The organism is Azospirillum ramasamyi, from assembly GCF_003233655.1.
GTDB classification, from domain to species: domain Bacteria; phylum Pseudomonadota; class Alphaproteobacteria; order Azospirillales; family Azospirillaceae; genus Azospirillum; species Azospirillum ramasamyi.
The window spans coordinates 535970-592768 of the sequence record NZ_CP029830.1 but is presented as its reverse complement, the minus strand read 5'-3'; the positions used below and the strand labels follow the sequence as shown (position 1 = coordinate 592768).

General features: G+C 67.7%; 52 protein-coding genes (2 of these 52 only partly in view). 24 read left to right on the top strand and 28 right to left on the bottom strand.

Features of this window, described 5'->3' with window-relative positions; genetic code table 11:
• Together DM194_RS15195 and DM194_RS15190 are read right to left on the bottom strand one after the other, a co-directional pair.
• Positions 1 to 930 carry the beginning of an AAA domain-containing protein gene (locus DM194_RS15195; RefSeq protein WP_162630079.1) on the bottom strand. The gene continues 3144 nt to the left of window position 1, outside the view, so the window shows 930 of its 4074 coding nt (coding positions 1-930); the start codon lies at positions 928 to 930; its stop codon lies beyond the left edge, outside the window.
• 157 nt (positions 931 to 1087) lie between these two features.
• Positions 1088 to 1363, bottom strand: a complete 276-nt coding sequence (locus DM194_RS15190) for a hypothetical protein (protein ID WP_111068400.1) — start codon at positions 1361 to 1363, stop codon at positions 1088 to 1090.
• 554 nt (positions 1364 to 1917) lie between these two features.
• Here DM194_RS15190 and DM194_RS15185 point away from each other — a divergent pair.
• From DM194_RS15185 to DM194_RS15175, 3 genes are all read left to right on the top strand, one after another.
• Positions 1918 to 3207 (top strand): RNA-guided endonuclease InsQ/TnpB family protein, encoded by a 1290-nt coding sequence (locus DM194_RS15185; RefSeq protein WP_111068399.1) that lies wholly within the window; start codon positions 1918 to 1920, stop codon positions 3205 to 3207.
• 159 nt (positions 3208 to 3366) lie between these two features.
• Entirely contained in the window at positions 3367 to 3642 is a 276-nt protein-coding gene (locus DM194_RS15180; protein ID WP_246024339.1) for a hypothetical protein, read from the top strand.
• A gap of 110 nt (positions 3643 to 3752) precedes the next feature.
• The gene (locus DM194_RS15175) at positions 3753 to 4256 is read left to right on the top strand and encodes a hypothetical protein (RefSeq protein ID WP_111068397.1); all 504 of its coding nucleotides are present in this window, start codon (positions 3753 to 3755) and stop codon (positions 4254 to 4256) included.
• Here the strand turns inward: DM194_RS15175 and DM194_RS28180 are convergent.
• The 6 genes from DM194_RS28180 to DM194_RS15145 all read right to left on the bottom strand — a co-directional run bounded on the left by DM194_RS28180 (position 4234) and on the right by DM194_RS15145 (position 8501).
• The gene (locus DM194_RS28180; RefSeq protein ID WP_162630078.1) at positions 4234 to 4596 is read right to left on the bottom strand and encodes a hypothetical protein; all 363 of its coding nucleotides are present in this window, start codon (positions 4594 to 4596) and stop codon (positions 4234 to 4236) included. The two genes, DM194_RS15175 and DM194_RS28180, sit on opposite strands and share 23 nt — an antisense overlap.
• 340 nt (positions 4597 to 4936) lie before the next feature.
• Positions 4937 to 5392, bottom strand: a complete 456-nt coding sequence (locus DM194_RS15165; protein WP_111068395.1) for a hypothetical protein — start codon at positions 5390 to 5392, stop codon at positions 4937 to 4939.
• A gap of 68 nt (positions 5393 to 5460) precedes the next feature.
• Entirely contained in the window at positions 5461 to 5961 is a 501-nt protein-coding gene (locus DM194_RS15160; protein WP_162630077.1) for a hypothetical protein, read from the bottom strand.
• 252 nt (positions 5962 to 6213) lie between these two features.
• Entirely contained in the window at positions 6214 to 6522 is a 309-nt protein-coding gene (locus DM194_RS15155; RefSeq protein WP_111068393.1) for a helix-turn-helix domain-containing protein, read from the bottom strand.
• Between the two features lie 200 nt (positions 6523 to 6722).
• The gene (locus DM194_RS15150) at positions 6723 to 7043 is read right to left on the bottom strand and encodes a helix-turn-helix domain-containing protein (protein WP_246024338.1); all 321 of its coding nucleotides are present in this window, start codon (positions 7041 to 7043) and stop codon (positions 6723 to 6725) included.
• A gap of 147 nt (positions 7044 to 7190) precedes the next feature.
• Positions 7191 to 8501, bottom strand: a complete 1311-nt coding sequence (locus DM194_RS15145) for a tetratricopeptide repeat protein (RefSeq protein ID WP_111068392.1) — start codon at positions 8499 to 8501, stop codon at positions 7191 to 7193.
• A 435-nt stretch (positions 8502 to 8936) separates the two neighbouring features.
• On the opposite strand from DM194_RS15145, the gene DM194_RS15140 reads away from it, so the two are divergent.
• From DM194_RS15140 to DM194_RS15130, 3 genes are read left to right on the top strand one after another with little or no spacing between them, the layout of a single operon-like run.
• Complete coding sequence (locus tag DM194_RS15140; protein WP_111068391.1) at positions 8937 to 9500, top strand: helix-turn-helix domain-containing protein; 564 nt, start codon at positions 8937 to 8939, stop codon at positions 9498 to 9500.
• On the top strand, positions 9497 to 9847 hold the full coding sequence (locus DM194_RS15135) for a VOC family protein (protein WP_111068390.1): 351 nt from the start codon (positions 9497 to 9499) through the stop codon (positions 9845 to 9847). Before DM194_RS15140 ends, DM194_RS15135 begins: the two co-directional genes overlap by 4 nt.
• An 11-nt stretch (positions 9848 to 9858) precedes the next feature.
• On the top strand, positions 9859 to 10080 hold the full coding sequence (locus DM194_RS15130) for a hypothetical protein (protein ID WP_176581431.1): 222 nt from the start codon (positions 9859 to 9861) through the stop codon (positions 10078 to 10080).
• Here DM194_RS15130 and DM194_RS15125 read toward each other — a convergent pair.
• Positions 10050 to 10748 (bottom strand): RNA-guided endonuclease InsQ/TnpB family protein, encoded by a 699-nt coding sequence (locus DM194_RS15125; RefSeq protein ID WP_111068389.1) that lies wholly within the window; start codon positions 10746 to 10748, stop codon positions 10050 to 10052. The genes DM194_RS15130 and DM194_RS15125 overlap by 31 nt on opposite strands.
• A 131-nt stretch (positions 10749 to 10879) precedes the next feature.
• Between DM194_RS15125 and DM194_RS28175 the strand changes: the two genes are divergently transcribed.
• From DM194_RS28175 to DM194_RS28165, 3 genes are all read left to right on the top strand, one after another.
• On the top strand, positions 10880 to 12376 hold the full coding sequence (locus tag DM194_RS28175) for a hypothetical protein (protein ID WP_162630076.1): 1497 nt from the start codon (positions 10880 to 10882) through the stop codon (positions 12374 to 12376).
• A gap of 5 nt (positions 12377 to 12381) precedes the next feature.
• Positions 12382 to 13068 (top strand): DCL family protein, encoded by a 687-nt coding sequence (locus DM194_RS28170; protein WP_162630075.1) that lies wholly within the window; start codon positions 12382 to 12384, stop codon positions 13066 to 13068.
• A 678-nt stretch (positions 13069 to 13746) separates the two neighbouring features.
• Positions 13747 to 14073 (top strand): hypothetical protein, encoded by a 327-nt coding sequence (locus DM194_RS28165; protein ID WP_162630074.1) that lies wholly within the window; start codon positions 13747 to 13749, stop codon positions 14071 to 14073.
• Between the two features lie 172 nt (positions 14074 to 14245).
• Here the strand turns inward: DM194_RS28165 and DM194_RS15115 are convergent, their stop codons facing one another.
• Positions 14246 to 15637 carry an ImmA/IrrE family metallo-endopeptidase gene (locus DM194_RS15115; RefSeq protein ID WP_111068388.1) on the bottom strand — a complete coding sequence of 464 codons (1392 nt, stop codon included), beginning with the start codon at positions 15635 to 15637 and terminating at the stop codon, positions 14246 to 14248.
• 12 nt (positions 15638 to 15649) lie between these two features.
• Positions 15650 to 16438: a hypothetical protein gene (locus DM194_RS28160; protein WP_162630073.1), complete on the bottom strand. Its 789-nt coding sequence runs from the start codon at positions 16436 to 16438 to the stop codon at positions 15650 to 15652.
• 461 nt (positions 16439 to 16899) lie between these two features.
• Between DM194_RS28160 and DM194_RS15105 the strand changes: the two genes are divergently transcribed.
• The 11 genes from DM194_RS15105 (at position 16900) to DM194_RS15060 (ending at position 24406) form a co-directional block, all read left to right on the top strand.
• Positions 16900 to 17562 (top strand): hypothetical protein, encoded by a 663-nt coding sequence (locus tag DM194_RS15105; RefSeq protein WP_111068386.1) that lies wholly within the window; start codon positions 16900 to 16902, stop codon positions 17560 to 17562.
• Between the two features lie 58 nt (positions 17563 to 17620).
• The gene (locus DM194_RS15100) at positions 17621 to 18445 is read left to right on the top strand and encodes a PDDEXK family nuclease (protein ID WP_111068385.1); all 825 of its coding nucleotides are present in this window, start codon (positions 17621 to 17623) and stop codon (positions 18443 to 18445) included.
• Positions 18446 to 18487: 42 nt separating this feature from the next.
• Complete coding sequence (locus DM194_RS15095) at positions 18488 to 18985, top strand: hypothetical protein (RefSeq protein WP_162630072.1); 498 nt, start codon at positions 18488 to 18490, stop codon at positions 18983 to 18985.
• Between the two features lie 118 nt (positions 18986 to 19103).
• Entirely contained in the window at positions 19104 to 19361 is a 258-nt protein-coding gene (locus DM194_RS29145) for an antitoxin VbhA family protein (protein WP_111068383.1), read from the top strand.
• 190 nt (positions 19362 to 19551) lie between these two features.
• The gene (locus tag DM194_RS15085; RefSeq protein ID WP_111068382.1) at positions 19552 to 20145 is read left to right on the top strand and encodes a hypothetical protein; all 594 of its coding nucleotides are present in this window, start codon (positions 19552 to 19554) and stop codon (positions 20143 to 20145) included.
• A gap of 3 nt (positions 20146 to 20148) precedes the next feature.
• Positions 20149 to 20964 (top strand): hypothetical protein, encoded by an 816-nt coding sequence (locus DM194_RS15080; protein ID WP_111068381.1) that lies wholly within the window; start codon positions 20149 to 20151, stop codon positions 20962 to 20964.
• 181 nt (positions 20965 to 21145) lie between these two features.
• Entirely contained in the window at positions 21146 to 21529 is a 384-nt protein-coding gene (locus DM194_RS28155) for a hypothetical protein (protein WP_162630070.1), read from the top strand.
• Entirely contained in the window at positions 21526 to 21753 is a 228-nt protein-coding gene (locus tag DM194_RS15075) for a hypothetical protein (protein ID WP_162630069.1), read from the top strand. The genes DM194_RS28155 and DM194_RS15075 overlap by 4 nt, the downstream gene beginning before the upstream one ends.
• A gap of 134 nt (positions 21754 to 21887) precedes the next feature.
• Positions 21888 to 22736, top strand: coding sequence for a hypothetical protein (locus tag DM194_RS15070; protein WP_111068379.1), 849 nt, complete (start codon positions 21888 to 21890; stop codon positions 22734 to 22736).
• 500 nt (positions 22737 to 23236) lie between these two features.
• Positions 23237 to 24016, top strand: a complete 780-nt coding sequence (locus DM194_RS15065; RefSeq protein ID WP_162630068.1) for a DUF3775 domain-containing protein — start codon at positions 23237 to 23239, stop codon at positions 24014 to 24016.
• A 78-nt stretch (positions 24017 to 24094) separates the two neighbouring features.
• Entirely contained in the window at positions 24095 to 24406 is a 312-nt protein-coding gene (locus DM194_RS15060) for a hypothetical protein (protein ID WP_162630067.1), read from the top strand.
• 25 nt (positions 24407 to 24431) lie between these two features.
• Here DM194_RS15060 and DM194_RS15055 read toward each other — a convergent pair whose 3' ends face one another.
• The 9 genes from DM194_RS15055 to DM194_RS15015 all read right to left on the bottom strand — a co-directional run bounded on the left by DM194_RS15055 (position 24432) and on the right by DM194_RS15015 (position 43174).
• Entirely contained in the window at positions 24432 to 24674 is a 243-nt protein-coding gene (locus DM194_RS15055; protein WP_111068376.1) for a hypothetical protein, read from the bottom strand.
• Positions 24675 to 24752: 78 nt separating this feature from the next.
• Positions 24753 to 24959 carry a hypothetical protein gene (locus DM194_RS15050; RefSeq protein ID WP_111068375.1) on the bottom strand — a complete coding sequence of 69 codons (207 nt, stop codon included), beginning with the start codon at positions 24957 to 24959 and terminating at the stop codon, positions 24753 to 24755.
• Positions 24960 to 25103: 144 nt separating this feature from the next.
• Positions 25104 to 26600: a DUF6035 family protein gene (locus DM194_RS15045; RefSeq protein WP_111068374.1), complete on the bottom strand. Its 1497-nt coding sequence runs from the start codon at positions 26598 to 26600 to the stop codon at positions 25104 to 25106.
• Between the two features lie 38 nt (positions 26601 to 26638).
• On the bottom strand, positions 26639 to 27169 hold the full coding sequence (locus DM194_RS15040; protein WP_111068373.1) for a hypothetical protein: 531 nt from the start codon (positions 27167 to 27169) through the stop codon (positions 26639 to 26641).
• 55 nt (positions 27170 to 27224) lie between these two features.
• Positions 27225 to 28898, bottom strand: coding sequence for an AAA family ATPase (locus DM194_RS15035; protein ID WP_111068372.1), 1674 nt, complete (start codon positions 28896 to 28898; stop codon positions 27225 to 27227).
• Positions 28895 to 36106 carry an RNaseH domain-containing protein gene (locus DM194_RS15030; protein ID WP_111068371.1) on the bottom strand — a complete coding sequence of 2404 codons (7212 nt, stop codon included), beginning with the start codon at positions 36104 to 36106 and terminating at the stop codon, positions 28895 to 28897. The genes DM194_RS15035 and DM194_RS15030 overlap by 4 nt, the downstream gene beginning before the upstream one ends.
• A gap of 24 nt (positions 36107 to 36130) precedes the next feature.
• Positions 36131 to 38671 carry an RNaseH domain-containing protein gene (locus DM194_RS15025; protein ID WP_111068370.1) on the bottom strand — a complete coding sequence of 847 codons (2541 nt, stop codon included), beginning with the start codon at positions 38669 to 38671 and terminating at the stop codon, positions 36131 to 36133.
• Positions 38658 to 42074 (bottom strand): hypothetical protein, encoded by a 3417-nt coding sequence (locus DM194_RS15020; RefSeq protein ID WP_111068369.1) that lies wholly within the window; start codon positions 42072 to 42074, stop codon positions 38658 to 38660. Before DM194_RS15020 ends, DM194_RS15025 begins: the two co-directional genes overlap by 14 nt.
• Positions 42071 to 43174 carry a restriction endonuclease-related protein gene (locus tag DM194_RS15015; protein ID WP_111068368.1) on the bottom strand — a complete coding sequence of 368 codons (1104 nt, stop codon included), beginning with the start codon at positions 43172 to 43174 and terminating at the stop codon, positions 42071 to 42073. Before DM194_RS15015 ends, DM194_RS15020 begins: the two co-directional genes overlap by 4 nt.
• Positions 43175 to 43339: 165 nt before the next feature.
• Here DM194_RS15015 and DM194_RS15010 point away from each other — a divergent pair, with 165 nt between their 5' ends.
• Positions 43340 to 44119, top strand: coding sequence for a WYL domain-containing protein (locus DM194_RS15010; protein WP_162630066.1), 780 nt, complete (start codon positions 43340 to 43342; stop codon positions 44117 to 44119).
• A gap of 76 nt (positions 44120 to 44195) precedes the next feature.
• Here the strand turns inward: DM194_RS15010 and DM194_RS28150 are convergent, their stop codons facing one another.
• Both DM194_RS28150 and DM194_RS15000 read right to left on the bottom strand, forming a co-directional pair.
• Positions 44196 to 46778, bottom strand: a complete 2583-nt coding sequence (locus DM194_RS28150) for a DEAD/DEAH box helicase (protein WP_162630065.1) — start codon at positions 46776 to 46778, stop codon at positions 44196 to 44198.
• Positions 46775 to 48394 (bottom strand): site-specific DNA-methyltransferase, encoded by a 1620-nt coding sequence (locus tag DM194_RS15000; protein WP_162630064.1) that lies wholly within the window; start codon positions 48392 to 48394, stop codon positions 46775 to 46777. Before DM194_RS15000 ends, DM194_RS28150 begins: the two co-directional genes overlap by 4 nt.
• A gap of 500 nt (positions 48395 to 48894) precedes the next feature.
• On the opposite strand from DM194_RS15000, the gene DM194_RS14995 reads away from it, so the two are divergent.
• From DM194_RS14995 to DM194_RS14985, 3 genes are all read left to right on the top strand, one after another.
• Complete coding sequence (locus tag DM194_RS14995; protein WP_246024337.1) at positions 48895 to 49644, top strand: DNA/RNA non-specific endonuclease; 750 nt, start codon at positions 48895 to 48897, stop codon at positions 49642 to 49644.
• The gene (locus tag DM194_RS14990) at positions 49641 to 49889 is read left to right on the top strand and encodes a hypothetical protein (protein WP_111068364.1); all 249 of its coding nucleotides are present in this window, start codon (positions 49641 to 49643) and stop codon (positions 49887 to 49889) included. Before DM194_RS14995 ends, DM194_RS14990 begins: the two co-directional genes overlap by 4 nt.
• 177 nt (positions 49890 to 50066) lie before the next feature.
• The gene (locus DM194_RS14985) at positions 50067 to 50540 is read left to right on the top strand and encodes a helix-turn-helix domain-containing protein (protein WP_111068363.1); all 474 of its coding nucleotides are present in this window, start codon (positions 50067 to 50069) and stop codon (positions 50538 to 50540) included.
• Here DM194_RS14985 and DM194_RS14980 read toward each other — a convergent pair.
• From DM194_RS14980 to DM194_RS14955, 6 genes are all read right to left on the bottom strand, one after another.
• Positions 50537 to 51214 carry a JAB domain-containing protein gene (locus DM194_RS14980; RefSeq protein WP_162630063.1) on the bottom strand — a complete coding sequence of 226 codons (678 nt, stop codon included), beginning with the start codon at positions 51212 to 51214 and terminating at the stop codon, positions 50537 to 50539. The two genes, DM194_RS14985 and DM194_RS14980, sit on opposite strands and share 4 nt — an antisense overlap.
• Positions 51215 to 51351: 137 nt before the next feature.
• The gene (argH, locus tag DM194_RS14975) at positions 51352 to 52893 is read right to left on the bottom strand and encodes an argininosuccinate lyase (protein WP_111068361.1); all 1542 of its coding nucleotides are present in this window, start codon (positions 52891 to 52893) and stop codon (positions 51352 to 51354) included.
• Positions 52894 to 52959: 66 nt separating this feature from the next.
• Complete coding sequence (locus tag DM194_RS14970) at positions 52960 to 53889, bottom strand: DMT family transporter (protein ID WP_111068360.1); 930 nt, start codon at positions 53887 to 53889, stop codon at positions 52960 to 52962.
• Between the two features lie 27 nt (positions 53890 to 53916).
• Positions 53917 to 55143: an ATP-grasp domain-containing protein gene (locus DM194_RS14965; RefSeq protein WP_111068359.1), complete on the bottom strand. Its 1227-nt coding sequence runs from the start codon at positions 55141 to 55143 to the stop codon at positions 53917 to 53919.
• Positions 55143 to 56210: a cysteine synthase family protein gene (locus DM194_RS14960; RefSeq protein WP_111068692.1), complete on the bottom strand. Its 1068-nt coding sequence runs from the start codon at positions 56208 to 56210 to the stop codon at positions 55143 to 55145. The genes DM194_RS14965 and DM194_RS14960 overlap by 1 nt, the downstream gene beginning before the upstream one ends.
• A gap of 7 nt (positions 56211 to 56217) precedes the next feature.
• On the bottom strand, positions 56218 to 56799 hold the 3' portion of the coding sequence (locus DM194_RS14955; RefSeq protein WP_162630062.1) for a GHMP family kinase ATP-binding protein. 351 nt of this gene lie beyond the right edge of the window; only the last 582 of its 933 coding nucleotides appear in the window; its start codon lies off the right edge, out of view — the gene reads right to left on this strand; the stop codon is at positions 56218 to 56220.

Genomic DNA, 56799 nt, shown 5'->3' with positions numbered 1-56799 from the left:
GTTCACGCTGAACAGGCCGCCGTCGGCCATGGCGAGCGCGCCGTTCACGGCCATCTGCTGGCGCAGCACCAGCGGGTGGCCGCCGCGGCCGCGCGACGGCCACTTGCCGACTGGCAGGGCGTCGACGCCGGTGACGGCGGCGATGGTCTCATGGCGGTCGGCGTCGCGCCGGTCGGCCTCGTCGAGGTCGCGGGGCTCGAGGTACTCGGCCAGCGCGGCGGACCAGCGCCCGTCCCGCACGGCCTCGGAGACGCGGTGCAGGTCGGGGTAGACGAAGCTGTCGATGACGCCGCCGGAATCGTCGCCGTCGCGGCGCAGGCGCTGGGTCACCGAGGCGTGGGTCGCCGCCGCCTTGGCCATGGAGAGCGGCGGCGTCCTCTTGAGCGTCCCGGCGACCCACTCGCCGACCGCGCGCAGCCCGGCGTTGTCCAAGGGCGCGGTTCCCTCCGCGGCCCAGGCGGCGTCGAACGCCTCGCGGAGCTCGGCCTGCCGCTGGCTGTAGTGGCTCTGCGGCATCGGCCCGCCGTCCAGCGCCTCGAAGCGCATGGCGAAGTGGGTGACGTTCAGGCTGCCCTTGAGCGGCCTGCCGTCCGTCCCGACGGAGAAGGCGGCGAGGAAGGCGTCGCGGCCCTGGCCGTTGCCGTCAACGATCGCGTCCGGCTCGACGCCCATGGCTTCCGCGATGGCAGCGGCGGTCGAGCCCGTGTTGAACAGGCAGACCCGCGCCACGTTGGAGACCCTCTGGAGCTTCCGGGGATCCTGCTGCCCCATCGTCCAGTCGACCGGGGCCGACCTGTCGGAAACGCCGTGTGTCCGGACGTTGCGGTCCTGGCCGTCCTCCTTCTCGATCAGCGGTGGCGTGAGCGCCTCGACGTCCATCCAGTAATTCAGCGTGGCCTGGGCGGAAGCGACGTCACGGGAAGCAGCCAAAACCGATACTCACTCTCGGATTGCGGTCCGGATACCCCTATCGGATTTTCCAGAAGCCTGCAATTCTCGCGTGCACCGGTGGGAGGAGCGCCATGGTGTCGGACTGGCGCGCGGGCTTCACGCCCGCTTGGGATCCGAGGAGGTATGCCGCCGGAGGTCACGCTTTCCCGATGTCGCTGTCATCGGCCTGCCCGCCCGATCGCTCATAGTGCCGTCTCCATTCCCCTAGGCATTTCAGGATGAGCGCTGGGTACCCGTAGACCTCCGACTCCTTGGCGACGCGCTCCGCCGCCATAGCCGTCTCGGAAAACGGGTCATCGTGCAGTGCACGCAGGAGCGCCTTGATGTCGGAGGCGCCGCCCCGCTCAAGAATTGAATGGATGGCGGCGGGTGAATAGCAATCCCCGGGAATGTCCAAGTGTCGATGGCGCATGTCCGGCGGCTCCCTTCTGCCCTTAACCTAATCGATCATATGGCAAGCTGGAAGGGTACCGAAGGGCGCCATGCATGAGCAAGGCCGTGCGCCGTCCGCCAGGCGGCCAGTTGCTCTCTGCGAGTAGCCTCCCCGCGCTGGGCAAGCACCAAGCGAACAAGACAACCGGTGTGGACGGGTCGGACGCTCATCTGGCAAGGCGGCTTATGGGATACGGACATGGGTTCGGGACGAGCGTTCGACCGCGACCGACTGCTTGCGGCCTTTGATCGGATCAACGATCCTGCCAAGGGGCCGCAGGAGACGCTGGACATCCAGAACCTCATCCGGGCCGCTGGCATTGGCGACGTGGAAGAAGCGGTCGCCGTGCTGGCGAAATTCTTCCCCAAATCGGGGGCGGACGCTGCCAAGCAGCGCTTCTTGCTCCGCCACATCTGGCCCGAGGAGTCATCAGATGACGCGATGCCGTCCGCCGCAAGCTCGGTCCTTCAGGACGGAGTAAGGCGGACTGCGCAAAGCGCGTCCCTTGCAAGCGGCGCCCGCATGCTCAGGACATGCGGCTCATCCAGGCACACCGATTCCGGCTCTACCCCACCCCGGCGCAGGAAGAGTTCTTCCGGCGCACGGCGGGCTGCTGCCGGGTCGTCTGGAACCTGGCGCTGGAACAGCGCCAGACCTACGGCCGACGCGGCCGGACCATCGCCTTCAAGGCCCAGGCAGCCGAACTGAAGGATCTGCGCCGCGAGGTGGAGTGGCTGGCCGAGGCGCCCAGCCACTGCCTCCAGCAGACCCTGCGCGATCTGGACAAGGCGTTCGCCAGATTCTTCTCCGGCCGGGCGGGGTTTCCTCGGTTCAAGTCCAAGCATCGCGGCGAGGACTCCTTCCGCTTCCCCGATTACAACCAGTTCGAGGTCGGCCCGGACTTCGTCGACCTGCCCAAGGTTGGGAAGGTCAGCATGCGGGCGCACCGCCCCGTCCAAGGGCAGGTGCGCAACATCACCGTCAGCCGTGACGGTGACCACTGGTACGCCTCGATCTGCGTCTCGCTCCGCCGCCGGGTCCGGCAGGCGCCGACCGGCACCGCCGTCGGCCTGGACCTGGGCGTGGCCCAGCCCATCGTTCAGTCCGACGGGGTCACGCATGACCTGCCGCGGGTCACGCCGGAGGAGATGCGCCGCAAGGCTCGCCTCCAGAAGGGCCTGACCCGGAAGAAGAAGGGTTCCCGCAACCGGGCCAAGGCCCGGCAGGCTCTGGCCCGCTTCGAGGCGAAGCTGCGGCGGAGGCGCCAGGACGGCCTGCACAAGGCGACGGCCGTGATCGCCCGGTCGTACCGGCTGGTCGTGGTCGAGGATCTGAAGGTGAGGAACATGACGGCCTCCGCTGCGGGGACCGTCGAGGACCCCGGCAGAAACGTCAGCGCCAAGGCCGGGCTGAACAGGGCAATGCTCGATGTCGCGCCGGGAACCGTGCGGCGGATGCTCGAGTACAAGGTGAAGCGGCACGGCGGGAAGCTGGTGGCGGTCGACCCGCGTTACACCAGCCAGACCTGCTCGTGCTGCGGACGGCATCCCAAGGATTCCCCGGAAACGGCTCACCTGCCGCACGGCCGTGTATCTCGGGATCGGTTCGTGTGCCCGCTATGCAGCTTCGCGTGCGACGCGGACGTGAACGCGGCGCGCAACATCCTGGTCAGGGGCAAGCTGGCCATCAACGACAACGTCGACGACTTGATCGTCACCGCCGGTGGATCGCCGGTGGCAGCCTGCGGAGCCCTCGGCACTGGCCGGGCCATGAGGCAGGAAGCAAAGACCCGTCAGCCAAACGGCCTTCCACAAGCCGCGTAACCGACGGAAGCCCCGCCGTTTACGGCAGGGAGGATCACGCGCCCGAGTACCCTGTCCTCGGTCGCTGAGCGCATCCGCTCAGGCACCAAGGCGAGCGTCGCCATCCCGGAGTTCGTGGACGAATTCCTCGCTGCGGGGTCGCGGGAATTGCGCTTGGCCATGATCGCCGTCGATCCGCCGCCGACCGGCAGCGCCAGGATCGATGCCCTGCTCGGGGCTGTTGCCGAGTACCTTGCGAAGCAGCATCGCTTGGCGTGCGTGCCGTCCTGGGTCGGCAACATGGAACGGATCCTGGACGAACCCTGGTTCACGACGGGTGTCGATACACCGGGAATGAGGGAATACCTCGCAGTGTCGTCTCCGGCGGAGTTCAGGCACCACAACATCTTCACCGAGGAGGCGCCGCTGCGCCGGGCGGCCTCGAGGGGCATGTAGCAGCGGGAGGTGGACCAAGAGGACTGCTATCGCGTAGTCGAGCATCCGCCGCACGGTTCCAGACATCGCTCTATCCGTCGTGGATGATGAAGTCGGAAGCATGCGGCCGGATGAGCATCCAGCCTGGGCAAAGAATGGCGAAGCCAAAGATCTTCTCCGCGGCAGGTCAGCCGATCCATGATGGAAAGAGAGACCTTGCCGCTGCGGCCGGGGTGTTGCTGGAGAGGGTGATGCAGACCGAGCCGAACAGTCGAGAAGCGGGCGGGTGTGTCCGACCGGTACGCAAGCTGGACGGGCTTGCGATGTTCATGGCGACCCTGTTGGAAGCTGAAGAGGCTGGCAACTGGGGCATTGTCTTCAACATTCTCCGCGTCAGCGGCCCCAAGCTGGAAATTCTTTGTAAGGACAAAGGCGATACAGAGAGCCTTTCAGAGATCCAAAGGCTACGTTCCTGTCTAGCCGATGCCAGAGCTTTCGAGCGACTACACGGTATCGGAAGTTTGATGAAGCCGGATCATCCTATGAATATTCGCCTTTCACGATCTGAGGTAATCCTTGATGGTCCGTTCGCCAGTACCATCGAGGATTACCTCAGCCCCGACGAAAGCCACTAGAGGCGTGGAATCCTGGAACGATGCGCGCAAGTTGTTCAATGAGTTCATCAGGTTTGAAACAACGATCCAGCAGCGAGCCGTCTGGGCGCTGGACAGCCAGCATGCCTTCCTGGTCGCGGACATCCCAAACCTTCCAGCCATCTGGCATGCCCTCGACATCGACCACGTCGGACACGTCATCGCCGTCATAAACGGCGACGTTTCTGAAAGCGATTTCCAAGGCAATGCGGAGGCCCTGCGCCTCTTGCTCGCTCGCGCATGCCCTGCTCACAACTCCTTCGACCACGGCAAAGAAGTAGGGTTTCCCTTCATGCACGAAGTTTCCAATGCCGACGCTCATCACTGTCTCCGGTGAAGGGGCGGCGATGGTGCCTGCTTTCACTATGTTCAGCAAGGGGTAATGGCAGGCAACTGCTCTATTATCCAGTGTAAGCGCTTGTTCCTTTCCCGTGGGGAAGGAACCCTTGGCAAGCCCTGCACGATCGTTGTCATGCCATATCAAGCCGCCATCCCGCTCCCGTCAAGGCCGCGTCTGAGGGCCAACGGGCAGGATAGGCGGTGCTCAATCGCGGCTTGCCCCGCCCTCTTGGCGAACCCGAATCTCCTCAGCAGAGATGTATCTGCTCCCGAGGAATACGGGGGGCGTGTCGAGGCGCTTTCTTCCCGCTCGACAGGCGGCCTCAAGCAAGACCATGCGCCGTCCGCCAAGCGGCTAGCTCCTCTCTGCGAGTTGCCTCCCCGCGATAGGCAAGCGCCTTCTCGACCCAGGTCTCGGTGGGGTGGTCCCAATTGAGGAGGCTGAAAGGTCCATTCAGTTCCTCGTAGGCGACGGCTTCCGCAAGCCACTGCCGCATTTCGCCCATCTCGGCGACCTGCTCAGCGGTGCCGTCCCTTTCGACGAGTTCCCCAAACACTTCCAGCGCCCGCGACAGTGCCCGGCAGTTGCGGGTTTCATGCCTTGAGTGTCGCAACGAGCTCAACGCCCGTTCGACCGTTTGCGGGACTTCGTAGACGGGCGGAAGGGCAGCCCACTCCTCGTCCGTCATCTCTGGGTCGGGTATGGAAGAAGCGACGTGTGCCATCATGGCCTCCATTCTGCCGGAACCGGGCAGCTTCTGGCCGCCGTCCTCAAGCATGGATCACGCTGGCCCACGATCGCCAGACAGACGCTCCCCTGGGAAGCTAGAGTGCTGGGACAATTTGTTCAGAACCGGCTCGCGATTGCCGCGACGAGAGACGGAATCAGGATGACGGCGGGCGCTCCAAGCAGGACCACAAAGGTGATTGTCGCGCCAGCATGTGCCCATCGACGGCCCAGGAACGGCTTGGCCATGTCGACGTGCCAAAGGTACCAGTCGAGCATCCCGGCGCTTACGCTGAACAACGGTGCCAGCAGCTTGCCGGGCCATGGCATCGCGGCGACCGACACCTTCCGGCTGGCCGCCAGGGTCCGCAAATGATGACTGCCCGCGATCCGCGTCCCGGTCACCAGCGTTCCGCAGCCACCCGCAAGGTATAGACCGGCTACCGTCGTGGCCACCAAGTGCGTGAACGGCTCTCCCTCGTAGACCAGGAGATACGCCTGCCACGCTCCGGCGGTGAGCATGAACAGGGCGAACAGGACTCCGGAGGCGACCAGCCAGCGCCCGGCCAGGCTTTTGAACCAACGCAAGAGGCCGCCATGCTCCCCGGCGATGAACGCCATCGATCGGGACTTCCATCCCGCGAGCCAAGCTGCCGAGACGGACAAGGAGGCGATGGCCGCGGCCGTCTGGGATCCTTCCCCCTGCTGAGCGAGGAGGCGTGCCATGCCAAAAATCACAGGGAGCATGAGGAAGGCAAACAGGAAGCCCCAGCGGGAATTCAAGTCTTGGAAGCGCGGTGACCGCATCTGAATTGTCCCCTCAATAACGCCCGATGGTCGCGGGAGCCGGAATTGTCTTCCCTTCCGCCGAGTTCAAGGACCGATAGGGCCGTTTTTCTTTCTCCCGTAAGCAGCCAGAACATCGAGCACGTCCGGGATGTCATCGGCACTCGCCACGGTTTGTGGCTCGTTCTCGTCCAGAACGAAAAGCTGGATGTCCAAAGCGTTCAGCGCCCTGAGGATACGCCCGATCTCGGCGGTTGTTTTCCCGCCCTCCGCCTCGATTACCCACTTTCGGCTGGCCCCCAACTTCTTCGCGAGGTCGGCTTGCGACAGCCCGCGGGCCTCACGGCGGCTCCGGATCAGCTGACCGATTTCGATGGGTGACCTGATCAGCTGCATGTTCGCCCTGCTTTGTAACCCATGAGTTACGTTAAGGTTTGTCACCTATGGGTTACATGTCGATATGACGCCTATAGGTGACATGAGAACATGTACCTTATAGGTGCCTTTTCGGCAAGCGCCCTATCGGTTACATTTCCATCGGAGGAGGCATGTCCGGCGACAGAGAGAAACCGGTGTTCCGCCAGGATCGCGCACGCTCATTTCCGCCTCCGGGACGCTCGCATGATCTCGATTTCCTGAGCCTCGGCGTCGGCAGCCGGTTCCATGACATCGGCAAGCGCCTCATGTCGCCCGCACAGCCAGATGGCCGTCGCGTACACCCCCATGCCGACCGTCGGATCGCCGCCCTCCATTCTCTGAAGCGTCGGGACCGACACATCGAGGCGGACCGCCCAGGCCCGCAGGCTTTCCCCACGGCGCTCACGGGCAATCCGCAGCCGCTCCCCCAGCGACTTGAGGGCCAGGGCAGCGTTGGTCGGCAAGGTCTTAGTCGCGGTTGCAGGCTTGCTCATGAACATATAGGTGCACAAATCGGCTAATTTGTGCACCTATATGTTCACATAAGAGCATTGACGGGTCCGCGCGTGGGCGTGCCTGAACGACACGGCGCCCCCTCGTCATCAATGGCGAGGAAGGTCGCGCGCACCTGCTTCATCGAACCAAGGCTACATCCGCCACTCCTGGGGAACCGGCCGCCGACGGTCCGGCGCAAAGGCGGCTCCCCAGTTCGCGGCGAACCGGCGCTTGGCTTCGATGATCGCGCTGATGGCGACCGCGCGGAACGGCTCGAGCGCGGCGAGTGCTCCTGGCGTGCGCAGCCAAGCCGCCCTGGCCTCCGCGACGTAGCTGGCCGCGGCCCTCGGACCCGTACTGTCGTTGCCGAGGACATCGGCCTCCTCGCCCCCGTCGAGCAGCAGCGGGAGGGCGAAGGGGCACGCCTCGATCGCCTCGGCGATGGCGACCGTGCCCGGCTTGCGCTCGGCGAGTGCCGCCCAGGCGAGCGTCCAGGCCGTCCAGCAATCCACCTCGGCATCATGGCGCTGGCAGCTACGCTTCTGCGCGTCGGCATCCCTGGCGGCGCCCGGCGCGTTCCCGCGCTGCATGCGCACCATCATGCGGCAGCTGAGGGCGTCCTGGGACATCCTCGGCGGCAGCACCTTCAGGAGATGCCCGAACACGGCCTCGGCCTCCTTCAGCGCCGCGCCCCGCTCCAACGCCCCGGAATCCGCAGCCCGGACCAGGGCCCGGCCCAGGTTCATGTGGGCGCGGATGTAGGGCCGCGCCCCGATGAACTCCCAGAAGAGCTTCGGATCGTCCGAGGGGTGCCCGGCGCACCACGTGCGATGGGCCTCGGCGTAGACGACCTTGGCGCGCCCGGAAGAACGCCGATGGCTCGCGACCGCGTTGATGGGGTCATCGACGACCAGGCCCAGAACCTCGTGCGCGTCGATACACTCGGGGTCGATGGCCAGGGCGAGGCGAGCCAGCCTCCACGCTTCGGCTGGATCGCGTCCAAGAGCCTCGTGGGCGAGGTCGGCGAACGCGCATGCGGGGCCTTCAGGACCCAGACTCTCGAACCCCTCCATGATCGCGTCGGCGGCAAGCTCGCGCCGCTCGGCCGCCTCGAGCACGGAGCGCGGCGGGGCGGCCGCCGAGGGCTTCACCGCCATGACGATGGCCATGACCGCGTCGTCGCCCAGCGACTGGAGAATCGGAAGCGCCTCGACCAGGGCATCGAATTGCCGCCTGCGGCGCTGCGCGAGGTCGTCGGGCGCCAGTTCCTCATCGGGTGGCACGAGCGCGAAGCCGCCCGCCTTGGACAGGTCATGCCAGTTGCCGTATCCCATCATGCGGGCGGCGGCCTCCTGGCAGTCAGACAGCGCAGCTTGCTCTCCGATCTCCTCCAGGGCGCGCTGGAGCTTCTTCGCCACGCGCTTGGCGCGGGCGACATGGGGGGCTTCGATGGGCTTGGGCATGATGCAGATCTCCGGATTGGGGAACGCTGCGTCGCCTGGTGAACCGAACTGCCCGCTCGCCCGGTTCGGTGGCGCGACGCACCCCGACCGGAAACTCGACCTATGATCTTGATACCCGGACCCGAAGGTTTCGCCAGCGCGGGCGGCGCGGCCCCGGAATGGCCGCTGGCGTGAACGGTATTCGTAGTGCGACCGCATCGTCAAGGGGTGCTGAAACGAACCGAAAGGCTTCGGTCCCACGCCGCCTTTGACCGCTTTCCCTCAAAGGAATATAATCTAGAGGGAATATTGTGCTTGAGGTCCAAAACTGGAAGGATGTCAGAGTTCCTGAAGAGGTTGGCTGCGGCACCCGACGCCAGGTCAGCGGAGGAGCAATCGAATGGCTGACTTCGGCGCTTGACGGAGTGGAAAACGGATATCGGAGGTAGGTGGAAAATGCTTGCTCAGCAAACCCGGCGGACAGAAGCCGTAGCAGCTGTAACGACCCCGTCCGACGTCCTCGGTTTCGTGGAGTTGGTGCGTGGCACCTACCATGATGTCACGGTGGACTTAGACGCCCCCGGCACCGAGACCGGCGAATGGTGGATAGATGTATCCGCCGACGGCTTCCGAACGACGCTGCTCTGGACCATGGACCATGGTTTCGGCGTATTCACCTCGGAACCGGGGTACGGCGACCGTCCTGATGAGTGTTACCGAAACCACGAACGACTATTCCGGCGCTTCAGCCAGCTGGTGGAATCCCACACCCGCGACACGGGGATACATCCCCTTCACCTTAGGGATGTCCGGGCTCTGGTCGGCACGCAACAGGCCGTAGTGGCTGATCGCATGCGCGTCAACCAAGCAGCGGTTTCGAAGTTGGAGTCGCGTCGCGACATGAAGCTGAGCACCGTCACATCCTACGTCGAGGCATTGGGGGGCAGGGTCGAGCTTCGCGCCGTCTTCGACGATTTCGCCGTCAACATGGCCCTTCCCGAAGAGGCGGAGAGCGCATGATCAGCATCAACCTCGTCGTTCTCCGGGCCAGCGAACCGGATAGGCTCGCTCGGTTCTATGGATCCCTGGGCATGCGCTTTCACAAGGAGCGGCACGGTAGTGGGCCGGAGCATCATGCCTGCGATGTCGGTGGATCGGTCTTCGAGATCTACCCGCTCCAGCAGGGTGCCGGTGGAACCCGCGACACCCGTCTTGGGTTCGTTGTGGAATCGCTCAGCGATGCCGTTCAGGCGGCCGTGTCGGCGGATGGGATTCTGCTGAGTCCCCCGAAGATGACCTCATGGGGCAGGAGGGCTGTGGTCCAGGATCCTGAAGGGCATAAGGTCGAACTCACCGAGGCGGCTTGAGAGAAGACGAAATGGATACGATGGCACTAACCCGTGACTTCAAGGAAACGATCAAGGCGCGTGCCGATCGTGATCCGGAGTTCCGCAAGGCACTGGTGGAGGAGGCATGTGAGTGCCTTCTTAACAATGACTTCGAGACGGCCAAGACCATCGTCCGCGACTACGTGATCCTCCCCGCCGAGAACGGCGGGGCTTCCGTCGGTTACGCGGCTTTTGGAAGGCCGCTTGGCTGACGTTTCTTTGGTTCCTGCTGCATGGCCCGGCCAGTGCCGAGGGCTCCGCAGGCTTCCACCGGCGATCCACCGGCGGTGACGACCAGGTCGTCGACGTTGTCGTTGATGGCCAGCTTGCCCCTGGCCAGGATGTTGCGTGCGGCATTCAGGTCGGCGTCGCTCGCGAAGCTGCACAGCGGGCACACGAACCGTTCCCGCGAGACACGGCCGTGCGGCAGGTGAGCCGTCTCCGGGGCATCCTTGGGATGCCGTCCGCAGCACGAGCAGGTCTGGCTGGTGGAACGCGGGTCGACCGCCACCAGCTTCCCGCCGTGCCGCTTCACCTTGTACTCGAGCATCCGCCGCACGGTTCCCGGCGCGACATCGAGCATCGCTCTGTTCAGCCCGGCCTTGGCCTTCACGTTCACGCCGGGCTCCTCGACGGTCCCCGCAGCGGAGGCCGTCATGTTCCTCACCTTCAGATCCTCGACCACGACCAGCCGGTACGACCGGGCGATCACGGCCGTCGCCTTGTGCAGGCCGTCCTGGCGGCGGCGGCGCAGCCTCGCCTCGAAGCGGGCCAGCGCCTGCCGGGCCTTGGCCCGGTTGCGGGAGCCCTTCTTCTTCCCGGCCAGGATGGCCGCTTGGCCTTGCGGACGTCCCTTCCACTGCCTGGCGGCGGCCAGCAAGGAACCTGCCCCTTAAACCTGTTCAACTATAGCCAAATAACCTGTTCAATTTTATGCCGATAATCTGTCCATCCAACAGGTATGCTCGTCCATGTTCGGGCAGCATCTCCGATGTCGCCGACGGTGGCGGCATGACGGAGGACGAGATGACGGAAGGCATCGACGAAGAAGACGCCTTGAGGACCGGGCGGCCCGTTACCGACCATGATCCAGCAGGGAAAGCGCGAAGCGACCGTTCCGATCCGGAGCGCATGGCAAGGAAGCTGGCTTCGAAGGCGGAAAGGGCGAGGGCTGCGCTTAGGAGCGCCCCGACACCGATAGCGCCGAAGGCCGCGATGCAGCTGGCCAGAAACCTGAAGCCGTTGATCGGGGCGTTGAAGAAAGCGCGGCCGCGCCATCTCAAGCCGCTCCAGGACCTCACCAGAAGGGCCGGGGTGAGCGCGGACGGGGATGAGAAGCGGCTGAGCCGGTTCCGCCCGCCGAAGGACGGCAATGAGGCGGCGATGAGGCGGCTGGCCCGGGATCCGAAGCAGTATCTGGCACTGGCCGAGACGGCCGCCGAGATGGCTGACCTCGACGTTGACCGAGCTGTCCTGGATCTGGTCGTGAACACGCCTTGGAGCCCGTCCCAAACGGGAGTGCCGTCGTTCGACGAGAACACGACCGGTGGCTACCATCGCCTCCTGGAGCAGTTGCGGGGGGTCGTCGCTGCCATCTCGGCGCGGGCAAAGCTCGACTGGTACCTGGACGAGACCCGGCGGCGGGAAGCATACCGGAGCGGCGGTGGGCCGGAGGACGATGGCTGGTGCCTCGGGCATCCGTCCGCCGACCAGCTGGACAACGCTCCCTCGGTGCCGCTGCTGTTCAACGAGATCGGCCGCATGGCCTGTGAGGCCAGGGACGAGAGCGGAGGCTGGCGCGAGGTGGATCTGGTGATGCTGGAGCGCGTCCATTTCGGCATCGCCAAACTGAAGGGTGACCAGGTGCCGACCGGCTACTTCATGCTCGCGCCCTGGTACGGCGTCGTCGAGCGCGGCCGGTCGCTCGACGACGCCAGATGCCTGCTCCGTTACGGCATCCCGTCAGTGCGGGACGACGAGATCATGGACGACTTTCAGACCAGTGAGGGCGGACCATGGGTTCGCGTGACCGTTCGCGTCCCGGCGGGGAAGTCGCTGCCGACAGGCCCCTACGGCCGCTTTCCCGAGGACGACCCCTTCGGCTTCGAGGACGCCGGGTTCGTCGAGAGGCTGTCCCTGAGTGGCATCGAGCGCGCGTTGGGCGGCTCGGTCTTCCATGTCATTGGGACATGGGGCGATCGGGCCGACCGCCCGGAGCCGGGTTTCACCGAAGCCCCGCCGGGCACGGCCGCCGCGCATGTCGAAGCGGGCCTGGTGTTCGGGTACGCGCATCCACCGGAGAAGGCGTTCACAGTCCGAGGTGCGCTCGAGGACAGCGCCGTCCACCACCTCGCCACCTTCAAGGCGTTCATGGCGCGCCAGATGGAGTTGGCCGACGGCCGCGCTCAGCAGGCAATCCAGGATTTCCGCGATGGGCCGGATCGGATGAGGACCGGCTGCTTCGACGACGTCGACATTCCCCTGCAAACCGAAACCGTGGAGGAGTAACGAATATGCCCGCCATCGACATCGGCCCGCTCGCATTCCGCTCGAATGCGGCAGCGAAGGATTACTACCGCGCCATCCTGCATGCGTATCCGGTGGGCGCCGTTATCCCGGAACCGCACGCCAGCCAGCTGCTCTGGCTGCTCGACCGACATCCCGAAGCCGCGGATAAGCGTGGGGCTGGCGTTGCCCGGTTCCGTGTCGACAAGCCACCTAAGGGGAAGCACCCCTGTTTCTGGATCGATCGCGTGGACGGGTCGGCCACCGACTTCTCGTTCAGGTGGGCCATCGACGGCAAGGGGCCGAGCAGGCTTATGGAGATGCGGCAGGCGATGAGGGAGGCGATCAACGGGGACGCCATGGCGTTCAGGAGGCGCTTCTTCGAGGAGCACGCCGACACCGATGGCCGGGTGCCGTGCGCGCTCACCGGCGTGCCGGTGTCGCCTTCCGAATGCCATGTCGACCATGCGCCGCCGCACACCTTCGTGGCGCTGGCGACGGCCTTCCTGGCCGAGCGCAGGATCTCCCCGGACGGCAGCCACGTGACGGCACCGGCGGACAACCAGTTCGTGCCGAGGCTGGTGGACGCCGCACTGGCAGCGGATTGGCAGGCGTACCACCGCGCCAGGGCGAAGCTGCGCGTTGTCGAGAAGGACGCCCACCTGCGCCAGGGGCGGGCCGGGAGGGAACGGTAACCGGCGGCTACGCGGTTTCCAGGCGCGCGGCGGGTATGAACGGCGGCATGAAGTGCAACCGGTTCGGCCGGGGAAATGCTCGCGTGTCGGCGCCCCGCAGGCTGGGCTCCGGCTCGGCCGGTGGAGCGGTGTCTCCGCCGTGGCAGGCGCGAAGCCAGGCCGCGTGCGAGACGGTCGTCCGCCCGGATGCGCCCGGCAGGCTGCTGGTGCAGGTCGGCAGGCTGCCGCTCTCAGGCCGGGCCGGGGTAATGGATTTTCAGATGATTACATATCTATCAATGGCTTATAGGAAAAATGAGCCCCAGAATAAAAGACTATTCGGCAGTGCCTGCCTCCCGCGCCGACGTGGGGCTCCAGCTTCCGCCAATCCGGAGGGCGATCGGCAGGGAATGGGATGGAGCATCGGCCGGGAACAGGAGTGAGCCACTGGCTCAGCTTGGCAGTGAACATCGCAGACTGGGATGGGCATAGGTGAAGCATGCGTGAAATGCTTCCAAGCGCGGTTGTCTCTCGTCCCGGTGGACGAGCTTCCGGGTCTGCGCCGGTGGTACACCCACCGTCGAAGTATCAGATGCAGATGGGGAGGTGCGGGTTGCGGGCTGGTGATAGGTTCGTGAACAACCATCGACTATGATAAAATTGGCGCCGTCGAAAATCGGGTACAGGGCCGCACCTTCCATGATCGAATGGATCAAGCAACATACCGGCGTGAGGAGTCTCGTTGGTTTTGTGCTGTTTACGGGAATCACCGTGGCCGCCGAGGAGACGATCAAGGCCGCGGCCATGGCGACCTTCGACTTTGTCTGCCCGGCCTTCATTTGCAAGCCTGCGCCGCCGTCCAATAATCCAGACGGCTCCGCTCGACCTTCTAAAGAAAGCCTCTTCCCACCGCCTACGCCACCGAAAGTCACTCGCCAACCGGAAGAAGACAAGCGGACAAAGGATGCTATTGATGGAATTAATCAAAAGGAAACAAAGAAGATTGACCGAATTTCGGTATTTTGATTGCGTTGATAGATAAAATCCATTTTCCTGAGCGCTGGTACACAATAATTTAAAATGGAAGCGAGGCTGATGTCTGAGTGAACCGCGCCTCGGCTTCGCCACGCCCGCGGCGCGCGGCGGGTAGGCCCACGAGCTACGAACCGGGAATGACAAGCACGCGGGGCGCCCTATGTCATCGCCAGGATCGGCTCCAATCGATGCCACCCGCCTTGGACTGCTCGATCAAGCGCGCGATCTCCATCTTCTGCTCTGGAAGCGGACCCCCAGTGTCACCGTCGTAGTTGTCCATCTGCCGCAATGCCAACAGGAGGCTGACGTCGAAGCGATTCATGAGTTCCTCGACTGCCATCTCGATATCGCCTGTCTGGCGAAGCGTCCGCGCGGCGACCTCGGTGGGCAGCAGCAGTTCGGCGCCGAAAGCGTTCGCGCGGGCCTCGACGGTTTGATCGGTTCGCACCCTGTTCCCTTGGGCCTCCGCCACCGGTAGTGCCCCGGAGCGATCGATCAGCAGGTGGCACAGTTCGTGCGCCATCGTGGCGCGGCGCCCGCGGGGGCTGCCCGACCGCTTGCCCGCACGGTTCACGATCACCACCGGCCCATGGTCGCCCCAGGCCGCGATGGCGTCAATGAGTGACGTGCCGAGGTCGATGTCCTCTATCGCCACACCCCAGCCCCTGAGCATCCCCTCGATGTCTATCCGGCCCTCGGGCAGGGCCAGTCTGTTCCGCACCCACTTCGCGACGGTGTGGCCCTGCTCATACGGCTTGCGGAGTTCATCGAGGTCCGATGCCTTTGCCGCCATGGCCTCGTTGCTGAGGGCATCCAGTGCCGGGGTATCGACCGGGGCGTGGGCGCGGATCGCGTCGAGCGCAACCCGCAGGACTTCGACATTGATTTCGGAAACATAGGCGAGGCGCGCGGCCATGCGCAGGTCGCCTGGGAATGCCAGGTCGCGAGGGTCGGTCACCGGCTCGAAGTTCAGCCTGCCGACCAGACTCAGCGGCAACTCGAGCAACTGGGCGTCCACGGTCGCCAGCCCGTTGCGGTCCCGTGGCAGACGCTCGCGCCAGGCATGGACGGCGGAGCAATCGGCCGGAAGGCGCACGGCGATGGCATGGCCGAACTCCTCCAGTGTCTCCAGAGCGGCCTCGAACGGGACGCAGACGAGCTTCAAGACACCGTTCTGGGTCGCCCACAAGGTGAGCGTTACTCCGGACCGACGGAGGACGAGTACCGTGGCATATAGATTGCCCAGGAGACTGCCGATTTTGACCTCTGGAGAGGGGTCCTTCAGCAGGTTGCGCCATTTCTTCGCCAAGTCGTCGAGAAACGCCTCTGGATCCACTTGGCCCTTGAGCAACGTCTCGCCGCGATAGCGTACGGCCACTTCCACTGCGCCCGGCAGGCGGCGTTGGTTTCGCGGTTGATCCAGGCTGAGGACAAAGTCCTCCTGGTCGCCAACCTCGATGGGAGCGCTGCTCGTCGGGAACCGGTCCCGACCGAGCCCGACCGGGATATCCGAATCATCGCTTCCGCAACGAAGCGGCCGTTCAACGGTGGTCATTCGATGAGCTCCTCAAGGCAATCCCTGCAAGTTCATACCGAGCCGGGCCAAGGTGTTCACCACGTTTCCATTGACGACAGAAGCGATACCGCGAGCATCCTGGATGGACGCCAGGGTGTTGGTACAGTACGTCCAGGCTACAGAGTCATCAACCTCTACATAGGGAGCGTGGTTGCCGGATGCGTCCTGGAGATCCCCGATTTCTTGGCGGTCATATTCAAACTTGGCCCCAGGCAGGGCCGCTTGGTACCAGCTTTCGGCGAGTGGCGCCGCATGAAGCGCAATCCGTCCGCCATGTCCATTCTCGTGCGAAAGCAGGATCGCGCCAAACAGCAGCAGTCTGCCCAATTCTCGAACCCGTGCGGGAGGCGGTGCCTCTGCCCGATTCCAAGGTGCTACCGCAAGGGTATCCACATAGGCGGCGAGTGGCTTGACCGGCGGTCGACCGCGCTGCTTGGTCTGTCGGGGCAGATGGCGTGTCTTCCAGTCGTAGATGACCCGAGCGACGGCTTCAGGCTGGTGAGGATCCCGCTCGCTTTCCAGAACAAGCAACGTTCCGCCGCGCGGTTCGAGGGTTCCCACCTCTGTGAAGGCTGGGGTGAGCACCTGCCCGCGCCAGTCCCAATTCAGATCTGCATCGCGTTCGATCAGGGCTCCCAGATCCAGCTTCGGCTTCCAGAATTTCTCAATCTGGCCAACCAAGGCATCGAGCATCGCGGCGTCTAGGGAGCTATCATACTCCGCATCGTACCGGTTGATGCGGATTTGCACCACCTGACCAGAGACATCGCGGGCAGCCATCGAGGTAGAGATTGTGGGCGACACGGTGTTGATGGCCTATGCGAGTGTAAGTTCCTGCGGCATGACCTCTGAGTAGCAGATTTTTGTTGGCGGAGTCGAGCCGCGCGGTGGCCCACGACGGCAGCCGTGGTCAGGCGGAACTCGACCTGCCCGAGTGTCCGTTGTGGCGCTGGCCTGCGAGGCCGCTCCAGAGCCTGCACTCCACATGTCGTCTCCTATGGGCGCCTTCGTGAAAGCCTGTTGTCCACCGCGCTCCGCCGGATGATGCGGCCCATTGAATTCATGCAGCGGTTGCTGGCGATCGGCCATTGCGATTGCATTGGCCGAGTCTGTTTGCTACCGTGCGTACGGTTGTCCCACCAGACCTGCCCCCGGGTTAAAGAGGACGGTTCGTGAGCCGCCGCGATCCCCACGCGGTCGATGCGTAATCGGCGGACATCGACCGAGCGTTAGGATCCGAGATGGCCCTGCTTGCCCTCACGAACGACAACCTCGCCTTTTTCAAGCGCTCCCTGCGGGCGGACCTTCCCGCCGTGGGCTCCTCGCACCTCTCCGAGGCGCTGGCCGCCGCCCTTGGCAGCCGCACCGGCATCGCGCTCGCCACCCGCTTGCGGGAGGACGGAGCCGAGATGCCGTCCCTCGCCACCGTCGACCAGGGCGCCTTCGCCGCGCGGCTGGCTGACCTCGGCCATCGGGTCGCGACGCTTCCGGCGCTCGATGCTCTTGCCCGCTCGCCCGATCTCCCGAACCGGATCTGGGCGGTGCTCAAGGACGGCGACCGCCCGGCCCTCAACGCCTGGCACGGTGAGTGCCAACGGCGAGGCATCCCCTACGTCTACGCGACGACCGGCCGCCAGCATGCCCGCGTGGACTGGGACTGGATCACCGTGAACCCCGCCTTCGACGGGGTTCCTTCCGACGACGGCGAGAGCAAGCTCCTCGACCGGATCGTCGGGGCCATCCGGGCGAACGCGACCTCGTCGCCGAAGGCGAATTTCGACGCCTCCGCCTTCGCCGGGCACGTGGAGAGGCTCTCCCCGGAAGACGCGCACGCCCAGGCCGACGCGATCTTCGAGCTTCTCTACGGCGCCCTGAGGCAGGCCCGGCGGCCGGTCCCCGCATAGGGATCAACCCAAGTCTCACAGACGGGACATTGTATCTATGCCATTGCACCCTGGAACCATGGAGAGCAGGGCTTCCGAGATCCTCTCCGCTGCGGCGCGTGCAATGCGGGCAGCTGGGAAAGCCGTCGAGGCACGTCTGCTGGCGCTGGCCTCCAGCGAGGAGGTCAGCGAACACGGGGATGCCTATTACGAGGTTCTATCCCAGCGACGTCCCGACCCGAAGCGGCACTGGGAGGTTCATCTGTACGTCCCCGAGGAGGAGTTGCCCGAAGACAAGTCCACGTTCTGCGGCCATGCCATGAAGAACGCGATCTTCCAGGCTTTGGAGAGGCGCGGGATAAACGAGTTCGTCGAGATCGTGTACGCCTTCGTCGCTCCGGGGCCGCCGAGAAGCAATCAAGGGAAGCTGGGCGCCGTCGAATGGCCGACGGTCAACCATGACGGGCTGATTTTCCGATCCGGCGCGGAGATGCGGTTCTACGAAGCCCTGAAGCGCCTGGGGGTGACGATGGCCCCGTTGCCAGCGATCACCCATGCCCGGAGGGGTGAGGGCGGCCGGAGCCGCCTGGAGCCGGACTTCCTGATCTTCCACGCCGGACGGGTGGCTGTCGTGGAGCTCGACGGCCCCCATCATGCCGACGACGTAACTTCCGAGGCCAAACTGCGCTTGTCGCCGCTTCTTGAGCAGGGCATTCCGGCCGTCAGGATTGCTTATCCGAACACGCTGGACACGGAGCAGGCGGAAAGGCTCGCCCAGTCAGTGGTCGATTGGGTTCAGGACCCGCTGACGTTGCCAGACATTTACATCTGGAATGTCGGCGCTGAGGAAGGTGACACTCTTGATGGCGTTGGCAATCCAGGCTGCGAATGCCGCTCGGCGTGATTCCGAGGGCGAGGCGATGTGGTCGGAGAACACGAATTGAAGTTGGAGAACGCGGACACGGAAGACGGTCTGACCTACGCTTGGCCGGAGGGTGCCTCCAGCAGGACGGAGATCCCATGGCCGGACTGGGAAGCGTACACCGTGCGCAAAGCGGACCGGCTACCCGGCGTTGCGGGCGAGACCCACATCATCCTGTGCGTGGTCGACGAGGGCATGGTGAAGAACACCATCTGCCGCCACGATCTGTTCGGGCCGGACGGGCGGTTCATCAAGCACATGACCGTGTTGTCCGACAACGAAAAAGCCCATCAGGACGCCCTGATGCGGAAGGGTATGAAGGATCACCTGGATGGCGAGGAGAAGCTGGTCTATGAGGAACTCCGAGAGCGGGAATGGGAGGGCCGTCTGCCGACGCCGGACAAGCTGCGCGCCCTGATCGGCGCGTTGCGCCTGCCGGTGTCCCCCGACTATGGCGCCCAGCACCTGCTCAGGAGGGCGGGACTGGACCGAGCGAACTGGGCAAGCCCGGCCAGCTGTTAGCCGCTGGGGTGGTTCCCAGCGTCCTGCGAGGTTGAGATGATCATCGGCGGGAGCATGGATTACGCACGCATTGGAGTTGTGCCTTTCAACGCCCCATCCGGCAGGATGGGACATCTGGATGGAGAGGTGGGCGATGGTTCAGTTCAGGCGCGGCGGTACTGTTGAAGATTCCAGGATCCCTCAGGTGGACACGGGCCGCATGGAGACTGGTTCGCGGCGTGCGGACATGAACCAGATGGCCGCCATCTCAGCCTTCGAGGGTATGCGCCCTAAGCCCGACTTTGCGCTCCTTCGCGATAGGTATGCCTCCGGCGAGATTTCTGCGGCTGAGTTCAGGAGTCAGGTTTTGGGACGTTGGAAGAAGAAGTCCAGTTAGCGCCTTGCCCGAGAACGCGCACGCCCAGGCCGACGCGATCTTCGAGCTTCTCTACGGCGCCCTGAGACAGGCCCGGCGGCCGGTCCCCGCATAGGCGACCGCGAGCGGGGGTGGCCGGGGCATGGCAACCAATGAACCTTCGATGATGTCGAGGTGAGCAAAGATGCGAGTATCCAAATGGCACGCCATCATGCGTGCGTCGGCCACACGGGATCTGGTCCTCGCTGCTCTCCTGCTCGGGGGGTGGTATCAGCTTGAACTGCCATGGCTATACCTTCTGGTCTGCGCGATCCTGTTCATCGTGGTTCCGGTCGTGTTCCAGCTTCCGGGAAACTGGCCGCGACGGATGACCTCTGAGAAGTGGGATGAGGTGCTGCGGGGGCCGGTCGTCCATTTCACGACACCCGAGCGGGCAGCGGAGATGGCCCGCGGCGGCTCCAGCATGGAGGGCGGCATGCCGGGCTGGGTTCTTATCCGGCCGTCGTCGGGTAGGCTCAGCGCGGTCGGTCTCAAGGGAAGGAAGGCGGCGTACGCCTTCGCGGGGTTCCCGACGCGGGGCGATTGGGTCAGGAACGTGGGCAAGCACGCCACGGTGGCCGTGGTGATCGACCCCTCGGCCCTCGACCTCCGGGATGTGCGGTATCGCACCGCGGACGGGGCCGTCATGCTCCTCGACGGCTATCACGGCCCCGCGGAGCTCGTGGAGGTCCAGCCGGACGCCAGGGATGAACGAGTTCGCCTGATGGCGGGCAAGGTCCTCGATGCCGTTCCTGCGACGGAGTGAGACATGGTGACGTCCGCCCCCTTGAGCCTCATCCGCGAACGGGTTCGCGACTGCCGGGATCCCATCCTCGACACCGAGGTGCTGCTCGACAACCACTCACCGGAACCCTACTGCCTCGGCCCCTTCGCGGACCTTGTCCGGGATCCCGATGGGCAGCTGCTTCGAGAAGAAATCGACGTACCGATACGGGCGGTTGTCGCACTTGGACGAGGCGATGGACTGCTCGGCAACCGCGACACCTGGCGGACCATCATCGACCGCGGCCTCCACGGGAATGGCTGGACCCACGATGTTTTCGACTATTTCGACGGGGAGATCTGCGACCGGTATTTTCCTGCCGATGGCGCGAATGGCATCCTGGAACTTTACAGCGTCGGCGGTGCCGTGCAGTGCGGCAACGGCAACCACCGCTTGGCCGGGGCGATCGGCTGGATAGCGTCCACGCGGCCTCACGATCCGGTGCTCCGGAAGGCGCGGGTCTACGTGGGGCCGGTCCTGCCCGGCATCATAGCCAGCATCCTCGCGCTTCGCTCTCCGGGGACGGAAATGGCCTGCGCGGCAGGTTTCACCGGGAGGGGTACGGAGACCTTCCTTCGGGTGCGACAGGGACGCGACGTCAAGACCTACGCCGTCCGAGATGGCGTGCTGGAGCAGCGCTTCGATTGGCGCGAGAGTGATGGATCCCAGCGGCGTCCCATCGATCACGAAGGGGCTTGGCATTGGTGGACGCTGCCTGATCAGGTCCTGAACGCCTGGGCCGATGCCGGATGGCTGGACCGGCAGATCAGAAGCCTTCCGGTAGCGCCTTGCGCGGCATGACGCCTGCCGTCTACCCGGGTCACTCAAGCCGACAGCGAAACCGCGCGCGGAGTCCCCGAATACGCGGGGCTTCGTATGGCTGCTCCAGCGGACATTGGTCACGCATGGCCTTCGGGAAAATCGCCTTGGGCGAAAAATCATTCGCAATCGGCGGGACATCGCCCTGAACCTCGGCATCGACATGATCGAAGGACAAGCGACCGGCGCAGGGGCTTACTTCTGCGCGCGGTGGGGGCTTGTCCCGAAGAACAATGTTTGGAAGCGATTCCGTGAGCTTGTGCGGACTAGATTGGAGGTGGGGTTCCCGGGCCTGAGCATACCTCTCGCAGAACGGCTTGCAGTATACAACGCGCTCAATGCCCTGGAGCCGTTCGCCATCCAAGAAGTCGCACGAGCAAGATCCTTGGTGAAAGTCGATGAGGAAACTACAATTCCTTTAGGCCGCTGGCTTTTGGCTGAACCATCTCACAGTTGGGAGGGGCAGTTGAATTTAGCCGATCCTATGCAACGATTGATTCTTGACGACTATGTCGGAGAATCAAGCATTGAGGAGGAAAACTCGTGACTGAAGAATGCATAGGCATGGTTCCGTTTGAGCACGTCGCCATCGAAGAGCTTGAGGAAGAGGACGCACGGCGTCCGAGGGAGAGCATTTTCGACCGTGTGGTTGCCGACAACATGCGTCGTCGAGGCTGCCCAGATGAGCAGATTGTCGGGCTCATGGGATATATTCCAACTCCGCTGGCTATCGAAGTAAGGGGGAACGACGGCTTGCTTGCGGCCGAGTAGCCCCTGTTGATCAGGAGAGACCAGGAAGGACTGCGTCTTGATGCGTGGCAGGCCAAGAAGCTGCGGATGACCATGAAGCAACATTATGGAATGCAAGCGCGGCAATCTGTGGGCGGCTGACGAGAACCAAACAGATGCTGCGCACTATCCTCGCTTACGTCGGGTTCGGGCGCTCCAAGGCGATCCGTGCTGCGGCCGCCGCCGTGCATGATCCTAAGTCTGCCCGCTTCATCGGAGATGCCGACTTCACCACGGCCATGGACATCCTGTTCTCCCTGCGGTGGGGGATGACCCTTTCCCATCCGGTCTCCAAGGCCGTTGGCGGCCTGCTCGTGAAGGGGAGTGAACGGGACGAGGAGGTGGACATCCGCAAGGTAACCGGGGTTGCCATCTCCAAGGGGCGGCTCATCGGCAACCTGCCGAGGCTCCTGAAGACCATCGACACGACGCCGGAATCCCTGGTCGCGTCGTCCCTCCAGGAGCAGCATCAGGTCATCCTTGAAAATGTCATGCAACATTCCGGCTGCATGCGAAACGGTCGGTTTGACCTTTGGGAGGAGGGCTGGAGCGGTCGCCTGATCGCACGGAACGATGCGACGGCACGCCGGATCGCATGGCTCCATGTTCATGGAGGCTTGGTGCAGACCGTGCTCCCCGCTCGCATTACCCGATACGGCCTCGACCCTGAGGCGCTCGACGTGCTCACCCGGCAATGGTGGGCGGTCCTGGTTCCTGCCGACGAGGCGGCCAAGCTCGAATGTGCCCTGAGGCGGCTCCGGGCGGACCGTTGCCAGCTGGTACTGGAGACGTGGTCCAGGACGGCACCGAATGATGAGATCCCCACCTGCTGGCGGCTTCTGGCCTGCCCCCGCGACAGCCGCCACCTTCAGGCCCTGCGCGACGGGTTGGCCGACGCCGCAGCGCCCGTGTTCGACCTGTCCCAGTGGCTCAGGATGCTCGCGGCCGGGCGGGTGCTCCCGTGAGCGGCGGCAATGGGGCGGCGATCCGTTGCGACATCCGTTCAGCTGATGGCCAAGGGCAGTCGGCGCGCGAGTCCGGCCGTCATCCGGTTGGCGACGGCGCGCCATTCGGAACCGACGGAAGCCCCGCTGTTCATGGCTGTGAGGTTCGTTTCACGAGGGCGTGGCCAGACCTCGCAATTTGGCAGGAACTCCCTGCCAAATTGCCTTCGGGAGGATCTCGTCGAGCCGAAAGGCTCTGCTGGCGTTGAGTGCTGGTAGAACCGCGCCAGCGCCTGCGACACCCGGATCAGCAACGCCAGGCGCCTGTACCTGCCTGTGAGCGCCATCGCGTAGAGCTTCGGCTTGCATCCCGCTACGTGATTTGCCATGGTGTGGACGCGCGTCGCGAGCGTCACGTCCTGCCGGGTGAAATCGCCTTACACGTAAACCACCGCATCGCTCGATCCCATGCGGTCGGCGTTTAATCGGCAGGCGCTGACTGCGATCATGGGTGATCGAAGATGCGCTATGCCATCAATCCCACCAACATGAAGCTCGTCAAGGACGCCGCGTGGGCTGCCTTGCCGCAGGTCGGCTCGTCTCATCTGTCGGAGGCGCTGGCCGCAGGCTTCGGGTACAAGACCAACGCCTCATTGCAGTCCGCTCTGAAGGCCAGCACCGTCACCGTGGAGTTCAACGAGGGCGCCTTCGCCGGAAGACTCCGGACAGTCGCACCATCAGTCCCCTACACGCTTGGCCTGATGTTCCCCGTTCTCGCGTCAATCCCGGAAATCCAAACGCGACTGAAGCATCTAACCGTATCGAAGGTTACCGCCATCATCGGCTTGGTGGAGGCCGCGAACCAACGTCAAAGTGGCTCTGGAGCGCGTCGCCTGTCCATCGGTGCTGGCGGGAATGCCGATGCCGTGGTTGACGCCATCTTGAGAGGCCCAAGTCCCGCTGTAATTGATCTCTATAGCGCCATAAAGGCGCTCAACCACGATGAGCTCATGGAACTCATGGGGCTTATGTGGATCGGACGAGATTACGATGGCACCTTCGAGGACGCTGTATCCCATGCGTATCGCAATTCGGACGCTGGGGATGTGATGTACATTGCGGAAAAGAGACCTGTCCTGGCGAAATATCTGCGGGGTGGACTCGCGAAGATCGGCTTCCATGTCGTGTCGGAGCGAGCATCCAACTCAATGGCTGCTCCAGCAATTACAAAGCACTCAGATGCCTGCCCGAACCTCGGGGTGTTTTCGGATCTCCTTATTGGCAGTCAAATCCCCTATTAGGATGCCGTCATTCTCTGGGATTACGTGAAGACGGACTCTGGCAATACTTCGGGGGTTGGCAACTTCGCCGTCGGAATCATGCCCAAGGACGGCTTCGCCGACATGGACTACGACGACATTCGGCGGACACGGTGGAGAGCCTGGATGAAACAGTGGGCCAACGCCCACGGTCTTCCTCTGGCCAGCGGTCCGATGCGTTCGGGCGGCGCCACTCCCGAGGGCATCATCGCCTTGGCGATTGTCCGGAATCAGCTGCATGGCGACGACCTGGAGCGCGCCACGGATCATCTGGAGAGCCGCATTCATGGCTTCTCCCGCCGCCGGATCCGGGATTTCGTCAACCAACTCCGGTCGGAGCGGGAGGTTGGGCGCGATGGCGAGGACGAGTGACCGTCCTGCGGCGCCCGCCCCTCCGTCAGGTTACGGGCAGCGGTGCATGACGTGGGCGTGGCGTCGGCGCAACCGGCGCCACGTTCCAGTAGTGGGCCGCGAACTGGAGCGCCCGGAGCGTCGGGAACCCCTCGGGCACGGCGGCGCGCTCGATGGCCCGGCCCGCGAGCGTGGACCGGACCTCGGCCATGAACTCCGCCATCGGCACGATGCGGCCGCCGCCCAGCGTCTTCCGGTTGGCCGTTGAACCGTAGACGAGGAGCGCCACCTGCTCGATGTCGTCCGGCAGGTCGATCCCGGCGAACAGCAGGGGGATATGGCGGCGCCCGGCCGCGAACTTCTTCGCTTACCGCTCCTCCCGCCTAGCCCAGCTGTCGGTGTCCATGGACGGCTCGATGTGGACCAGCCTGCGCTCTCCCGGATGGTACGCGACGACGTCGAGCTCGCAGTCATGCCCACCGTTCGGGCGTCGACCCACGAGCACGTTCCGGCGGACGAAGTAGCCGGAGAACTCGTACCACTCGGCGACAAGGGTCTCGAGGAAGTTGGACATGACGGCTCCTCCTTGCTTGCCGAGATCTCTTGCCCCGCAGCCAGCGCACGAGCAAGGGGCGTGTTCTGGCACGCCAGCACATGGAAACGCCCCCGTCGCTGGCCGCCTGCATGGTGGCGATAGACCGTCGGCCCGCCCCCAGCCCTACCGCTCCGAGCCCGACGCCTCCGCCTGCGCGCGCATGCGCTCCAGGGCCGCTTGTGGCGGCCAGGGCTGCCTGATGGCTTCCGCGGCCTCGGGGAACAGGGTGGCGAGCACCTCGTCCATCTGGCGCACCGGCGTGCTGCCGGGGACGCCCCGGAACGCCTCCCGCATGTTGCGGACGACCTTGGCGACGGCGTTGGGGCGGCCGTCCAGGGACTCCCGGCGCCCATAGGCCCGGGCCACCGCGACCACCGCGTGGGTGGCCCAGCGCCGATGCTCCAGCAGGTTCATGACCACCGCCGCCAGGTTCATCCCTCCGTAACCGCGGCCGTCGCGGATGGCGTAGAGCAGCGGCAGGACGCTGGAGCAGCCATATTTCTCGTATGCCTCGTCCCAGGAGACCGTGCAGCCGACGGCTCGGGCCAGGACCCACCAGGGAGGCTCGGTGAAGCGCTCGTAGGTTTCCCGATCGAAGCCTCGATCCGACAGTCTCCAGGGGTGGCGATCCGCCTCGACGGCCCAGATTGCCGCGACGCCGTCGGCCAGCGCGGCGACGCGCCGGGCCTCGGCAGCCTTGCTCTCTTCGGCCGCGGCCTGGCGCGCCTCCGCGGCGGCCACGCGCATCGCCTCGGGATCCACCAGGTAGGGCAGCCCGCTCTCCGGATCCCAGAGGAGCTCGTCCACGTCGACGAAACGCTCCCGCCAGACCCGGCCGGGCTTCCCCCAGGAATCGAGGACATGCTCCCACCACCAGACCCGGAAGTGCAGCCTGCCGGTGCCGAGCGAGTGCTCGACCGCTTCAAGGTCGAGCGACAGGGCGTTGGAGCGGTTGAAGTGGTAGATGTCCTGCGCGCTCAGACGATCGCGGACCTTCTCGAACTCCCAGAACACCCAGGCGAGCCGGATGCCCTGTTCCTGGTAGAAGGTCTCGCGACCCTGGATGGCATTCAGGTAGGTCCGGGCCAGCTGGATCTCGAAGGCGATGGGGTTTCCGTGCAGGCGACGGTAGACGTCCGGCCTGCGCCGGTCCCCGTTGGCCGCCGTCACCCAATGCTCCTTGTAGGGATCGTAGTTCGCCACGTTAGGCGGGGAGAACCGGGGGTCGACGGAGGTCATGTGCATGAGGAAGCGCTTCACCTCCCGGTGGCGGGCGCCCTCGCCCTTCCCGCCGAAGCGCAGCGTGTCGAGTTCGGCGAGGTCGAAGCCGTCGTCCTGGTGCCACGGGCAGTCGGCGGGCGCCCCAGCGAAATGGCGGAAGTGGCGCAGCCGCGTCAGGTGGTGCCGGGACGGGAATGCCGGGTGCCCGCATGCCGCGCAAGCCCATTCGGAGCCGCCCGAGTTCCGGGCCGTGGTGGCGCGGCGCCGGGCGTGGACGAACTCGTCGTCGGGCATGGCGTCCAGCCAGCCGTCGTCGGTCCGCCTGCGCTCGCCGGTCGGGACGTGGAGGATCTCGCGGATGAGGCGGGTTGGGCTGCCGGAGGGGGAGCGTTTGGCCATGGTCGCGTTCGGCCTTCGAGGTTGCCGGGGGGAGGCCGTCAGGTGCGCCGAAAGACCCTCATGACGTGGAATTCCATGCTGTCCAGCCCGTTCCAGTTCGGCAGGTCCATGGGAACCGGGTCCACGACGGCGTCGCCCTCCATGGCGGCGATGTACTGCCGCAGGTTCGCCTCGGCCCGCGAGCCGCGTTCATGCGCGAAGCCGAGGACGAAGTACCCGGCGCTCATCGCCTGGCCCTGGCACAGATCCTTGAGCCGCCCGATGTCCGCCGTCCACGAGTTGCGCTGCTCCGAATATTTGTTGACCCACCCGCCGCTACCGGCCCACGCCGTCTTGATCTCGATGCCGATGCTGTGGTCGCCCCGGACGGCGAGCAGGTCGCTTCGGCAGCCGCCCCGCGACGTCGAGGATTCCACCCGGACGGAGTAACCGTCCTCGGACAAGGCGCGATAGAGCGCGCACTTGATCTGGTCCTCCTTCGGCTTAACGTCCTTGTGGTCGAGCAGCGCGATCAGGCCGTAGTCCTTGGCCGCGTAGTCGAGGCCGCGGCGGATGGTTTCGATTGGCATGGCTTGGCTGGTCTCCCTGTGTCCTGCTTTCGATGATGGCTGGGATGCCGCCCCGTCACCGGGACGAGCCGGAGGCGGTCCCCGGTGCGTCTCCGGCCCGCTGGACCCGGAAGTCCACAACCCGCACGTTCGGCAGGCCGTCGCCTCCCATGATGTCCGGGAGGCTGGCCTCGAACAGCCTGGCGTGACCCTCGATGAGGCCGGGCTTGTCGGCGCGCCACCCCGCCATGGCGAGCTTCTCCTCAAGCGGGCGGTCGACAACCACGTACTCCACGGGGATGTCGGGCGGTGCCAGCAGGGCGTTGGCGAGCCGGTCCTCGCGCCTCATGTTGGTGGCGTCGACGACGACGGTCCGGCCGACCGACAGGCGCTCCAGGACCTCTCGGCGGACGCGCTCGAAGACGGGGCTTTGGTCCCCGGCCATGTCGAGGGAGCCGTTGAGCGACCTGCGGATGGCGTCGGCCTCGACGATGTCCCCCTCGGCGAAGCGCCGCCGCGCCCAGCGGGACTTCCCGGCCCCGGTCGGGCCGACCATGAGAACCAGCTTCTGCCCGCAGCGCGGCCACTCCCACGCGGCGCAGCCGTCGGGGAAGCCATGGCCGATTTCCTCCCACAAATCCGACGCCCTCCGGATGAGAGCACCGTCGGCCGGATCGTAGTGCGCCATGCCCCTGCGCACGGTGATGCAGACCGAGAGCAACGTCGCCTCCTTCGCCGAGAGGTCGGCCTTGATCAGCGCATTCAGGTCGAAGAGTTCCAGCGTCCACGGGTCGTCGTATGTGACCTTCCGGCCGTTGTAGTCCTTGACGATGGGTGGTTGCGCGCGGATGCGGTCCTCGTACTTCGCGACGAAGGCATTGCGCATCTGGTCGAGGAAGGGGAAGACGGTGCGCACTTGCCCGCGCCATACCCTCTGGGCGATGGAATCGTGCCGCTTGGCCGAGGAAAGCGCCGCGGTGTGAACCCACGGAGCCCCGTCCCACCGATCGACCATGCCGTTCTCCCAGCACGGACGCTGGCCGCCGAGAACGTCCGGCAGGGCGGCCATGGTGGCACGAGGGTCGATCTGCTGCTCGACGCCGAGGTCGGCGAGGAGGCGGGCCATCGAGGGATCCCACCCCGTCATCTCCGTGATCACCGAGGCGGCCGTCCGCGACGCGAGGCTGTCGTCCGGCCAGCCCAGGAGGGCTTCCACGAAGGTCTGGGTATCGAGGCGCGAGACATGGCCGCTCCAGCGCAGGTCGCGGTCGACTGCGGCGCGGGCGTCGCTCGGGGCAATCCCCGGCGGGAACACCACGGCCAGCGACGGCGGCATCATGCGCGCGCGGCGGGCGCGTTCGGGGGGTATCTGCCGCAGCACGTAGGCCCAGCGCAACCATTCCTCCGGCGGGATCCCGTCCACGAGGATGACCTTCCCGGCCAGACGCGGGGCGTCGAGGAGATCCGCCACCGACCTGACGCCGGAGATCCCCTCCCCTGCGGACATGGCCAGCACGGTGGTGGGCGAGCGCCCCCGCAGGCCGGGCGAGGCATCGACCCGCAGGGTCGCCGAAGCGGTCGCGGCCTCCAGGCGACCGGCGAGCGCGTCGAGGAGGCCGTCTGGGCGTCGGCCCGGCAGAGTGAGGCCGACCACGCGGGCCTCCGCCCCGAGGATGGCCGTGACGGCCCGGTCGAGGAACCTGGTCGGTCCGGCGAGGCTGAACCAGTCGAGCGAGCGCCAGTCCGTCATCGCGTGCCCTCCGTCGTCCGCACGGACTTCAAGACGGCGTCCAGGAGCGGGTTCAGCGCGTAGCGGCGCCCCTCCTCCTCGGTGACGTGGTCCAGCGCCTCGCCCTCGAGCAGGCCCATGAGGACACCGAACTCGACCACCTGCCGCCCGGTGAAGCCCGCGGCTGCGGGGACCTCGGGAAGGATGACCGCGCCGATGTCGCTGGCGGTGATCCGCCCGGCCTTGTCGAGCCATTCGGGGATGCGCAGGAAGACCTCGCGCATCGGCTCGACGAGGCCGAGCTCGGCCATGGTGCCGGGATCGGCGAGCATCTTCTCGTGATGCTTCTCGACGCGGCCGGGGAAGCGGTCGCGCGTCCCGGCGGTGCCGAGCAGGTGCGTCATCGGCTTGTTGAAGCCGCCGGTCTGGCGCCTCAGGAGGTCGGCGAACTGCTCGGTCGGCAGGTTCGCGTGGTTGAGGCTGTGCGCCACCATGGCCGACGACCAGGTCTGGAGGGGCATGACGCGGACCTGCGGATGCAGGGAGCGGGTCTTGTCGTCCGATACCCAGCGCAGGGCGCGGTTCGGGCCGCCGACGAAGGCGACGCGGACGCGCCCGTTCGGCCCGCTCACCGCCTGGCTGCGGAGGACGGGTTCGATCCAGTCGAAATCCCAGTTCGTCCTGGCGTCCGCCACGTACAGGACGCTCTCGCCCTCCTTCGGCCTGACCCGGCCGATGGCCTCCCTGAGGTCGGCGGAGTTCCCCCACACGCGCGCGACCACCTCGACCTTGGTGCCGTCGGAGACGAGGGGGCCCGCCGTGGTCATCGCGGCGCCGACCATGGAGACATCGGACAGTTCGTTGCCGAAGACGACGCGGACGAGGGCGGCCGTCGGCGAGGGAGCCTCCAGCGTCAGCAGGTCATGCTCCTGTCCCAGCGTCAGCGGGCAGGTGTATCCGGCGGGAATCTTCAGGACGTCGGACTGGTTGAGCGACCGGCGCATGGAACGCGGCTCGAAGACGGGCGGGGCCGGTCGGTCGATGAACTCGACCAGCTTCGCCAGCACCTTGTCGTCGTTGCCGAGCAGGCGAAGGACGGTGCGCGAGCGAAGCGCCCACGTGTCCTTCCCGACCCGGCGCAGCACGCCGAGGCCCTCCATCTCGTCGAGCAGATCCTCGACGGTGGAGAGCCGGTTGACGTGCTGGAAGGCGGCGGGCCAGTAGTTGCGGGCGGCGTCCATGACCTCGACCGCCGTCACCCCCTCGTCGACGCGCCCGGCCGCGATGTCCTTCAGCGCATGGTCGGCCATGATGTTCGCGATGAGGGCGTAGCGGTCCTCGATCTTGCTGATGGTGTAGTCGAACATCTCCCCGATCTCGTGGGCGATCCGCTCGTTCTCCAGGGCGGCGCGGACATGCTCGGCGGTGATGGTGTCGAGCGGCCGGGAACCCTGCGCGACCTGCCGGGTGAGCGCCTCGAGGAGGCCCTTGCAGAAGGTCTGCACGAGCACCGGGTAGTAGTTGCAGTGGCTGAGGATGCGCCAGACGTCCTCGCGGTTCTCGAAGCGGTAGCCCATGGCGGCGAACGGCCTCGTCACGAGGAGCTCGGCGTCCTTGAACTCCTCGTGCATCAGCGGGCCGATGCGCTGCGGGTCGGAGGCGATCTGCTTGAGCGGCGGGTTCTCGGTGTGGACCAGCCTCGTCACGTTGTGCAGGCCCGCCAGGACGAACTTGAAGCGGCGGCTGGAGTTGTCCATCAGCTGCTGGAGCCGGATGAACTCGCGGAAGCCGTTGTCGCGCGCGTCGGTCTCGATGAAGCGGTCGGACTCGTCGAGCAGCAGCAGGATGCGGCGGCGGGTGTCGGCGTCGAGCCAGGCCATGACGCCAGCCGCGAAATCGGCCGCCGTCGACACCGGCTCGCGGAACACCGTGGGAAGCTCGCGCGAGGCGTATTCCCAGATCCTGGCGGGCAGCGTGTTGTTGCCGATGTCGAGGATGTTGGCGTAGCCCACCGCCATGCCGCTGGCCGGGTCGTGCTTGGTCGCCTTGATGTGCTGGAGGAGCGCCGTCTTGCCGAGGCGGCGCCCGCCGTAGACGATGCAGCTGCCCGACGGCTCCACGAGCTTGCGGTACTCGGTTTCGCGGCCGAAGAACATCTCCCTGGGGACAGCCTGGTTCCCGTAGTCGCGGTAGGGGGCCGCGAACGAGAATGGCTGGGCGCACTCGAAGATGGTCAGCGGCCGGAACTCGGGCTCGGACAGGGCGAAGAGCAGGATGGCCTCGTCGATGACCAGCACCTTGCGGCCCAGCTTGATGCTGTTGGCCGCCAGCTGCCGCCGCCGCTCGGCGTCGACCGGCGCCGCGACGAAGACGATCACGCCCATGACGCCGGTGCTGTCGCACAGCCCCGTGAGCTCGGCCTCGGTGGGCATCTTCGCGACGATGCAGACGCGGTAATGGCCGCCGGTCTGGCTCCCGAAGTCGGGCAGCAGCACGCTCTCGAGATCCGTGGGGATGCTCATCTGCATCGCCGTCACGTAGACCTTGCGGCTCAGCTTGGTGAGCTTGGCCTCGGTCGCCTTCAAGGCGACGGTCAGGCCCAGACGCTCCAGGAAGCTGTGGAGCAGGCTGGTCACGTTCTCCGTGAAGTTCCCGGCATGGACCTTGGTGCGAAGGTTGCGCCATTGGGACAGGATGTCCAGGGCGTCCTCGCGCCCTCCCTCGGGGATGCGGGAGAACGGCAGCGCGTCGAGATCCTGTCCCTGCGCGATGCAGTCCGCCACCGCGTCGAGACCCGGCGCGGCGGATCGGGAGAGGGCGGTCGGCACCGCAGGGAAGAAAGCTCGGAAGCGCGTGTTCGGCGAGGCGGCCGTCGTCAGCTTCCGGCCGTCCCGGAGGAAGTCGAGGTATTCCTGGGCGGTCATCAGGTCGTCCTTGCCGATGATGCCGCGGACGTGCCTGGCGTCCTCCTCCCCGACCTGACCGGCGGCTAGCATCTCGTCGACGCGCCTGAGGAGATTTCCCCGGCGCTCGTCGGCGAGGCGCGCCACCCGGTCGCCCACATCGTCGAGGACGACCTGCGCCGAGGAGAAATCGAGGATCACCTCTCCCTCTTCCGCCTCCGAACGGGAGTCGATGTCGGGCGCCGCCGGGAGCGCGTCGATCTCGATGCGGTCGAGGAGGGACAGCATCGCCTGGGCCTCGTCCGCGTCCGCGAGCATGTCCATGCGCTGCACCCGGTCGACCATGCGCCGGGCCTCGGCGACGCTGCGTCCCATCTCGTCGCGCCTGGTCTGGACGTCGACCTCGGCGATCTCGCGCAGGCGCCCCCGCTCGTCCTCCGGCACGCCGTGGAATGCGGCGCTTTCGACGAGCAGGCTGGCGGCGACGAAGGAGTTCTCGTCCAGCCGATCGCGCACGGCCCGCTCCAGCGCCTCGGTGCGTTCGCCCGGCGGCGGCAGCAGGGGGACGGGAGCCTCCAGGATGGCGCTGGTGACGATTTCCGGCTGGTACGGCGACGGCAGCCAGGAACGTCCGTAACGAAGCCCCGGCAGCCAGAGCAGGGGACCGTGCAAGGCGAGCAGGTGGTCGACCGGGCCGGGCACCGGCGCGTCCCCGTCAACAGCGAGGCGCATCCGCGCGAGCATGGTCGTGGCGAACCCGGCGGCGGCCGCGATGAGCGGGTCATCGTCGTCGGTCATTCCGGAGATGGCCGCCTGCGCCTGGGTCAGGCCGGTCAGCAGGGCGTTGCGGATTCCCTCCACCAGCTTGCGCTGCATCGGGTTCCGTATGGCCGGGGCCGCCTCGCGCGCCTGGACGAACTCGGCGCACCGCGCGGCGAGATCCTGGATGTTGGCGAGCAGGCGCTCGCGCGCGTCCCCGTCGATGCCCTGGATCTTGGAGTGGAACTTAGCTTCGGTCTCGTCGAACATGAAAATGACGGCGCTGCGCTCGGCGTAGGTCGCCGCGAAATCGCGCGCGGCATCCACGGCCTCGCGGTCGCCGCCGCCGAGACGCTCCTTGAGCTCGCCGAGCAGCCCGTCGCCATGCACCAGGGCGGCTCGAATCCGGTTCCCGAGGGTGAAGCGGAAGTGCAGGCCCGCGATGTGGTCGATCTTCTCGATCACCGCGGCCAGGCACTCGTCCCCGTAGCGGTCGTTCTCGGCCGCTCGGCTGACGGCCCGCAAAATCGCCGGGGTGAAGCCGATGCCGGACCGCTCCGCCTCGGTCAGCGCGTCGCGCAGCGGGTAGATGTGCTCCTCGAGGCCGGTGGCGACGCCGTTGATCGCCTCGAGGATCTTGACGGCGGCGCTGCCGGGATGGAACAGGGCCATGGCGGCGGTGGCGCCGAACAGGACGATGCGCCGGGCGGCTGCCACCTCGTCGGGAACGGAGGCCGCCCCCGGCTGCGCCGTCCCGGCGCTCGCGAGGACGGCTTCCAGCAGGTCGAGGAAGGCCGGGTTGCCTTGAATGGAGGCGTGGTTGATGTGACCGGCGACCGCGGCGAGCCTGAGTTCGGCGACCGAGAAGCCGAAGTCACCGTCCGGGAAGATGCGCTCGGCGGCGAGCAGAAGGTGGTGGGCGAGCCCGAACTCCTGCTCGGCGAACAGCGCCAGCAGCTTGTTGCGGATCGACGCCGCGAGCGGATCCTCGAACCCGACGTCCAACGCTTCAGGGGCATCAGCGGCGGCCTCGGCCGTCACGACCGGCTCGTCTGCGGTGTCGATTGCCGCCGGAGCCACGGCCGCTTCGGCCGCTATCCCGTTCGTCCCTTCCTCGGCCAACTCGGTCGCCAGTTCCAGGGCCGCGTCGAACTCCGGCCCGAAGTCGCCGTCGGACGCCGCGCCCGAAGCCTTCGGCTCCTCGGCAGGGGCGGGCCGGGCATCGAGATTCTCGTCCCCGGCGGTGCCGTCGACCTCCTCGGCCGGAGCCTCCGCGACTTCCAGCGGGTCTGGCGTACCGGAGGCAGCGTCTCCTCCCGGCGTGATCGCCTCGGTTATGGCGGTCTGGGATTCGTCCGCGGGAGGCGCTTCCGGCCGTGCGTCACCGGGCTCCGATGCGGTGGTGACCGTTGGCTGCTTGGACGCCGGGACGGTCACGCCCTCGGCCAGCAGGGCGGCAGCCCGGCGGAGGGCCTCCAGGCCGGAGAAGGCGAGCTTCTCCCCACGCTCCTTGGAGGCGGCGGCCTCCCCCAGCGTCTTGTAGTTGCCCATCAGGGAGAACGCCCGGTCGCGCTCCTTGGCGGCCTCGGCGGCTGCCTCGCGCGCCTCGGCGAGGGCGTTCCCGGCGGCGACGGCGGCCTCCTCGAGCACCAGCGTCACGGACGGGAGGTCTACGGGTTTGGCCTCCTCTGTGTCCGCGATGTCGACGAGCGTCGCGGCCATTGCGCCCATCTCCTCGATGAGCGGCGCGACGTCGACCAGCTTCGGCTTGGCATCCTCCCAGTCCCGTGCCGCGGCGCGCGCCCTGTCCAGCACCGGGGTCAGGGCAGCCAGGGCGCCGTCATCCGGATCCCCGGCCGCCGCGACCGCTGCCAGGAGCGCCACGTCCAGCAATGCCCGTTCCCAGGCTTCCCGGGCGGCTTCCAAGGGCGTCAACTCGGGCTTCTCGGCATCGGCTTGCCCGGCCGCGTCATTCTCTTCCATGGGGTCCTCCTCGTGGGAGGGTGCCGCCGCGACCACGGCGCCGACTTCTGCCGGGGCCGGTTCGGGCGAAATGCCGTCCGGCTCGCCGGGGGGAGTCCCGGCGGAAGGCGCCTCTTCGTCGCAGGCAGCCATCAAGGGGATGTCCGTCGCGGTGGCCGACGGCACCGCCGCGCCGACGGCGGAGGACGGCAAGACCGTGCGCTGCTCCACGATCTCGTCCTTCCAGGAGAATTCCTTGTAGGCGAGATGGTCCTTGGCGACTTCCAGAAAGGGGATGAGGTCGCCAAGCACGTTCTCATGCTCGGTGGCCATGTCGAGCAGCTTGTCGTAATACCCGCTTCCGTGACATCTGAGGTAGATGTTGGTGGCGGCGATGTCCGCCTTGTCGGCCTCTATCAAAATCGGGGTGGATTCGCTCAGTTTGGCCGGGTACGGCTGGCGGAGACGTTTGCTCAAGTTCAAGAGCAGGCCGGAAACCTGCGTCCTGAATGGGCCGAACAGGCCGTAGTCTGCCAGCTTCTTCGGGTTCTTGACCTGACGGATCGCGACCCTGGTGACGGCGCGGACGAAGCCGGGATAGCGCAGGCCATCCAGCATCAGGTCCAGGAGAACCTCTTGGTTAGGTCGCTCCTCGGGCCAGCGGAAGCCTGAGATGAGCTCGATCTCCGCACGCGCGTTTTGGATTTCACGAAGCGCCGTGTTCGAGATCGAAATCTTCGGCCTCAACCACTCCCGGGTGACGAAGACCGGGATGGGAAGCACGGGTTCCCTGACCTTCGCCACCCACGCCGTCCCCGTGTGCCCGTTCGTGCCCATGTCCTCGTCCTCCGTTTCTTCCTGTTCCCACCGCGTCCATCCACCCGGCGCGCCACCTGATCCGGCGCAGGCGAATGCCGTTTGCGCCCCGCCGAGCGCCGTGCTCGATCTAAGGGCCTTCGCCGTCCTCGGGACGGCGAAGGCCGAGAGGAGCTCTGTCCACCGATCGCTCCCGACCTCGGGCAGCTGTCCCGTCGACACCGGCCGCGCCAAGGGGAGGATCGCGGTGCCCGGCTCGTCCCCTCCCGGCCCTTCGCTCTCCCCCAGCCCCTCGCTCTCCGGGTCCGGGCCGCCGGTGTCCGGGGCGACCGGGTCCCCGTCGGGGGCATCGTCGCCGTCGTCAGGGTCCGATGCCGGGGTTCCCGGCCCCCCGCCTCCGTCGTCGTCCGGGCCGTCGCCGCCCTCGTCATCCAGGGCGTCCTCGGCGTCCGCCTCGTCCAGGGCGAAGCGGGTCATGTAGTCACGCGCCTTGGACTCGAAGGAGAGCGGGGCCGGGAGCGTGGTGGTTGCCCCGGTGTGCCCGTAGCCGTAGCGCAGGCTGGCCACCAGGTGGGCGATGCGGTCGGGGTCGTCGCCCTCGGCGCAGGCCGCCACCGTCACGTCGATGGGGTTGGGCAACCGGTAGAGGGCCTTGGCGATGTCGAAGACGTGCCGGGTGAACAGCCCGGCCGCCGATACGCCCCGCGGGAGGGCCAGCCCCTTCTCCTTCTTCGCCGGGAAGAAGGAGTGGAGGTTGCGGTAGACGCTGAGGCCGCGCGGGATCGACATCTGGAAGTAGCCGGAGGTGATCCATTAATGGACCCCGCGCCCTGCCAGGGCGTCGGACAGCCGGATCGCGCGCGCGGTGATCGACGGGCAGTAGCGGTCGACGAACTCCCCGGTGGCCTCGCCGGTGGCGCCGTCGACCCGCTCGTAGCGCGAGGTCTTGCGCTCGACGACGCGGCCAGCGCGGCCGGTGCGGACGCGGACGATGCGGGTGCCCGGCCAGCGCGAGGCCATGTCCACGCGCTCGCCGCCGATGGTGACCGCGTCGCCGATCTCGCGGTCGGTCAGCCAGGGCCACAGCGAGGCGGCGCTGGTCGAATCGATGAGGACGAGGGGGCGGTCCCCGGCGAGGGCCGAGTCGTCGATCACGGTCCGCACGAACTTCTGGAAGGAATCCCGCTCGACGTTGCGGCCGTCTCCCAGGCTCGCCGTCACCTCGGGGCTGGCGATGCGCTTCATCGCCTCGAAGAACGGCTCCCAGGTCTCGGTCCACAGCATGCGGCCGTCGTACCAGCCGACGCGCGCGGTGGTCCGGCCGGTCGCCGCGTCGATCCGGGTGGCGAGGCAGACGCGCCCGCCGCCCGCCCCGTACCGCAGTCGGGCCTGGGTCACCACGGAAATGCCGACGATGGCGCGCGGCCGGTCGGCCTCGCTGGGGAAGAATCCCTTGAGCAGGCTGGACACCTCGGAGACGAGGCCGGAGTGCCCGAACAGCAGGTCGTAGACGCCCGCCTGGATGCGGTGGAGATAGTTGGCCAGACCGCGCCACCCGGCCTCAGGCGGCCGCAGGTACTGCACGTTGGCGTCCGCCGCCGAGGCCAGGGCATAGCGCCCGGCGAGCTTGTTGACGGGGTCGTCCTTGCGCCGGTCGTACCAGTCGGTGGCCTGGACCAGCGCGTGGCAGCCGCCGTGGGCGCGGGCCATGTCGGACGCGAGCGCCTGCCAGGCCCCGACCCGCGCGGCGAAGCGCTCCGCGGCCTTCCCGGCGGCCATCGGCAGGTCCGCCCGGGCGCCGTGGACCCCGGTGGGCAGCTGGTGCTCGACGATCTCGACGGCGTGGCCGAACAGACCGGCGACGCACGACCTCATGACCTCGCGCTCGCGCTCGGTGCGGGCTATGAGGGCGACGACGGGGCGCGTGCCCCCGAAGGCCCGGCGGATGCGGTCGCGGTTGGCCGCGCGGATGCCCTCCAGCACGCCCCTCGCCTTGAGGGCAACCTCAGGCTTGAGATCAGGCACCTCGCCGCCGGTCATCAGCCTGCGGCAGGCGTCCTCGAGGGCCTCGCCGTCGAGGTGGTTGCGCCCCAGCGAGATCGCGACGTCGGCGATCATCATGTCGGCCTGGAACGCCTTGTGCTGGTCTTCCGCGCGCTTGGGCACGCGCTCCTTCACCACGACCTCCCGGACGGCCAGGGGCCGGAAGCCGTCCGCCGCCAGCAGGCACGTCACGGCGTCGAACAGGTCGAGCAGGTCGCGCGTCGTGGCGCCGCCCCCGACCGGGTGGGAGCCGCCCAACTGCGGGGAATAGGGAATGCCGACGAAGACGCCGCGCGCCCCTTGGGCGGAGACCATCCCGGCGAGGTCGGCCGCCAGATCCTGCCGGACGTTGAGGGCCTGGATCATGAAGGAGGGGCTGAACGGCTCCTCAGGCACGCCGCGTCGGACCGGCGTCGTGAAATCCACCGCCACCGGGGCGCCCGCCCGCCCCATCACGGTTCCGGACAGGGTGCGCAGGCGGCGGAGCTTCTTGGCGTCCGGCACGGCGTCGTACCAGCGGCGGCGCGAGGCGTGCACGGTGACGACCGGGGTGGCGAGGTATGGCCTGCTCTCCACCGAGAGCGTGGCCACCATGGAGTAGAGCCCGCCCGTCGAGGCGGTGGCGGGCCAGGTCTGGAAGCTGACCTCGTTGGCCGAGGACGAGGCGCGCACGATGCGGTGGACCGGCCCGAGGCCGTCGAAGAGCTCGCGGCCCTCCAGCCGCCGGGCGACGACCTGGAGGATGCCGTGCTTCACCCGGTCGAAGCCGCCCTGCTCGCGGAGCCGCTCGCCGAGGTCGACCTCGAGCGTCTCGGCGGCGAAGGCGTCCGCGGGGGTCGCGAGCGCGTGGACAGCCTCGATCATCTCCTCGTCGATGCCGACGCGCTCCGCCCAGGGGCGCAGGGCCATCGTCATCCAGGTCCGCAGCGCCGAGGCCGCGAGCGCGACCGTGTCGCGCGCGCCGCCGGGGACCGCCTCGGCGTCGAGGAAGGGGAAGCCCTCCTCTCGTTTCCAGGGCGCGCCGAGATCCCGCGCGAGCAGGACCGCCTCGGGGATCTGCGCCTGGAGGGCCGCGCGCAGCGAGGCGTAGGGCAGCGAGCGGCCCTCGGGCTCGCCGGAGTCCGCGGCCAGCCTCGCGAGGCCGCGCAGGCGGGCCGCCATGAGCGGGGACCAGGAGACCCGGACCGTGGCGACGGGGAGGCTGCCGGTCGGCTCGACGGTCAGGGCGCAGGCGACCGGCTGGATGCTGCCTGCCCGGCTCCCCTTGACCGCGCGGAAGAGCGGGGGAAGCTCGGCGTCATTCGTCGTCAAGGCTGGCTCCGTCAGGGAAGCGGACCCCGGAGCAGCGCTCGAGGGGATGCAGGAAGGGTTCGTAGAGGGCGCGGTAGACCTCGCGGTCCACCGGATCTGGGTCGTTCACCCGGGCGCGCAGGATGTCGCGCATCATCACCAGCATGCTGGTCTGGCGACCGTCGCGCCGGGACGGGTCGCCCGACGCCGAGACCGGCGCCCAGGCGGCGTCGGCGAAGATCACGCGGGCCTTGCAGCCGTTGCGCATGGCGCGGCCGATGGTCTGGAGGACATCGACCATGATGTCGGCGGTGAACGGCTCGGCCAGCGGGCCGAGGCGGCTCGCCTGGACGGGGAAGCGAAGCAGCTGGCGGGCGGTCGCCATCAGCTGGCGGCGGGCGTCGGTCCAGGCTGCGGAGACGGCGCGGAGCGGCATCGCGGTCGGCAGGTGGGCGGTGTCGAAGGCCAGCGTCCCTGCCCCGGCCAGCCCCGCCACGAGGTCGAGGCTCTCGGTGGCCGGATGGGGCCTGGTCATGAAGACCAGCGTGCCGAGCAGGGCGTCGCGGCGGCGCGGGCCCTGCTCGAAGACGATGTTCACGCCGCGGGCCAGCGCCTTCATCGGGAAGACGAGCGCGTCCCAGTCGTCGCGCAGGCCGAGGCGCTCGACCTGGGCCGCGGTGATCCAGTCGCCTTCGTTGCCCGGCGGCGTCTGGTCGATGACGGCGACCACGCGGTGGGCGAGGTCGGGCCGGGTGCGCCGCAGGTGCTCCTTGACGAGGCGGACCTGGGCGTAGCTGTTGACCACGAAGCCGACCTTGCGGCCGGGGTCGAAGTCGCGGGTCATGGCGACGGCGAGCGGATCCTCGCCGGAGAAGTAGTGGTCGGTCATCCGGCGCAGGATGCGGTCGCGCTGGCCGAGCGGCGCGCCGCTGAAGCGCAGGACGCGCGTCGGCTCCTCGGGATCGGGGATGGGGGCGAAGGCGTAGGCGCTGTCCCGCCACCCTGCGTCGGCCCCGGCGCGGCGCAGCACCAGGTCGGGGCCGACCGGGATGTGGAAGGTCGGGCTCTCCGCGAGGAAGGAGGTGGCGCTGGCCAGCAGCACCGCGGGCCCCCGCCGGTCGGGCTGGGCGGCGTCGTGGCGCAGCAGGTGGTGCAGGCGGTACAGCAGCGTGCGGGGGGCGCCGCGGAAGGAGACGTACTGGAGGCGGGCGCTGGGGCGGCCGTCCCCCTCGTCCATGTGGAAGCGGATGCCGGACAGGCGGCCGATGAGCGCCTCGGGGACGACGCGCGCGAGATCCTCGGAGATGCCCTGGCGGAACAGGGGCTCGCTGTGGATGCCCTCGGCGACCATCGCCTGCTGGGCCGGGACGAGGGCGAGGAACTGCATGATGACGGTGGTCACGCCGACCAGAAAGCGGAAGAGCTCGGCACCGGCCTCCGGGCCGATGCCCTCGCGCGGCGGGACGAGGGCGAAGGTCGCCCCGCGCATCTCGTCGACGATGCGGTCCTTGCGCGTCGGGAGCGGCTCGGAGATCCAGTCGCGCACGAGAGCGGCGACGCGCAGACCGGCCCGCTCGACCTCCTCACGGCTGGCGCCGAGGTTCGCCGCGACCTGCTCGGGGTCGAAGTCGTACTGGTCGAGGTCGGCGTCGACGTCGGTGCGGCGGAACAGGGCGGCGCGCACGCAGCCGTCCCAGAAGGCGCGGATGGCGTTGAACCGCCGCTCCTCGGCGAGGCGGGCCGCAGGCGGCAGGGCCGACGGATCCTCCGGGCAGAACAGGGCCGTGATGACGTTGTTGCCGGTGACGAAGGTGTCCTTGAAGCGCGACAGCGGCCCCTCCGGCCCGTTGCGCTGGCGGTCGCGCTGGAGTTGGAGGACGAGGCTGTGGTTGAGCTCGCGGAAGTCGCTGGCCGCCATGCTGTACTGGCGCAGGTTCGAGGCCGTCATGTCGTTGCGGCCAGCCGAGAGCGGCGTGAAGAGGTCGCGGTTCAGCGCGTGCTCGTAGCTGTCCTCGCTGCCGGTCAGGTCGAGCGCGGAGATGGCCTTGCGGTCGAGGACGGCCTGCGCGCCGTCGGCCTCGTCGACGACCACGAGGTCGGCGGTCATGGCGACGGCCTCGAAGTGGCGGATCTGGTCCGCGGCGAAATGGGGGCTGATGCGGGTGTCGAGCGACAGGACGTGGCCGAGCCAGATGCGCCGGGAGGTGAGTTCGCGGGGGGCCTTGAGGCGGCCGCACCAGCCCGAGAGCGGGCACAGGTGGTTGCTTTCCTTGGCCTTGGGCGAGCCGTCGCGCTTCAGGCCGCGCTGCCGCACGGTCGTGCAGGGCGGCGCCAAGTGGGGGAACTCGTGGCCGCCGTCGGGGTCGGTGTCGAAGGCGCCGAGCGCGCAGTTGAGCGCGAGCAGGTCGGCGCCGGGCGCGGTGCGCCCGAACCCCCGCGCCTCGTCGGAGGCGATGCGCTCGCCGAGCTTGCGGGCGTGCTCCAGCCGGGCCTGCGGCGACTGGCCTACGAGCAGGCCGACGTCGGCGCCGTAGAACCGGAGGTCGCCGAGCAGGTTGAGCGACGCCTTGATCGACGGCAGGAGGACGACGGTCCGGTAGCCGTTGGCGTCCAGCCAGACCAAGAGCAGGACGATGAGCGTGGTCTTCCCGGTGCCGGGCAGTCCGATCAGGTGCTTCAGGCCGTCGAGGCGGATGGTGTCGGCCTCGACCAGCACGCCGGTGGCGCGGTCGGGGGCCAGCACATGGAACTTGCGCTCGCCGGTGGCCTCGCGCAGGCGGGCCGCCCAGTTGCCGCGCGGCCGCTCGGGGTGGGCGGCGTCGAGCGCGTCGAGGCGCGCGGCCACGGCCTCGAGGTCGGCGAGCGGCACGTCGATGGGGCCGCGCGGCTCACGGCCCAGGTCATGCCGGGGCGGCCCCGGCGGCGGCGCGACCGCCGACAGGTCGACCGCGATGCGCTCGGCGCCGTCGGAGGCGCCGGTCATCACGTGCATCGGCCGCGTCGGATCGGCCACCGGGATGGCCCAGCCCGCGAACGGCAGGCCGCCAACCAGCGCGCGGACCATGTCGGCGACGACGTGGTCGGTGCCGGAGCGGCGGCGGAACGGGTAGTTCGGCCGTTCCGGGTCGATCTCGTAGGGCGGCTGCGCGTAGTCGTCGTCGAGCTCGTGAGCCTCCTCCCAGCCGATCGCGTCGTGCACCGTTTGGCGCAGTTGGATCTCGGACGAGGCAGTGACGCCCATCTGGCGCAGCGAGAAGGCCGCGGCGGCGAAGGCGCGGGCGTTGGGATGGTCGAGGACGGACCCGTAGCCGGACATCAGGGTGGGGACGTTGGACAGGTCGCGCTCGCCGAGCAGGGTCTCGACGGCGGCGCAGAGCCACTGGGCGGCCAGAGCGCCAACGTATCCCTCGGGCTTGGTCCTCATCGGGAGAGCTCCCGGATAGCCTGGGAGGAGGTCATGAACTCCAGCGCGTGCTGTCCCTGGTAGGCGTCGCGCAGCTGCTGGAGGTAGCGGGGGTTGAGGTCCAGCTTGTCGTCGGGCACGGCCAGTATCCGGCGGGCGAACATGTCGAGGCGGCCGATGGAGCGGCTGAGCCTCGCCGCCAGCACGACCGGGCTGGCGTAGGTCTTGACGTCGATGCCGATGTCCAGCCCGTCCACTCCGACGTCGGCGGCGTCGGCCTGCGGGTAGAGGACGACCTTCCGCCCCGCGGCCTTCAGCGCGTCGTGTATTCGGATCTCGTCGAGGCCGGGGCCGACCCAGTAGGCGAGGACGGCGTTGGTGCCGAGGCGCCAGAGGCCGGGAGCCTCGACGTCGTCCCGCTTGGCGGGCGTGGGGTTCGCGAGGCGGCACTGGCGGATGCGGCAGCGGCCGTCCGGGAAGCTCGCGGCGTCGCGGTCCGGCCAGAGCAGCGAGCCGCAATGGGCGCAGCGGCGGCCGACCCCGCCGTGGAGGGCGGCCTGCGGGACGGGGCGGTAGAAGGACATGATAGTGCGCGCGGCCGCGGCGTGCCCGCCCTCGACGAGGAAGCGGTGGAGGTCCTCGTCGCGGACCGCCGGGTTGCGGACCACGAACTCGCGGATGCTGGTGTAGGCCCGTGCGCGCTCGCGGGCCGGGTAGTCCTTCAAGGCCATCCGGAGCGCCTCGTGGTGGATCTCCTCCAGGGCGGCGGCCTCCGAGCCGCCCGCCCGCGCCAACTCGCGGCAGTCGGCGGTGGGGACGCCGAGGTCGCGCTCGACGAGGACGACGTCGGCGTGGCGGAACGGCGGCCGGAACTGCGGCAGTCCCCAGTCCCGGAAGGGTCCGCAAGCCAGATCCATCGCCGTGTGGACGCTGGCCCCGAGGTCGTCGGAAATCCCGGCGGACAGGGAGAGACCGGAGAGCATGGACAGCGCGCGCCGGGCCGCAGGCGGCAGGGAGGCGTCCTGCTGGACGGCCGAGCCGTCGTTGGCGGCGCGGTCGTGCAGGTCGCAGAAACCCTTGGCGAGCAGAACCGCAGTGACTTCGGGGGATGCTTCGGCCATAGTCGCCTTCAGCCAGTGGAAGGGCGAACTTGATCGGATAACGGGTCCATGTCAATCCATTCAGTAGACGATCTTAAAGGTGTGAGGAACGGGGCAGCCATCATACGCCGGTTGCGATGGATAGACGACAGGCTGTACTGGCATGGTTCGTTTCGCCGCAGCGACATGGTCACGCGCTTTTCGCTCTCGCCACAGCAAGCCTCCGCCGACATTTCGCAATACCAGCAGATCGTCCCCGCGAACGCGGTCCTCGATCCCTCGACGAAGGGCTACGTGAGGGCCGAGGGGTTCCAGCCGCTGTTCCTCAAGGACGCCTTCGCCTGGATGCGCCAGGGCCGCGAAACCGGCGACCTCTCGGTTCTGCCCTGCGAGTCGGTGCCGATCCCGGCGCGTCGGGCTGACGCGGAGATCATGATGGCGCTAATCGGGAGCTACGAGACACGGACGGCCCTGTCGATCCGCTACCAGTCCCTGACCAGCGCCGAGCCGAGCCAGCGGGTGATCTGCCCACACCACATCGTCGACCACGGGCCACGGGTTCACGTGCGGGCATGGGATGACCGGCGGCGGATCTTCACGGATTTCGTCGTGGGCCGAATCCTGTCGGCCGAGCCGGAGCCGTCCTACCCCTGGGTGGACCAGATCGCGGACACGCTGTGGCACGAGACAGTGACCGTCCGGCTGGCGCCGCACCCGGGGCTGAGCGCCACCCAGCGCGCCGTGGTCGAGCGCGAGCACTGCATGCATGACGGCGAGGTCGCCGTCCCGGTCCGCAAGGCGATGGTGCTGTACTTCCTCGACGGGCTTGGCCTGCTGGATGCCGTCAGGGAAGGGGACGGCACCCCGGACGCGACCCGGGGCGTCCGGTGCCTCGACGCCGCCGCCCTGAGGCCGTTGCTACCGGCGTCGGGCCCGCAGCCGCAGGACCATGCCCCGCGGGCATGAGTTCAGGTCGCGGGCAGACTGAAAGCGGTCAATTCGACACCTCCTGGCTTCGATGTCACCACCCGTCCCCGCACGGCTACTGCTGCGTCCAGACGAGGTCGTCGATGGTGAACTGGCTGCCGGGCTGGTGCATGCGCAGGTCGGCGCGGTAGGCCACGTTGAACCACTGGCCACGGTCGTTCCTGAACACCATTAGCGCCGACCGGTACTCCCGGTGCTCGGTGCGCACCTTGTCGGTGTTCACCGTGCTGAACAGGCGCCCGGTCCGGCCGTCGTCCTTCACCTCGGCCAGGGCGATGCCGTCCCTGGACTTCCGCCGGGCGTCGACGCCGACGACGAAGTCGGGGAAATGCCGACGCCCGTTCGGCAGCACGATGGTGACCGCCCACCGGGCGTTCTCCACGTTGCGCAGCCACCACAGCACCGTCCCGGTCTGGTCCTGGTCGAGCAGGCGCGCGAAGGCGAGCTCCTCCTCGTTCATGTCGGCCGGGAAGACGCCGTAGAGGCCCTTGTCGGCGCGCTCGAGCAGGTCGGGGCCCTCGTAGAAGGCCGGGATCTCCTCGTCCTGCCGGATCTCCACCACCTGCGCCAGGCACGCGCGGCAGGCGTCGTGCAGCAGGTCGGGGCGGGCCATCGCCAGCAGGTCGACCGCGCGCCGCAGGTCGCGCTCGCCGGGGACCGCGTGGCCGCGATCGTCGAGCTCCCGGCGCAGTCGCTCCAGCAGGGCGGGCTTGAGGTCCCGGTCGTCGATGCTCTCGTTAAACCGGAAGGCCATCTGCGCCTGCTGCGCGATGCGCAGGTTGGAGAGCGGCACGTTGGCGCGCTCGGTGGTCCGCGCGGCCTCGAAGACGTCCTCCTCGGTGACCAGCACCTTGCCCATGGTCCGGTTCACCAGGGCGATCGCGCCGTCGTCGATCCTGATGCGGCGGGCGATGCCCTGGACCAGGCCGTCCATGGAGCGCGGCATGACCTCGCGGGCGAGCGCCCGGGGGAAGCGGAGGTCGGCCCGCAGCGGGTAGCTGACGCGGCCCGGCCGCCCGGCCGCGGCCGCCGGGGCGTCCTGCACCGCCAGCCCCCAGCCCTCCTCGGCCGCCTGGTGGGCGCGGCCGCCGAATCCGGGCGGCCGCCGCGCGTCATGCAGGGCGATGTCCAGCGAGCCCTGGACCCGCAGCGCCGCCGCCCGCACCCGGCCCGCCGTGTCGTCGGCGCCAGCCGCCTCGCCGCCGCCCGGCGCGGGGGGATCGAGGAGCTCGGCGAAGCCGCCGTCCGGGTTCACCAGGGCCACCCTGGAGCCGCCGAACTCGACGACGACGACGTTGTCGGTGACCGTCTCGATGCTGTCCCGGATGGTCTTGAGCTCGTCGGCGGCCGAGGCGATGCCGACCTGCTGGGCCGGGTTGGCGAGGAAGACGTAGCCGTAGTCGAGGACGCCGTCCGGCGGCCGGGGCGGGTCGGAGGCGAAGGCGTGCAGGTGCTGGACGCGGGGGTCCACCCGCATGATGCGCCCGAGCACCTGGAGCCCGAACTCGACGCCGATCGCCTTGCGCAGCGAGACAAGAGTCCAGGCGCGGGGAGCGTCGAAGCCGGTCGCGGCGGCGACCTTGAAGATCAGGACTTCCTTGGTCTCGTCGTAGGCCAGCGTGTGGAAGTAGGGATCCGGCTCGCCGGAGGTGTGCGCGGCGATGGCGTCCCGGTCGACGCCGTTGGCCACCAGGATGTCCCGCACCTTCGCGACCGGGTCCACCTTGTCCCTGGCGTCGTTGTCGACCTGGATCATGAGCAGCGGCACCATCGCGACCCCGGCGTCGGCCAGCGCCTTGCGGATGATGCGGTGGCGCGCGAGGCCCGCGACGACGGCGACCTCCTCCATGTCGAGCAGCGAGGCGTCGCGCTCGTCCGGCCGGAAGTGGACGGCCTTGACGCCGGGCTTGTTCAGGCAGGCCCGCACGGCGTCGTCCCGGCTCACCTCGATGCGGTTGACGCGGCCGATCCCGGCCACCCGCTCGAAGCGCTCCAGCTGCTCGTCGCGCGGCGTCGCCGTTGCGATCATGGTGACGTCGGGCTGGAGGACGCCCAGGTAGAAGTCGGCCGCCTGGCGGGCGTTGGTGCCGAAATTGAGGTGGCCCTCGTCGATGACCGCGCCGATGAGCCAGCCGTCGGCGCGCAGGGCGGCGACGAGCAGGTCGATGCTGGGCAGGAGCTCCCCCTCCTGGCGGGCGAGCTTCGCCTCCTTGGTGGCCGACGCCACGCTGGCCCAGGTCATCACGAAGACGTCGCCGTCCCGCGTGCCGCGAGGCAGCCGGTCGGTCGCCAGGTCGCGCAGGCGCAGGCCGGGGCACTGCGCCGCCAGGGCGTCGCGGGACTGCCGCACGAGGCCGGAGTACGGGGTGAACCAGAACCAGACGGCCTTGCGGGGCAGCGCCCCCACCGCGCGCTCCAGTGTGCGGCCGATGGTGAGCGTCTTGCCGCTACCGGTCGGCGAGCGGAGCAGCGTGACGCCCTGGGCGAGCGCGATGGCCCGGCGCCGGGCCGGGTCGGCCTCGATCTTGGCGGCGGTGTCGAGGATCACCCGGAGCGCCGTGTCGGAGGCCCTCTGCTGGAAGGGCTTCAGGGGCAGAAGCTGGAAGGCGGTGGCGCTCGCGCCGTCGGCGGCGCTCATGCCTGGAACCTCCGCACGAGTTCGTCGGGAACGGCGCGGATCTCCACGCTGTTGCGCCCCTCGAGGGCGTCGCGGAGCGGCCCCGGGGTGTAGGCGTAGACGATGAGGAACTGGTGGCGCGCGAGCAGGTCGGCGACGCGCTCCTCGGCCGCCGGGGTGAAGCGGTCGCAGTAGGCGACGGCGGCGCCGTCCTCGGCCAGGCCGACCTGGAGCGCCGCGTCGGGGTCGTAGGGCGCCAGCGGGACGCCGTGCATCGCCTGGATGGCGAGCCAGAGGTGGCGCGGCTTCAGGTCGTAGGCGAAGTCCTCGAACGCGACGCGGTCGGCGACGAGGTGGGCGAAGCCGCCGCCGCCGTCCCAGCCGAGGTCCTCGGAGATGCCGCCCGGCTCGCCCTCGATCACCTTGGCGAGGCGGGCGGAGGCGAAGCCCGCGATCTCGGCCTCGGTTTCCACCCCGATCCACCGCCTGCCCATCTTGGTGGCGACGGCCGCCGTGGTCCCCGACCCGAGGAAGAAGTCCAGCACCAGGTCGCCTGGCTCCGTCGCCATCCCGAGGATGCGCGCCATCAGCTGCTCGGGCTTGGGCGTGACGAATGGCTCGACGCCGGGGAACATCTCCTTGTGGTGGGCCTTGGACTGCCGCGTGGTCATCACGTCGGCCCAGATGCTGGGGAACGGCCGGTCGGGGGTCTCGGGCGCGTACTCGCGGGCGTATGGCACCCAGGCCAGCCGCCCGTCCTGTCCGGGCACCTGCTTCCAGATCAGCCGCCCCTCGGCCTGGAGCCGGGCGATGCCGTCCTTGCTGTGCGACCAGCGGCCCTCGAGGCCGTTGTCGAGCATGGGCAGCACCTCGGTCCCGTCCGGCGCCGCGAGCGGGAAGTGCATGGTCGGCCGGTCCTTGCGCAGGCTGTTCTTGCCGTTCTTCCGGAGCAGCCGGTCACGGCAGAGGCGGCCCCGCTCGTCCCGCTGGCGGAAGGCGTCAAGGATGGAGTCGGCGGACATCCGGCGGAACCGGGCCAGCGCCTCGTCGGAGGCGTAGCAGTGGATGTACTCGTGGTCCGGGGCGATCTTCACCTTGTTGTCGTTTGGGCTGTCGACCTTGCGCCAGATGAAGGAGGTCACGAACATGTCGCGCCCGAACACCTCGTCGAGCAGCAGCTTCAGGTACGGCCCCTCGTTGTCGTCGATGGAGACGAACAGCGCGCCGTCCGGGGCGAGCAGGTTCTTGGCGATCTCGAGGCGCCGGAACATGAACTCCAGCCAGGTCGAGTGGCGGAAGCGGTCGTCCTTCTTCACGAACTTGTCGTTGTAGACCCAGTCGCGGTTGCCGGTGTTGTAGGGCGGGTCGATGTAGATGCACCTCACCCGCCCGGCATGGGTCATGCTCAGCCAGCGGAGCGCGTCGAAGTTGTCGCCCTCGATGAGGAGGTTCCGGTAGGGCGCCTCGCCCCGGCTGGGCCGGTCGTCGCCGCCGAGGTCCATCACGACGAAGTCGCCGTTCAGCGCGAGGTCGCGTTCGATTTCCTCGCGTTCCCATACGAGCCCGAGCTTGCGTTGGGCGTCGCGCTTGACGAGCAGGCTGATGGCCTGCTCGCGCGACAGCTGCTGGTAGTTCAATTGCGCGGCCCCGGCTAATGACGTCATAGGCTATCAAACCCAGCCTGACACGACCTATGAGGGATTTTCAATGGCAATGACTCGCAAAAATTGTTTACAAAATCTGTCGCTACCCTGATGTATCTCTGGAGATTACAATTCTGCGAAATGATGGAAGGGCGCGCAAGATTTGAATGAGGATTGAATAATGAAATATCTAACAACGGGTGGCATTTGGCAAAGTCTTTTCCAAATCTGCGCAATTCAATTACAATCGAGGCAGTCGCGGATATGAGGGCCAACGAATCCTCTGGCAGCGCTCGCTCTTCGGCTCACGTGACATCCGTCCGCAAGCTGTCGTAGCTTCAGCCTGTTTTGGGGATGGAGAACATATGCCTCGCGGACCTCGTGCCATTGCCCGATGGGCGGTCGCCTGCGCGCTTCCAGCGCTCGTTCTGTTCGCCCTTCCGGTTACGGCCAATGCCGCGCCGACCGATTGTCCGGCCCACTATGCCGGGGCCATGGCGCCGGACCTGATCAACCCGAAGCTGGCAGCAAAGACCCGGGAGCTTTGCTACTCGGCGTTTGCCGTTCTGCATTCTGGCGTGACGCGCACCCCGCTCTATGCGGTCGAGCACCTGACCCGGGACAGCGTCGCGGCCGCCAAGGGCCTCCAGCGTCCGGAAGCCAGCGCATTCCATGCCGAACCCAGGCTGCCGCCGGACGAGCGTGCCGAGTTGGCGGACTATAAGCGCTCTGGCTACGATAGAGGGCACATGGTTCCATCAGCTAACGAACCGACCCCGAAAGCCCAGCAGGAGAGCTTTACCCTAGCCAACATGATCCCCCAGGTTGGCGAGAGCAACCGCGGGATCTGGAGCGCCATCGAAGGAGCGACCCGGCATCTCGCGAACACCCGCGGCGAGATCTACGTCGTGACCGGTCCCGTCTTCCAGGGCACCAACCTCCAGCGCATCGGCGGCCGGGTTCTCGTGCCGACCCATGTTTACAAAGCCATCTACGATCCGCGTCGCCGTGAGGCTGCCGCCTATCTCGTGCCCAACGCACCGGGGAACGATTACCAGCGCATCCCCATTGCACAGCTGGAAGAGGTCACCGGCATCGCAGTCTTCCCGGGCATCCCGGCCGCGGCCAAGTCGACGGTGCTGTCTCTGCCGGAACCCCGGGCGCCGGGGCGGGGGCGGAAGAACGATGAGCCCGGTTTCTCTGAACGCGACGTCCTGAAGTTCCTGAAGGAGTTGGTGCGATGATCAAGCCTTATGCTGACGACGCTGGAGCCATGAAGATCGGGGACATCGAGGTCGAGAACGGCACCGATCGGGTGGCGCTCTACGGGTCGATTGACCTCACGCGCGACAAGCAGGGACTGGAACATGCCCGCAGGCTCCGTGACCTGCTGGCCGCCATCGTCGAATCCCTGGAGACCGAGGCCGAACTTCCCGACCAACTTCCTCCGCCGAAGCCGACAGATTCGGTCGAGAACCCGTTTCGGTAATCGGTGAGCCCGAAGAGGCAAAACCCACCGGCACATCCGAGCGGCCGTCAGCACACGCTATGAGGCCATTCTTGTTCCACCTGTCCAACTCAGGTCTGGAAAAGTACATTTGGATGCGCAGGCCGATAGGTTGTATAAAGAGCGAAGTCGCTCACGTATCCGGATTGGTTGGGTAGCATGGCGCGTCGAAGAAATGGAACCCAGGCTAAAGACGAAATTGCAGAGGCCACAACGGTTGACCGATATGTTGGAAGTCGCATCCGGCTGCGCCGCACACTCCTGGGCATGACCCAGACGGCGCTGGGCCAAGCCGTCGGCCTGACGTTCCAGCAGATCCAGAAATACGAGAAGGGAGCCAACAGGGTCTCCGCATCCCGCCTATGGCAGTTTGGGGCGACGCTGGATGTGCCTGTATCCTTCTTCTTCGACGGCCTTGCCGACCAGGGCGATCTACCGGACGTGGTCCTCGAACCCGACCTCTGCACACCGGGAGAGCCGGACCCGATGGCGCGGCGCGAGACGCTCGAACTCGTCCGAGCCTATTACCGCATCGAGGACCGAGGCTTGCGCAGACGGCTGCTGGACCTGATCAAGGCGGTTGCCGCAGCGGACGACCCGGCAGACGCCCTTCTGACCGCCACCGATGCCTAGCCAATGGCGCCTTCGGGCGACGCCGTGGCACCGTCCCGTTCCGCCGCGACGAGGCGGGCCAGCCGCTTCACGACAGGCTCGCCCAGCAGGGTGACGTAGGAGCGCCTGCCGATGAGCAGGTACTCGACCAATTCGACCCCGAGCAGGCTCCCGGCTTTCTGGATGTCCGAGCAGGAAACCCTGACGCTGGCCGGGTTCGCCGGTTCATCGCCGGGGCAACTGTGGACGATCACCAGGCCGCTGGCGTCCATGGTCAGCGCGCGGCCCATGGTCTCGCGGACATCCAAGGCAACATCGCCGACGGAGCCGGTCCTGTGGAGCTCGTCGGCAATCAGGTGGCGCTGGCGGTCGAGGAACAGAAGGCGCAGCGTCTGGACCGCCGAGCAGGCGGCACGAAGGCGAGCGTAGGTGACCAGATCCTCGTGAGAGGATAGGAGCGGGCGTTGTTCCAGCGTAGGGCGCACCAAACGTGCCGCCAGTTCGATGACGGCCTGAAAGCGGAGGGCAGCATGATCGTCCCACGGCATGCCGCCGGGCAGCTTCCCCGCTGACGCCGCTGCGATCGCCGTCTCTAATGAGCCATGCCCAGCCAGCAGGCGCAGGGCCAGGAGATCGCCATCGGCGTCCGGCGCAGCCATTGCGAGTAAAGAGGACAGCAGGGTTTCGTCCGGCATCCCCTCCAGGCTGCCGCCGATCCTCGGGTCCCTCATCACCGGGAACGGCCGGGGGCCGTTGGCGGCCGCCGGTCTCCCGGCCCTCGCCCTTGACGCAACCTTGGCCGTGCTTGGCATGATCGACCTCTCGTTCCCGCTTACGCTTGGCCGGAGCGGCTACGGCCAGTGCGGTCGAGAACGGCGATGCCGAGGACGCCGTCGACTGCTGCACGCAAGGACCGGCTTGCCTGGCGCCAGCGCCGCCGCTGCTCTACCAGCGCGCCACGGCGGGTGCGAAGCGAGGCCCGCACCCGCTCGATCTCGCTGGCGGTGGATTCGCGCCCAGGACCGCCGCCATGCTCCTGGGCAGCGGCAATGTCGACCGGCCGCAACACCGGCGACCGGGTGCCGCGGAACCATTCGGGCCGGGCCTCTCGCGCGGCGGTCTCGAGATCGACCACTCCCTGGACCATCATCGAGCGGATGATGTCCCCGACCTCATGATGGGCGCGGCGGAACGGCATACCATGCTCCTGGACCAGCCAGTCGGCCAGCGCGGTGGCGTTGGTCTGGCCGGACACCGCCCTGAGGCGCATGGCGCCCTGGTTCGGCTCCGCCCCGGCCACGATCAGCCGGATCAGCGTCAAGGCGTCCAGCATTCCCGAGGCCGCCGACCACACCGGCTTGACGCCCTCGGTGCCGACGGCGATGGAGTTGGAGAAGGGGGTGGCGTGCATCGCCATCGCCGCCGACGTCAGCGCGCCCATCGGCGCTGCCGCCAAGCCCTTGACGTGCTCCAGCATGTAGACGTTGCGCTTCTGCGGCATCATCGAACTGGTGCCGACCAGATCGTCGGCCACCGTCAGGAAGCCGAACTCGCCGGTGGTCCACAGCTGAAGGTCATGAGCGAGACGGCTGAGCGTCACGCCGAGGATGCCCAGCGCCGCCAGCAGGCGCAGGACGGCGTCGCGCGAGGCCACGGCGTCGATGGAGTGCGTCCAGGGCCCCAAGAAGCCGAGCAGGGTAGCCGTTCGCCGAGTGTCGATGGGAAGCCCGGTGCCGCCTACCGCTCCAGCACCCAGCGGGCAGCGGTCGAGATCGGCCAGCACGGCGTGCAGGGACTCGGCGTCGCGGTCCAGCGCCGCAGCGACCCCGGCGTAATAATGGGCCAGCGTCACCGGCTGGGCGGGTTGATAGTGGGTGTAGATTGGGAACACCGCGTCGGTGCAGGCCGCAGCGCGGCGCAGGAGGGTGGTCTGGAGCCTGGACAAGCCGGTCAGCAGGTCGGCGACGACGTTGCGCAGCCGCAGGCGCAGCACGGTCGCCCCCAGATCGTTGCGCGATCGCGCCGTCTGAAGGACGCCGCCTATCTCCTCGCCGAGATCGGCGATGAGATAGGTCTCGTAGAGCAGATAGACGCCGCGCGGGGCCGAACGTCCGCGCAGGACGGCGAAGCCCGACCCTTCCATCTCGTCGATGCGCCGCAGCAGAGGTGAGACCTGCGCAATAGGCAGTAGGCCGGTCTCGGCCATCATCACCAGGTGCGCCCGGTCGACCTGGGTGATCCAGGGCAGGTCACGGTCGATGGCGTCGTCGGCGACGTCGCCGAAGAGAATGGACTGGGCCTTCGGGTTGAGCGTCCCAGCCACCCGGCCGGTGTCGCCGAGGTGGGCCAGAATCTGGGCGTTGCTGATCACCATGAGGGGGACTCCCGGTGAGAAGAAATTTCGGGTGTATGGCTGGTCGGAGCGTGGCTGGTTGCCGGATCAGCGGCTGGAGGTCCGGCGGGCCAGCGTGATGCCGACCAATGCCAGCGCGCCGCCAAGCCACTGGAGCGGGCCAAGAGCCTCGCCGAACAGCATCCAGGCCAGCGCCGCCGCTGCGACCGGCTGGATCAGCAGGCCGATGGACGAAAAGGTGACCGGAAGGTGTGCCAGCGCATGGGTGATGAGGCCTTGGCCGATGACATGGCAGGCAACGCCCAGCGCCAGCACCACGGCCCAACCCCAAGCGGTTGCGGGCAGCAGCGGGCCGCCCTCAATCCAGGCGGCCACCGCCAAAACCAGGGCGGCGGCAGCGCTGGACCCCGCCATGATGACGCTGGTCGAGTGGCTAGCCCGCAGGCGTTTCACCGCCATCAGGTAGACGGCGTAGAAGGCGGCGGTGCTGACTGCGATGGCGTCACCCTGCCATTGCCCTTCCGCCGCGCTTCCAACCGACGCGAACAGCCCGTCGCCGATCAGCAGCGCCATGCCGGACAGCGACACCGCCAGGGCGACGATCAGGCCGAGGCCGATCCGCTCGCGGAACAGCAGCCAGCCGAGCAGAGCGACGAAGACTGGGGCGCAGTTGTTGAACAGCGTCGCCTTGGCCACCGAGGTCATGGTGATACTGAGATGCCAGAGCGCGAGGTCCCCCGCCAACATCAGCCCGGCCACCCCCATCAGCGCCATGTCGGTGACGGTGACGCGCGCGCTGGCAGACTGGGGCGCCTTCCGTTCGGCGAGCATGCCGAGCCAGAAGAAGGGCAGCGCGATGACCAGCCGGTAGAAGGCGGTGGCGATCGGTTCGAGTTCGCTGACCCGCACCAGGATTGGGGCGAGCGCAATGGCGAGCGCGCCCGCCAGCAGGGAGAGCAGCGCCGGGTTCGCCCCGGCGCGCGAAGGTCCGGCGGCCGCAATGGAGGTTGAGGACATGGAAGGGGGCTCCTGCTGCTGTTCCGGTCAGGCGACGGTGGCAAGGGTTCCGGTGCCGTCGGCCGCGACACGGAAGCGGATGGCGCAGCGCGCCAGTTCGGCGGCGGCCACGGCTGCCTCCAGGGTGGGGGCGCTGGTGAGCGCGTGGCCGAGGCGGTCCTGGAAATCACCTCGGCGGGCTATCAGCAGTGGGGATGCACGGTAGAGCCGCAGGTCGCGCAGGAAGGGCGCACCCCGTGCCGCCTCCAGACCCTCGGTGGCGAACCACAGTCCGTCGTCGGGTGGCGTGAGGAAGCGGATCGCCGCGTGCTCCTGCCGGGTCGGCGTCACCTCCGGCGTCCGGCCGACGGCCAGTTCGACGGTTGCCCGGATGAGGTCAATGCCGGTGGCTTGGCGGACGAGCTCGGGGATGAATCCCCCGGCGAGCCGCGGGTTGACCTCCATCAGGTGCGGGCTGTCCTCGCCGAGGCGAAGCTCGACATGCAGCGGCCCCCAGGTGAGGCCGAGCGCCCGCGTAGCGGCCAGCGCGAAGCCCGCGATCCGATCTGCCACTGTCGAGGCGAGAGGGGCCGGGAAATCGTGGCCCATCTCAACGAAGTGCGGCAGGGCGCCCAGGTGCTTGCGGGTCACGCCGATGACCGCGTCGTGGAAGATTTCTACCGAATACTCGTCGCCCCGGACGACCTCCTCGACCAGCAGCGCGCCACACGTCGGGTCGGCGAGCAACACTCTGGCGTGGGCCGCCACCTCGGCCATCGTGGCGCAGAGCCGGACGCCGACACTGCCCGATCCGGCCACCGGTTTCAGGACAACGGGCAATCCGATGCCGATGGCGGCCTGGACGGCATCGGCGGCCTCAGTGACCTCGGCATGGCGCACGCGGTCGACACCGGCTTCGTCCAGGCGGCGGCGCTGGGTCGCCTTGTTGCGGCAGGCGGCCACTGCGTCAGCATCCGGCCCCGGCAGGCCGAGTTCGGCGGCCAAGCGAGCGGCGGTGGCGATGAAATACTCCGAACTGGAGGTGATCCCGGCCACCCCCTTGCTGCGCGCCAGTTGCTGCACCAGCGAGCGCAGGACGGTCAGGTCGGCGGTATTGGCCTCGATGCTGCGGACGGCGTCCTCGGTGACATAGGGATAGCGGCTGGGCTGGCGGCTGATCAGCACCGGCTCGAAGCCGAGGGTACGGGCGGTGTGGGCGAACAGGCGGCCGGTACCCGAGGTATTGCTCTCGATGAACAGCAGGAGGCGCAGCATCACGCGGCCTCCGCGAGGTCGCGCGCAACCGGGGTGCCAGCCGCCAGCACCTCGTCCAGCGTCCGGCGGTCCCAGCGGTAGCTGCTCCAGCTGGGCCGGACGTCGCTGGGATGCGCCACCGGCTGCGGGGCTTCGGGCAGCACGCCAGTCCAGCCCGGCAGCGCTGCGAGCCAATCGTCATTGTAGATGCTGGCGACGTAGCGGTGACCCTCGTCGGGGAACAGCGTCACCACCTTGCGGTCGGGATGGGTGCGTGCCCACCAGTCGGCCACCAGGTAGGCCGCCCCGCTGGTGCCGCCCTGGTAGAGCGCATGTTGCTGGTGCAGGCGGCGGGTGGCCAGGAACGCCTCAGCTGCGCCGACCCAATGGATCTCGTCGAACTGGCGGTGGTCGACGTTCGGCGGCACCAAGCTGTTGCCGAGGCCGCGCAGCAGCCGCTTGCCGTCGGGCTGGCCGAAGACGACGCTGTTGGGGGTGTCGACGCCGATGACGTGAAGGTCGGGGTTGAGGTGGCGCAGGAAGCGGGCGATGCCCGACATCGAGCCGCCGGACCCGACGGTGCCGACGAGGCAGTCGACATGACCGAGGCGCTCGGCGATCTGTTCGGCCACCTCGGCGTAGGCGCGCGGGTTGTCGGCGTTGCCGTACTGGGACGGGCAGAAGCTGCCCGGGTTGGCCTCCAGCGCGGCGCGCAGCCGGTCGAGACGGGCGGTCTGGAAGCCGCCGATCTCATAGGGCTTCTTGACGATCTCCAGCGTGACGCCCAGTTCCAGCAGGCGCTTGTGCAGGTGCTCGTCGATGGCCGGATCGCTGACCAGGATGAGCTTATAGCCGCGCACCGCCGCCAGCATGGCGAGCGCCAGTCCGAAGGTCCCCGACGTCGTCTCGCAGATGGTGCCGCCGGGCTTCAGGCGCCCGTCGGCCGCCGCGCGGTCCAGCATGTGCCGGGCAGGGAGCAGCTTCATCAGGAAGAAGGCGGCGCCATGCAGGTTGTCCGTCAGCCGCACCAATCGGGGGAGTTCATAATCGGGAAAGCCACGGGACTCGCGGGACAGGGGCTGGGACATCGTCAACTCAAGCGACATGGCGAACCTCGGCGGCATCGGTGCGGAAATGGAGGGCGGGGGGCAGGCCGATGGTGTCGAGCCTGGCGGCCGCCTCGGCGACCCGGCGGACCGTGGCCGGGTTGCGGGGGTCGAAGAGCAGGCCGACGACGGTGCCGCTGTGGGCGACTTGGATGCCGAGCGCCCCGGTGGAGGCCGCAATGGCGTTGATCTCCTCGAAGGCGGGCTTGGGCAGATGGCGCTGGGAGATGCGAGCGCTGGCCGTGGCAACCCGGCCGAGCAGAGCCGCGTCGCCGGTGCGGATTGCCCGCCGCAGCATGCCGCGCAGTGGCCGGAACGCCTGGATTTCCCAGTCGTCGTAGTCGGCCGGAGGCTGCTTCACGGTGTCCACAAGGGCGCCGGGAGCCGTGTTGACGCTGAGGACCTCCAGCGGCGGCAGGGCGGGGCCGAGATGCTCCAGCACAATGCCCTCACGCTGGGCGAAGAGCACGGCGAGGTCGCCGTGCATGATGCTGTCGCTCGCCGTCTCCGCTCGAACCGCCAGCCGGGCGACCTCGTCGGCGCCGAGGGCCGCGCCGTGGGCGTCGGCGAC

Bases quoted from the DNA above. Each gene is read 5' to 3' on its own strand.
- DM194_RS15190 (WP_111068400.1), bottom strand. From the start codon at position 1,363: ATGCGCCATCGACACTTGGACATTCCCGGGGATTGCTATTCACCCGCC.
- DM194_RS15185 (WP_111068399.1), top strand. From the start codon at position 1,918: ATGCGGCTCATCCAGGCACACCGATTCCGGCTCTACCCCACCCCGGCG.
- DM194_RS15180 (WP_246024339.1), top strand. From the start codon at position 3,367: ATGATCGCCGTCGATCCGCCGCCGACCGGCAGCGCCAGGATCGATGCC.
- DM194_RS15175 (WP_111068397.1), top strand. From the start codon at position 3,753: ATGAGCATCCAGCCTGGGCAAAGAATGGCGAAGCCAAAGATCTTCTCC.
- DM194_RS28180 (WP_162630078.1), bottom strand. From the start codon at position 4,596: ATGAGCGTCGGCATTGGAAACTTCGTGCATGAAGGGAAACCCTACTTC.
- DM194_RS15165 (WP_111068395.1), bottom strand. From the start codon at position 5,392: ATGCTTGAGGACGGCGGCCAGAAGCTGCCCGGTTCCGGCAGAATGGAG.
- DM194_RS15160 (WP_162630077.1), bottom strand. From the start codon at position 5,961: ATGGCGTTCATCGCCGGGGAGCATGGCGGCCTCTTGCGTTGGTTCAAA.
- DM194_RS15155 (WP_111068393.1), bottom strand. From the start codon at position 6,522: ATGCAGCTGATCAGGTCACCCATCGAAATCGGTCAGCTGATCCGGAGC.
- DM194_RS15150 (WP_246024338.1), bottom strand. From the start codon at position 7,043: ATGTTCATGAGCAAGCCTGCAACCGCGACTAAGACCTTGCCGACCAAC.
- DM194_RS15145 (WP_111068392.1), bottom strand. From the start codon at position 8,501: ATGCCCAAGCCCATCGAAGCCCCCCATGTCGCCCGCGCCAAGCGCGTG.
- DM194_RS15140 (WP_111068391.1), top strand. From the start codon at position 8,937: ATGCTTGCTCAGCAAACCCGGCGGACAGAAGCCGTAGCAGCTGTAACG.
- DM194_RS15135 (WP_111068390.1), top strand. From the start codon at position 9,497: ATGATCAGCATCAACCTCGTCGTTCTCCGGGCCAGCGAACCGGATAGG.
- DM194_RS15130 (WP_176581431.1), top strand. From the start codon at position 9,859: ATGGATACGATGGCACTAACCCGTGACTTCAAGGAAACGATCAAGGCG.
- DM194_RS28175 (WP_162630076.1), top strand. From the start codon at position 10,880: ATGACGGAGGACGAGATGACGGAAGGCATCGACGAAGAAGACGCCTTG.
- DM194_RS28170 (WP_162630075.1), top strand. From the start codon at position 12,382: ATGCCCGCCATCGACATCGGCCCGCTCGCATTCCGCTCGAATGCGGCA.
- DM194_RS28165 (WP_162630074.1), top strand. From the start codon at position 13,747: ATGATCGAATGGATCAAGCAACATACCGGCGTGAGGAGTCTCGTTGGT.
- DM194_RS15115 (WP_111068388.1), bottom strand. From the start codon at position 15,637: ATGACCACCGTTGAACGGCCGCTTCGTTGCGGAAGCGATGATTCGGAT.
- DM194_RS28160 (WP_162630073.1), bottom strand. From the start codon at position 16,438: ATGGCTGCCCGCGATGTCTCTGGTCAGGTGGTGCAAATCCGCATCAAC.
- DM194_RS15105 (WP_111068386.1), top strand. From the start codon at position 16,900: ATGGCCCTGCTTGCCCTCACGAACGACAACCTCGCCTTTTTCAAGCGC.
- DM194_RS15100 (WP_111068385.1), top strand. From the start codon at position 17,621: ATGGAGAGCAGGGCTTCCGAGATCCTCTCCGCTGCGGCGCGTGCAATG.
- DM194_RS29145 (WP_111068383.1), top strand. From the start codon at position 19,104: ATGGAGAGGTGGGCGATGGTTCAGTTCAGGCGCGGCGGTACTGTTGAA.
- DM194_RS15085 (WP_111068382.1), top strand. From the start codon at position 19,552: ATGCGTGCGTCGGCCACACGGGATCTGGTCCTCGCTGCTCTCCTGCTC.
- DM194_RS15080 (WP_111068381.1), top strand. From the start codon at position 20,149: ATGGTGACGTCCGCCCCCTTGAGCCTCATCCGCGAACGGGTTCGCGAC.
- DM194_RS28155 (WP_162630070.1), top strand. From the start codon at position 21,146: ATGATCGAAGGACAAGCGACCGGCGCAGGGGCTTACTTCTGCGCGCGG.
- DM194_RS15070 (WP_111068379.1), top strand. From the start codon at position 21,888: ATGCTGCGCACTATCCTCGCTTACGTCGGGTTCGGGCGCTCCAAGGCG.
- DM194_RS15065 (WP_162630068.1), top strand. From the start codon at position 23,237: ATGCGCTATGCCATCAATCCCACCAACATGAAGCTCGTCAAGGACGCC.
- DM194_RS15060 (WP_162630067.1), top strand. From the start codon at position 24,095: ATGCCCAAGGACGGCTTCGCCGACATGGACTACGACGACATTCGGCGG.
- DM194_RS15050 (WP_111068375.1), bottom strand. From the start codon at position 24,959: ATGTCCAACTTCCTCGAGACCCTTGTCGCCGAGTGGTACGAGTTCTCC.
- DM194_RS15045 (WP_111068374.1), bottom strand. From the start codon at position 26,600: ATGGCCAAACGCTCCCCCTCCGGCAGCCCAACCCGCCTCATCCGCGAG.
- DM194_RS15040 (WP_111068373.1), bottom strand. From the start codon at position 27,169: ATGCCAATCGAAACCATCCGCCGCGGCCTCGACTACGCGGCCAAGGAC.
- DM194_RS15035 (WP_111068372.1), bottom strand. From the start codon at position 28,898: ATGACGGACTGGCGCTCGCTCGACTGGTTCAGCCTCGCCGGACCGACC.
- DM194_RS15030 (WP_111068371.1), bottom strand. From the start codon at position 36,106: ATGTCGATCCCGCGCGGCCTCAGCGTCTACCGCAACCTCCACTCCTTC.
- DM194_RS15020 (WP_111068369.1), bottom strand. From the start codon at position 42,074: ATGAGGACCAAGCCCGAGGGATACGTTGGCGCTCTGGCCGCCCAGTGG.
- DM194_RS15015 (WP_111068368.1), bottom strand. From the start codon at position 43,174: ATGGCCGAAGCATCCCCCGAAGTCACTGCGGTTCTGCTCGCCAAGGGT.
- DM194_RS15010 (WP_162630066.1), top strand. From the start codon at position 43,340: ATGGTCACGCGCTTTTCGCTCTCGCCACAGCAAGCCTCCGCCGACATT.
- DM194_RS28150 (WP_162630065.1), bottom strand. From the start codon at position 46,778: ATGAGCGCCGCCGACGGCGCGAGCGCCACCGCCTTCCAGCTTCTGCCC.
- DM194_RS14995 (WP_246024337.1), top strand. From the start codon at position 48,895: ATGGCGCCGGACCTGATCAACCCGAAGCTGGCAGCAAAGACCCGGGAG.
- DM194_RS14990 (WP_111068364.1), top strand. From the start codon at position 49,641: ATGATCAAGCCTTATGCTGACGACGCTGGAGCCATGAAGATCGGGGAC.
- DM194_RS14985 (WP_111068363.1), top strand. From the start codon at position 50,067: ATGGCGCGTCGAAGAAATGGAACCCAGGCTAAAGACGAAATTGCAGAG.
- DM194_RS14980 (WP_162630063.1), bottom strand. From the start codon at position 51,214: ATGCCGGACGAAACCCTGCTGTCCTCTTTACTCGCAATGGCTGCGCCG.
- argH (WP_111068361.1), bottom strand. From the start codon at position 52,893: ATGGTGATCAGCAACGCCCAGATTCTGGCCCACCTCGGCGACACCGGC.
- DM194_RS14970 (WP_111068360.1), bottom strand. From the start codon at position 53,889: ATGTCCTCAACCTCCATTGCGGCCGCCGGACCTTCGCGCGCCGGGGCG.
- DM194_RS14965 (WP_111068359.1), bottom strand. From the start codon at position 55,143: ATGCTGCGCCTCCTGCTGTTCATCGAGAGCAATACCTCGGGTACCGGC.
- DM194_RS14960 (WP_111068692.1), bottom strand. From the start codon at position 56,210: ATGTCCCAGCCCCTGTCCCGCGAGTCCCGTGGCTTTCCCGATTATGAA.